Source organism: Eubacterium sp. AF34-35BH (genome assembly GCF_003477765.1).
Taxonomy (GTDB): Bacteria; Bacillota; Clostridia; order Lachnospirales; family Lachnospiraceae; genus Eubacterium_G.
The window spans coordinates 1-49160 of sequence record NZ_QUDZ01000011.1; the positions used below are offsets into that span (position 1 = coordinate 1).

Here is a 49160-nt window from a genome sequence, read left to right on the forward strand (position 1 = left end):
CTTTACAAGAAGACAGTTAAGAAGACAAAAGTTACTCTTTCAAGCAAGAAATTAAAGAACAAGAAGAAATTATATGTAAGAGTAAAAGCTGTAGGCGCTAAGAAATGGTCAAAGCCAGTAGCTATTAAGATTAAGAAATAATTAAAATTACATATTTTAATCTAACATAAGATCCTTATGAATTGTGATGGTTCGTAAGGGTCTTTTTGTGTGCCAAAAGGTTAATTTGTTATGTGTGTGTTTGGTAAATATAAAAAATAGTAACCCTTTGCAAAGTATATGAGTTCGTTAATTTCAGAACTAATAAAAATGATTTTTATATAAAAAGACACCTTAATAAAAAATAGGCTACTAATTTTGAAAAATGAATCTGCTAGAATGAAAGCAGAATGTGATGAAAGACGCATCGAATCTAATACAATTTTTTGAAAGGAGTAGGATATGAGAAAACAATTTAAGAAAGGTGTCGCTATTTTAAGTGCAGTTTCTATGGTGGCAGCAGGTATATCATATGTACCACAGAATGTAAAAGCTGACGCACCAGTGATAGCAGTTCAGGATAGCGAAGAAGGAGTGGATTATTCAAGCCTTACATATACACAAGTAGGTGAAAAGGACTATTATGTAGCAGCTAATAATGATGATTTTCCAATTCAGGAGGCTAGTGATTCTGTAACATCAATACATATAGTTCCTGGTGTGGCAGCAGGAACAAGACCAATTTGGCCTGCTTTTACAGATGCAACACTTAATGGTGAGAGTATTGAAAATACAGATAGCAAAATAGACGGTGCAGGAATTTTTGTTGCTTATTCAGATTTGAAGGATAATGCATATAATGTATTTGAAGCAACAAGTGCAGTAAAAAATTATAAGTTCCAGATTATTATAAAAGCTGGAAATCCAGATGGTTCAACTGGTGACAAGGAACCTGTATCATCTGATGAAGCAAGTCCTGACACAACAACAACTACAACAACAGAACCAACAACTACAGCAACAGAACCAACAACTACTACTACAGAAGCACCTGAAGTTACAACACCCGCAAAGGTACTTGGTTTAATGTATGCAGGAAATGAAACTTTACCATTTTATTTTGCATGGCAGAGTGTAGCAGGAGCTAATGGTTACAATGTATATTTAGATGGAAAACTTATCACTAAAGTAGACGGTGTAACATACGAATTTAGTAAAGACTTATTTGCAGAAGCTCGTGAATATATAATTGCAGTAGCTGCTGTAAATGAAGCGGGAGAAGGCACCAAAACTGAATATAAATATACTGTAGAATCTAAAGAACCTGATTCAACAAAGAATGAAGAGACTGATTCAACAAAGAACGAAGAGACAGATTCAACAAAAAATGAAGAGTCAAATTCATCATCATCATCAACAGAAGAAGATGTAAAAGTACCTGTTGCAGTTACAGGATTAGCATATACAGGAACAGAAGAAGCATCATTCAAGTTCTCATGGGAGGCATCAGAAGGTGCTGAATCATATAATGTATACTTAAATGATACATTTGTTGAATCAACTATAGCACCTGAATATAGCTTTAACAGTGCATTATTTGAAAAAGCAGGTACATACACAATTTCAGTTGAAGCTGTAAACAAAGCAGGTAAGAGTGATAAGACATCAATTGAATATGTTGTAAAAGAACCAGCTTCAAGTGAATCAACAGATGAATCAAAGGATCCACAGCCAAGCTCAACAGATGAATCAAAAGATCCACAACAGAGTTCAACAGATGAATCAAAAGACGATAATACAGAAGTTACAATGCCAAGTGATTATACAGCATTTGAGAATAACGCAGATTTCGGATATAAGTTTGTAAGTGCACCTGAAGCTGCAAAAGCAGAGGTTAAAACAGACCAGGGAGAAAACTTATTTATTGCCTTTAAGGCAGTAGAAGGATTTTACCCTGATTACACAGGATTAAAAGTTAATGGAACAGACGTGGATGTTGCGAAAGGTGCAGGAATTACACTTCCAAAATCTTTATTAACAAAGAAAGTAAATGAAGTAGTAATCTTAGACAAAGATGGAAAAGAAGTAGTTCTTAACGTATTTAACGTAAATGGAGAAGGAGAAATTCCAACGAGTCCAAGTGTAACTGAACCAGATGCATCAACACCAGATGTATCAACACCAGATGCATCAACACCAGATGTATCAACACCAGATGTATCAACACCAGATGCATCAACACCAGATGTATCAACACCAGATGCATCAACACCAGATGTATCAACACCAGATGCATCAACACCAGATGCATCAACACCAGATGTATCAACACCAGATGCATCAACACCAGATGTATCAACACCAGATGCATCAACACCAGATGCATCAACACCAGATGTATCAACACCAGATGCATCAACACCAGATGTATCAACACCAGATGCATCAACACCAGATGCATCAACACCAGATGTATCAACACCAGATGCATCAACACCAGATGTATCAACACCAGATGCATCAACACCAGATGCATCAACACCAGATGTATCAACACCAGATGCATCAACACCAGATGTATCAACACCAGATGCATCAACACCAGATGCATCAACACCAGATGTATCAACACCAGATGCATCAACACCAGATGTATCAACACCAGATGCATCAACACCAGATGCATCAACACCAGATGTATCAACACCAGATGCATCAACACCAGATGTATCAACACCAGATGCATCAACACCAGATGCATCAACACCAGATGTAACACAGCCAGATGTAACAACACCGGATGCAATTACAACATCAACAGAAAAGGTAACAGAAACATCAACTAAAGAAGATGTTGAAACAACACCAGATAGCGGAAAAGATGAATCAACAGCTAAGCCTACAACACCTAAGGTAACAACAGCTAAGCCAACAGTTAAACCAACAACAGCAAAGCCAACAACAAAGAAGGCTTCACTTAAGAAAACAAAGATTACTAAGAAAATAACAAAGAAACTTAGCTCAAAGAAAGTTAAATTAACATTCAAGAAAGTTAAGGGTGCTAAGAAGTACACAGTACAGGTATCAACAAGCAAGAAGTTTAAGAAAGTTCTTTACAAGAAGACAGTTAAGAAGACAAAAGTTACTCTTTCAAGCAAGAAATTTAAAGGCAAGAAGAAATTATACGTTAGAGTAAAAGCAGTTGGTGCTAAGAAGTGGTCAAAGGCTGTAAAAATTAAAGTTAAATAAATAAGTTTTTCAGATTATTAAAATAATAATGATAAGGGCTATGTACAGTATAATAATAAAGTATATAGTCCTTATTTTTGTGTAATAAGAAATTATTTTAGAATTTCTATCGCACATAAGATATTTCATTGTTGATGTATACTCACATAAAAACATTTTTTAAAAAAAACACACCTTCACTAAAAAATGATACCCTTAAACACAACAAAAAGTTTGATAAAATTTACATAGGTTTTGTAAAACTAAAATTAGGAAATTTTGAAAGGAGTTACAAATGAAGAAAGGATTCAAAAAAATTATGGCATATTTTTGTGCCATAGCATTAATTGTTACAAGTGTAACAGTGTACAATAACAAGTCAGTTTCAGCATATGAAGATTCTGAGTACACAGCTTTAACAAATGGTAAAGGCGCTGCAGTTGGCGACTGGTCAGAATTATTTGCGGGAACATATGATGGTCTTGCAGGTAACATGAGTTATGCAGGAAGCAAGTTAGATGACTTAAGCTTAAAGATTGATGAGTCATGCGGTAAGCCTGGTACTTGGCATTTACAGGCTAAGACAAAATTGACAGGACTTACAGCAGGAAAGACATATGATATTAAAACAAAATTAAATTCATCTATGGCAGGAATTTTATATGAAAAAACTGATGTTACAGGCGTAGTAAATTCAAACATTGAAATTAAAGTAGGTGAGAACGAAACTACACTTCAGTTTAAGGCAACAGGAGAAACAGAAACTTTAGTATTTGAACTTAGTGGTATGCCAACAGGTTGTGTAATTGACTTTAAGGGTATTACAACAACAGAAGCAACTGAGATTGTTACAACAACAGAACAGCAGCCGGAAGAAGATGGCTATTATGCTTCTATCAAAGGTCAGTGGACATTAACATCACCTTGGAGTGCTTTTTCAACAGGGAGCATTAAATATAAAGGAACAGCAGACAGCAATTCAGCAACAGTAGATATTAAATTCGCTGAATATGGTGGTGGAGATTGGCAGACACAGCTTCGTGTTCTTGGCTCAACAAATACAGTTGGTCCTTTAGAAGCAGGAAAAGATTACAAGGTAAAAGTAGATTACACAGCTTCAAAGGCTTTTGACGGTTTAGTAAAAGTTGGAGAAAAAGCAGAGAATGTAAAATTCGCGGAAGGTACAAATTCACTTGAAATATCATATAAGGCTGAAACAGAAAAACCTGATATTTATTTAAATTTAGGATATGCTCCAGCAGATGAAGAATTAAATATTAAGTTGACATTAGTGAAGGTTGAAGATATACAGACATCAGTTGATCCAACATCGAACAATGTGACATCAGCAGACGTAACATCACCGGATGCAACATCAGCAGACGTAACATCACCGGATGCAACATCAGCAGACGTAACACAGCCGGATGCAACATCAGCAGACGTAACATCACCGGATGCAACATCAGCAGACGTAACACAGCCGGATGCAACATCAGCAGATGTAACACAGCCGGATGCAACATCAGCAGATGTAACACAGCCAGATGCAACATCAGCAGATGTAACACAGCCGGATGCAACATCAGCAGATGCAACATCAGCAGATGAAACAACAACACCTAAGGTAACAACAGCTAAGCCAACAGTTAAACCAACAACAGCAAAGCCAACAACAAAGAAGGCTTCACTTAAGAAAACAAAGATTTCTAAGAAAATAACAAAGAAACTTAGCTCAAAGAAAATTAAATTAACATTCAAGAAAGTTAAGGGTGCTAAGAAGTACACAGTACAGGTATCAACAAGCAAGAAGTTTAAGAAAGTTCTTTACAAGAAGACAGTTAAGAAGACAAAAGTTACTCTTTCAAGCAAGAAATTTAAAGGCAAGAAGAAATTATACGTTAGAGTAAAAGCAGTTGGTGCTAAGAAGTGGTCAAAGGTTGTTAAAATTAAAGTAAAGAAATAATTCGATATTATAACTAAAAAAATAATATGAAAATTTAATAGAGGAGGGCAGTGGAATAAACTGCTCTCCTTTCCTTTTAGAGTCAATTGTGACTTGTGGTTTCTATTGTATAATGGTAGTATTGTAAATACATCAGATGCCCATGTAACAGAAACTAAGACAATGGTTACTGACGAGAGTGTTACAACAGAACCGTTACATACAATAATAACAGCAAGTACGACAGACAAAATCACAAAAATAACTAAAAAGGTAAGTGTAAAGTCTACCAAAGTAAAAAAAGCAACTAAGAAGAAAAACTCAAAAAAGGTTTATTTGAAGTTTAAGAAAGTTAGCAGTGCACAAAAGTACCAGATTCAGATTGCAGTAAACAAAAAGTTCAAAAAGAAAATAATTAACAAAAAAGTAAACAGTAAGAAAATAAGCAAAAAAATAAATGGCAAAGTAAATAGTAAAACAACAAATAGCAAAAAAATAATTAGTAAAATAGCAAATAGCAAAAACTCAAAAACAGTAAAATTTGTATTAAAAGATAAGAAGCTCAAGAACTGGAAAAAACTCTATGTTAGAATTAGAGCTATTAAGGTAGTAAAAAATAGAAAATATTATAGCAAGTGGAGCAAGCCTAAGAAAATAAAGATAGTGAGAAAGTAAAGGAGAGAACATGAAAGAATTTTCAAAGAAATTTTTTATATACATATTGACGCTTACATTGTTGGTAGGCACATTCACATGTGTTACTACAGGTAGTGTAAGAAAAGCAGACGATTTTGACGGTGACGTTATGGATAATCCATGGGGTGCATTGTTTAGTACAACAACGGCGAAAGAAAGTAAAACAACTAGAAAAGAAACAACAACAGAAACAGTAACAGAATCAGGAACAACAACTGAAGCAACAACATCAGATAATACATCGGATTCAGCAGGTATCACTACAGAAGAAAAAAATACAGGTGACAATGCCACGGGAAGTGATGACAACACAAGTCAGACTAATACGACAAATAATAACGCAACAGATGAAGGTATAACATCTTCAGGTCAGAATAATGGTGGCAGTACAAGCGAGAATATAACAAATGTAAATACATCAGATGCCCATGTAACAGAAACTAAGACAATGGTTACTGACGAGAGTGTTACAACAGAACCGTTACATACAATAATAACAGCAAGTACGACAGACAAAATCACAAAAATAACTAAAAAGGTAAGAGTGAAGTCTACCAAAGTAAAAAAAGCAACTAAGAAGAAAAACTCAAAAAAGGTTTATTTGAAGTTTAAGAAAGTTAGCAGTGCACAAAAGTACCAGATTCAGATTTCAGTAAGCAAAAAGTTCAAAAAGAAAATAATTAACAAAAAAGTAAACAGTAAGAAAATAAGCAAAAACTCAAAAACAGTAAAATTTGTATTAAAAAATAAGAAGCTCAAGAACTGGAAAAAACTCTATGTTAGAATTAGAGCTATCAAGGTAGTAAAAAATAGAAAATATTATAGCAAGTGGAGCAAGCCTAAGAAAATAAAGATAGTGAGAAAGTAAAGGAGAGAACATGAAAGAATTTTCAAAGAAATTTTTTATATACATATTGACGCTTACATTGTTGGTAGGCACATTCACATGTGTTACTACAGCTAGTGTAAGAAAAGCAGACGATTTTGACGGCGACGTTGTATATAATCCATGGGGACTGCCTGATGACAACAATAAACCAGGAGATATAACAATTGATGATCCGGGCGTTGTTGCAATAACAATAAAAAAGAAAGATTTAAAAATTTCCATTAAGTCTGCGACAAAGAAGAAAAAATCTAAGACAGCGAAGATTGTTCTTTCAAATAGCAAAGTAAAAAAGAGTATAAGAAAAAATGTTAAATATCAAATCAGATATTCAATAAAGAAATCTATGAAAAAATGTAAAACAAAAACTTACAAAACAACAAAGATAAAATTAAAAAAAATGAAAGCAGGGAAAAAATATTACATCAAGGCAAGAGCTTTTGTTAAAGGTATCAACGGAAAGAAGATTTATGGAGCTTGGACGAAAGCGAAGAGAATTAAATTGAAATAATTATTATGAGTCGTAGTAAAAAACATACTTTTTCTTATTAATTTAAGTGGGGAATGCGTTACGTGAAGATAAGTGTCACGTAGCGCATTTTCTGTTTTATTATGAAAAAAACAAAAAAACGAATAAAAATATTTTTATCGAAAAATCGTTGACTGTAAAAAATACATAAAGAAATTGTATGAAAATCTATTAAATAAAGGGTTTGTGGAATAGAAAAAGGTAAAAACAACTAAAAACTCAAAAAAACGTTTTTTCGCTTGTTTTAAGGGTAATTTAAAAGATATAATTTAAGGGTGCAAGATTATTTAAGGGAGGAATTAAGATGTCAAAAGTATTGAAAAAAATCACAGCTATAATGCTCACTTTAGCTATGGTTGTAACAATTTGTCCACAGGGCAAGTTAATCAGTATCAAGGCTGCAGACGCAGAAGATAATACACCATACAATCTTTCAAATGGTAGACCGGCTTATGCTAGTTCACAAACCGGAAGTGGTTCTGCGGCAGAACTTGCAGTCGACAACGATGAAAGCACACGTTGGCAGGCTAAGCAGGACGACACAAATGAATGGTTATATGTTGACCTTGGAAAAGAGGCAGATATAGACCACATTTATTTACGTTGGGAAGCAGCGTATGCAAAGTATTATCAGATCCAGATTTCAAATAATGAAGATGACTGGACAACAATTTATGAGAAAGGAAACAAGCCGGGAGCTTTTGTAAATATGGCTTTCTCATATGAAGTAAACAAGTTTAATACAGAAAAAAATCTATATGAAGTAAGTGCAAAATGGACACCTGTTGAAAATGCTGTATACAGTGTTTACGAAGGTGACAAGATAGTACAGGCACCTGACAATTTTAAATTTGATAAAATTGGTCAGGATGGCGGAAATCTTGGTTTGACAGAAGGCACACATGAACTTGAGGTTAGAGCTTACAATAAAGATAACCCAGAACAACTAGTAGGTAGTGCAAAATGTACAGTAGAAGTTAAGGCAGACGGCAAAGGTAATAATGGTGTAGAAATTGACGAAACTGCAAAACTTAAACAGACAATTTCAAAAGAAGAATTAAGTAGTACAAAGGCAAGATATGTAAGAGTTCTTGTAACAAAGAGAGCTACAGCTTATGGTAGTTCATTATACGAATTCCAGGTATGGGGTACAGGTGGTTCAGCAAAGAGACCTGTAAACTATGGCGAAAATCTTGCATTAAATAAAACAGTAACATGCTCAGGTACAAGAGATGAATGGTGGATGAAGGATGATCAGGGAAATATTAAGCCTGATGCTTACAATAATGTTAAGCCTGAAAACGCAGTTGACGGAAATACTTCAACTTCATTTACATCATATCAGGGAGATAACCAGTGGTTGACAGTTGACTTGGGACAGGCATATACAGTAGGAAGAATTGTTGTAGATTGGACTTCTGACGCCGGTAAGATTTATGATGTATTAGTTTCAAGTGATAACAAAACATGGACAACTGTTCATCGTGTACTTAAGGGATATGCTAACGCTACAGATAATTTCACTTTATATCAGACAGGTGTAAGATATGTAAAAGTATTAGGTTACACAAAAGTAGAAAGTGGTAGTGGTATTGGTATTAAAGAACTATCAGTATATCCATATAAGGAAGGGGATAGCAAGGCAAATGAAGAAATCCCAGATCTTCCAACAAGACAGATTTTAAGAGCAGGAAGCGGTTCATATGTTTCAGGAGAAATGTATAACGAAAAGAACAAACTTCCAACATTCATTAATGAAAAGAATATTAAAACACCTATTGACTCAAACAGTTGGTGGTCATCAGCAATGGTGCAGACATTTAGTAACTTACTTTGTGCTACACCACTTAAGGCTTCATTCTCAAAGAAAGGTCTTGGTGTTTTACTTGCAACAGCAGGATGGGTTCCAGAAAGAACTGAAACAACATTAGGTACTGACCAGAGTACAGAAACATCAAGAGATTTTTATTTAGTACCTGAAACACTTGAAACAACATCTGCATACGACAGAGTTGAAAATTATGGTGATTATTCTGTTGAATTAGGTCTTATGGATGAAGATGGTCTTAAGATGAAATCAACAGTTGTTAAAGGTTCACCATATATCTTCAATGAATTCAATAAGGATACTGTTGCATACTTAAGCGGTGAATCTATTACAGAATTCTTTAATGGAAAAGGCGAACAGATATTAGCTAAAAAAGGTGATACTGTTGTAACAGACCATATTGGATTCAAAACATTTGATGATGAAAACACAAAGGCAGTTAATGAGGGTACATACTACGAATTAAATGTTCCTGAAGGAACAGAATTCAAGGTTATGATTGCAGGTGGAAATTATAAGATTAAGATTACATTCCCATCAGTAGACCAGAATTATTTATCATTAGCAGGTATGAACAGTAAAGATGATATCGAAACTTACTATCAGCATGGATATGCTTTTGTAACAGATACATTAGTAACTTATTCATATAACAAAGATAATTCAAAGATTATTACAAATTACAAAGCAACTACAAAGTTAATGAGAGAAGGTTTCTCAAATGTAACGATGCATTGCTTATTCCCACATCAGTGGAAACATAGCGCAGATGTTGAGGGCGATAAGACTTTCACAACATATCCTTCAATCAGAGGTGATATGAAGTCAGTCTGGGCTAATGAATATTCAACAACACAGCAGTTCTCAGGTTTATTACCTACATTCGCAAAATCAAACAGCAAGATGTTTGATAGCAATGAAATGAAAGATTACTTAAATCAGGTAGTAGCATCAAAGATGGATACAGCTCCTGTATCAGATGCCTACTGGGAAGGTAAAAACGTTCACCCACTTGCAATCAGTGTTCTTATGGCTGATCAGTTAGGTGAAACAGAAATTAAAGAAAAATTATTATCAAAATTAAAGAGCATCATGGAAGACTGGTTCAACTATGATGGTGGGGATGATAGATGTTACTTTATCTACAATAAGGATTGGGGAACATTATATTATCCAGACAGTTCTTTCGGTGCTAACGCAGCTATCTGTGACCACCACTTTACATATGGGTATTTTATGTTTGGTGCAACAGTATTAGCAACATACGACAAAGAATTTTACAATGATTATAAAGATATGATTGAACTTATGGTTAGGGACTATGCAGATCCTGAAGAACCTGAAGATGATGGAAACATGTTCTGTAAGTTCAGATCATTTGACCAGTATTCAGGACATTCTTGGGCTGGTGGATACGCTGACAGCGATTCAGGTAATAACCAGGAATCAGCTTCAGAAGCATTATTCAGTTGGGTTGGTATGTACCTATGGGGTGAAGCAACTCAGCAGCAGAAGTGGATTGATGCAGGTGCATACGGATTCACAACAGAAATGGATGCGGTAGAACAGTATTGGTTCGATTATGATGAAACAAACTGGTTAGGGGATCATCCTGACAGAGATGCTGATAAAGTATATGATTACCCATTCCAGGGAACAGGACAGATTTACGGTGCATCAATGGGTTATGGTACATATTTTGGTGGAGAACCATTATATGTATACGGAATTCAGTGGTTGCCAATTTCTGAGTACCTTACAAACTATGGTATGAATCAGGAAAAATGTAAAAAAGTATACCAGGGATTATGGGATGATACAAATTATGCCATTGAAATCGAAAGAAAGTTGCATGAAAAATATGTAGCTGAAGGTAAGACAGAGGATGCTGCATGGCATAATCCAGATACATATGCAACACCTGATACAGGTTGGCAGCATATTACATGGCCATTCTTGTCACAGACAGATGCACAGAGCGCATATAACAAGTTCGAAGCTAATGTAAGCAAGGTTCAGGTAGAAGATAGAGCAAATACACTTTGGTTTGTTTCAGCAATGGACGAAATTGGTCATAGAACAAATGACTATATGGTAGTTGGTAATATTCAGGGTTCTGTTTATGTAAAAGATGGAAAATACACAGCAGAAGTTTGGAACCCAACATCAGGAAGAAAAGTAGTACAGATTAAGAAGGCAGATGGAACATTAGTTGGTAAAGCAAGAATTGAAGCAAACTCAACTGTAAGCTTTAAGATTGATACAGAAAATTACTTCGCATACAAACAGGTTAAGAAACCTACAATTACAGCAACAGCTCTTAAAGATGGTGTTGTAACAGATGATGTAAACGGAACAACAGAATTTTCTGATACACAGTTAGTAGAACTTTCAGCAGAAGATGGTGCAACAATTTATTACACAACCGATGGTTCAGCACCAACAAAGAAGTCAAAGAAATATACTGGAAAATTTTTAGTATCAAGTGATACAACAATTAAAGCTGTAGCAGTTGAAGATGGAAGTATTGATTCATCTTATGCAGCAGCAGTATTGAAGATTGATGGAGATACAGTTCAGGGTAGCGATAACTTGTCAATTGAAGCAACAGCAACAGCTTCTTCAGAAGATGGTGCAAATGTTGCCGCAAATGCAATTGATGGAAATGGTAGCACAAGATGGAAATCAAAAGATAATGATGATGAATATCTTCAGCTTGATTTAGGTCCTACAAAAGTTATTAACCAGGCTGTTATTACATGGGAAGCAGCATACGCTGAAAAATATGAAATTCAGGTTTCTCTTGATGGAAAAGAATGGACAACAGTTGCGACACAAAGCGGTAAAGTCGGCACGGTTACAACTAACTTCCCAGCAACAAAAGCTAAGTATGTAAGAATGAAGGGTCTTGCAAGAGGTACAGCTTACGGATATTCAATTTTTGAATTTGAAGTATACGGTGCCGTGAAAGCAACATCACCTGTAATTTCACCGGTTAGTGGTGTATATGATGGAAAACAGAAGGTAACATTATCAACTGTAGTTAAGGGTGCAGAAATCAAGTACACAACAGATGGTACTACACCTACAGAAGATTCTCCAACATACACAGCTCCATTTGAAGTTGATGGAACTATAATTGTTAAAGCTGTTACATATAGAAAAGGAATGATTTTATCAGATACAACAGAATCAGATATTATTATTAGTGGAACAGTTACAATTAATAGAAAAGAAGCAAGAATTGCAAGTGACAGATCAGTTCAGCTTTCAGCAGTTTCAAATGAAAAAGTAACATGGTCAAGTAGCAATACAAAAGTTGCAACAGTAGATCAGACAGGACTTGTATCAGGTAAAGGTGTTGGTGAAACTGCTATTTATGCAACATTACCTGGAGGAAGCAAGGCAGAATGTAAGGTAATTGTAACAAAACCTATACATGTTAAGTCTATTAGCATTCCTGAAACCTTTGAAATGAAGAACAAGTCTTCAGAAACATTGGAATTAGCAATTAATCCTGAAAATACAACTGATGAAATAACTCCTGAATGGAGCTCATCAAATGACAAGGTAGCCGTAGTTAATGAAAATGGTACAGTAACAGCCAAAGGTGAAGGTGAGGCAACTATTACTGTTAAGGTTGGAACATTTACAGCAGAATGTAAATTAACAGTAGGACCTGCAGCAAGTAATGCAGAAATGGCAGTTAATAAGAAGTACAACAAGGCATTAGGCAAAACAGTAAATGTTTACCCAAGCAGACAGAATGAAGGTGGTACTGAAAAAGATATAACAGACGGTTCATTTGAAGGAAATTATATTTCACCTAAATTTGAAACAGCTAATACATATTTTGAAATTGATTTAGGCGATACATATGATGCAGCTAAATTAGACAGAATAGTTATTAAGTATCATACAAATAATGATGGAACACTTCCTACTAAGGGATATAAGATTCAGTATTCAATTAACGGTGTTGACTTTAGAAATGTTAAGTCAGTTCCAGGTTCGGATTTAGCAAAGGCAAAGGAGAATAATCTTATTGATGAACAGAGCATGACTGGTGTTGAAGGCAATGTTAGATTTGTCAGAATATTCTACCCAGATGCAAATAATTGGGGATATCAGGTAAGAGAAATTGCTGTACTTAGTACAGAGCAGAATGCAGAGCCTATTGAGGTTGACAACTGCGATGAGACTGCTGATTTTACAGTAACATCAAACAAGTTCAGTGAAATTGAATACAATATTGTAGCAGGTGATAATCAGAAAGACTTTAAGTATAGAGTATTCCTTGATGGCAAGAGCGTTACTGGTCTAATTGATGCCGGCGAAGGCGTAATTAGTGAAGTTGAAAAAGGAACTCATACCGTTAAGGTCGTAGCTTACGGCAATGGTCTTATGTCTAAGGGTATTACTAAGACAATTGAAGTGGATGATGGTTCATTAGTTGATTATATTAGTACTGTTAGAAACTTAACTAAGGGCAATGCAACAGTAACAGTTGAGGATATTAATGATGGTACTGAAGGCAGCAAGGATACTAAGATATTAGTTGATGGTACTATTTCAACTGAAAACGATAAAACAGTACAGACAACATACGGAAAGAAAGAGGCAACAGTAACACTTGAACTTACAGCTCCTGTTGATAAGAGTTTAGTTGAGGAATTATTAATTGCATTTAAGGCTAACAATACAAATGCGACAGCATTTAAGATTTACTTATCAGATGATGGACAGAATTATCAGTTGATGGCTGACAAGTCAGGTGTAGCCTATAAGAGTGCAACAGAAGTTAAACTTGATATGGACAAGTATACAAAGGACACTGTTAAGTTTGTTAAGATTGAACTTACAGACGGCAATGTAACTTGGGGATATCAGATTTCTGAAATTGCATTAATGGGTACTAGCGTGTTTATGCCAACTGAAGCAGAAGGTCTTGTAGTAACATCAGATGAATTTAACAAGATTACTGTTTCGTTTACAGGTGATACAGAACAGCTATACAATGTAAAGGTAGATGGAAAGGCAAAACAGATTAATGTTAAACCTGGTACATATACAATTGAAAGAGTAAAAGGTGGTTCACACGAAGTTGTTGTTACAGCTATTAAGAATAGTATTGAATCAAAAGGTATCTCAGAGGCAATCGTTGTTAAGTCAGCACCAACTACAAAGAGTGTAAATGATGATGACGAAGACGATAATGACTTTACAAGACCTGGCGAGACAACAAAGCCAAGAGAAACAACGCCAAGTGGTACAACAAAACCAGGTGAAACAACAACATCAGGCACAACAACAAAGCCAGGAACTACAACAAAGCCTGGTACTACAACAAAATCTGGTACAAAGGTTACTCTTAAGAAGGTTAAGATTAAGAAAGCTACTAAGAGTAAGAAATCTAAGAAGGTTAAGATTAAACTTAACAAGGTAGCAGGCGCTACAGCTTACCAGGTTAAAGTTTCAATCAAGAAGAACTGCAAGGGCAAGAAGAAGGTAACTATTACTAAACTTGTTAAGAAGGCAAACTTCAGCATTAACATTAAGAAACTTAAGAAATCTAAGAAGTATTATGTTAAGGCAAGAGCAGTTAAGATTGCAAACGGCAAGAAAGTCTACGGCAAGTGGAGCAAGCCTAAAAAAGTTAAGTTTAAATAATTCTTAATAAAATAAATAATACCAAAATTCCAAAAAGAGGGCAGAAAATGTATAAAAATTGTTTTATGCATTTTTCGCCCTCTTTCTTAAAATAATAAAAAACAATAACAATATACTAAAAAAGTAATAAAAATGCAAACGTTATATAAGCATAATGCACAAAAAAAGCTTTGATGGTTATGCAGAATATAGAAAAAAAGTTTTTTCGTTGAAACAAAATATGCATAATGTTATACTTAAAAAATGATAAAACAATGATGGGTTAGTTTACCTTTTTTTAGAATTGACCTAATAATATAAAGAAAAAATAAGTAGTTTAGTGAAAAACGACGTTAATTAAGAGTAAATACTGTTTATAAAAAAGAAAGGGAGAAAAGGGAAATGAAGAGACAGATGAAAAAATTAATTTCAATGATACTTGCTATGGCTATGGTGGTTACAAGTATTAATTTTACTCCGAAAAATGTTAGTGCGGAGAATGATGGTAGTGGATGGACTACAATTTCAAATATGTCGTATCAATCCAGTAATACTCCTATGACTTTAAATTATAAGGTGGCAAAGGGCGCAGAAAGTAGTGCCATAGAAGCTTACGGTCACCATTATTTGCATGTGTATCCGGAAGGACTTACAGGTGCAGATAATGCAAAAATTTATTTAAACGAGGGGCAGACAACAACAGGAGAAACTGTGTTTCCAGGAATGAAAGACCATGATAATACAAGATATAACATAGGACTTGGTTTGACTGACGTAAATTTAAAGGCTAACACATATTATTCATTACGATTTGTGTATGGCACACATGATGTTGTGTATTATTTCTATACAGGAAACAAAGAAGATATTAAGGAAGAAACCACAACAGAAACAACCACAACAGAACCGGAACCTTCAATTACACTACAGGCTTTAACTAAAGCATATGTATACAACTATTCAGAAGTTGATGGAGGATATAAGGTAAGCTTTACAGATCCAAATGCTGTTACTGTTGAAGATGGGGCAACATATACATACACATTAACTATCAATGGACAGACAATAGAAAACATTGCATCATCGGGAAGCAGTGTTGACTTAAGTAGCCTTAATTTAACAGAAGGTACAGAGTATACTGTAACAATGAATGCTGTTTATAAGAAAGGTGATACTATTGTAACATCACCCGCTTCAAGTGAAACAACATTTACATATAGAGGAAAAACAACAGCATACGATAACGGAATCCCGCAGATTTTTATAAACTCATCAAGAGATACAAAAACAAAAGATATTAATTTATACACAGATACTACAAAGACAAAAGTGAATGCCTCTTTAATGATAAAAGGAGCAGACGGAAGTACAACAGAAGTTTCAAATTCAGGAACTGTAAATGTTAGAGGTAATTCAACATCTTTAGCTGACAAGAAAGCGTATAACTTAAAGTTTGACTCTTCAATTAATCCATTTGGTATGGGTACAGCAAAGAAATGGAGTCTGCTTGCAAATATTTTTGATAAAACCATGATAAGAAATTACATGGGACTTAATTTCCAGAGATATTTAGAGAGTACACAGACACCATTTGAAAACAATGTAAGTAAGGCATTCACAAGCAATTGTAAAAATGTTGATTTATACGTGGACGGAAAATACTTGGGAACATACCTTTTAACAGAGTCAGTGGAAGTAGGAGCAGACAGAGTTAATATTGATACAAGTTACTATGACAAAACTACTGATGATGTAAAGGCAGATAGTACACCAACAACAGTTACTATTAATGGAACAGAATATAAACTGTATGATGCTTTACTTGAATTAGCTAATGATAGCAGATTAGACACAGACGCATATTATTTTAAAACAAGTGTACTTGGACAGCAGTTTGGCTTAAATGATCCGGTATGTTCTACAGACATTGCGGGAAATAAATTAAATCCTAGTTTAACAGGTAATAGTGCAGATGCTGTTAAGCCACAATTTGTAAATGATATTAAATCATACTTAGAAGGATTTGAAACTGTAATTAACAGTACATCATACGAAACATCTGATGCACAGTTTGAAGATATGAAAAAATTTATTGATGTAGATTCTTTTGTGGATTTTTACATTACTTCAGAATATTTTATGACAAAGGATATAGGCTTTAGTTCTACACGTTTCTATATTAAAAATGGAAAATTATACGCAGGTCCATTGTGGGATCTTGACCTTTCAAGTGGTAATATTGATGATCATGAAAATGCACAGGATTTTAGAAGTCAGAATGCATTTAAGTGGTTCGAAGTATTAATGAAGAATAAAAATTTCTATAATAAGGTTGTGGCAAGATACAAAGAACTATTACCAAAGATTAAATCATTATATGCTGATAATGGAGAAGTTGACACAGTTGTAAATGAAATCTCTAAATCCGTTAAGACAAATTATGAAAATGCATATAACTATAAAAGAGCAACAACGGATGATGACAGAAATGTAGGATGGGGATATTCATGGTTATATGGAATTAATGGATCATTAGATGGAACAGGTGGAAAAACTTTTACAGGAGATGAACTTAAAAGTGTAGGCTCTTATGGTTCAGGTGTAATGCATGATACATATGAAGAGTATATTACAGAGTATAAAACATGGCTCAAAAATAGAAACACATGGATTATGAGTCAGTTTAATATAGGTGACGAAGATGCAGCTTATTATAGAATTAGTGGCGACGATGATTTAAACAGTAACGGTGTAGGAAAAGATTCTGTTGACGGTCTTAATAATTATGTAAGATATGCAGGAGCAAGAGCAATTGCTTACTCACCAATTGCAGGGGACATTCCATCAAATGCCATTGATACCCAGTCAGATACAAAATGGGAACCATTGGATAATACAAGTGATAACTTTAAACTTAAATTAGGAAATACATATAACGTAAAGGAACTTTTGATTAAGTGGCAGACAGCAAGTGCTGCAGATTATGAGATAGAAGTTTCAACAGATGGTAAAATCTATAATAAAGTTGCTGAGTTTTCCGGATTAACAGGAGCAAGAACAGATAAAATAATTTTAAGAGATTCAGTAGAAGCTAAATATATCAGAATAGTGCCAACAAAGAGAAGTACAGGCTATCCTGTGGCAATATTTGATTTTAGCGTTTATGGAAGTGATAGCGAAAAGACAGCCGAAGAGTTTGTTGATGAAGTTGAAGATGCAACCCAGGAAAAAATTAATCCGGATAGCATTGCTGATGATGATTGGGAAATTGTAAATGAAAATAAGTCAAGCAGTGGCGCAACAATTTATATGACAAAAGCTAAAAAAGTCATGATGGCAGAACGTGAAACCATGTGTGGTTATTATGGAGCAAATACAGTTCAGGCATGGGGAAAGATTTCTGATAATATGAAAGCACAAAGTATTTTCGGCTTTGTTGCTAAAGACGGTGGTACACCAACAGGAATTATTATTGATGGTGTTAGATATATGGATATTATAAATGCATCCGTTAATAAGTTAGTTTATGTAAAAAATGATTGTGTATTTATTAAGGACTCTTTGTTGGATTCGAAGAAAGGAGAAATCTCATACCATACCATTACCGTAGAAGGAAATAATTTAGGAACATTCCTAGTTAAGGTTGTAGGCTCGACATCAAAGCCTATTACCCCAATCGGCTTATTAGCAACAGCCGATGGTAGGGGCAATATTGCTGTAGAATGGGGACAAAATGGAGACATGATTAGTAATGGTCAGAAATATAACGTATATATAGATGACGTATTAGTATCAACAGGTGTAGCGGCAGGAAGATATACTTATGAAGTAACTAATGGAACTCATACGGTAAAATTAATAGCTACACTAAATGGTTATGAATCAGACGCAGTTACGGCTACAGTCGAATCCACGGGTGGTAAAGATCCGGTTGAAACAGATTCATCTACAGTAGCACCAACTGAAACAACAACAGCAGGTGAAATTGATGTGCCGGGTGATGCAAACTGGATTGATTTTGAAGGCTCAGATGGAGAGTACAAGTATTATATTCCATCAGAGTATAGCACAGCGTATGACAATAAAGCTAAAAAGGTACTCGATACAACACTTTATATTGCATACAATTTAGGTGCTAAATTTACTTCAGTAAAATTAGATAATAAGGATTATACTATTACAGAAGGAGCATTTGTTAGCGTCTTAAAAACAGATGTAGATGACTATAATGTTCATAAACTGGAAGTTGTAGCCGCTAATAAAACGGATAAGGCTATTATATATTTGAAAAGAGCAAAGGCATCTGCTATAAAAGTTACATTCACAGACAATCAATGGGAAAAATATCGTGATGAGAATATAACATGGGATAAGGTTGATGGTGCAATTAAATATGCTATATATGCTGATGGAAAATTATACATAACAACAGATGACGAGAATACAACATCAATATCAGTTCCTGCTTATGCTTTTGCAAAGGCAACAAATAACAACGGACAGGCAACTACAGTTGGAAAACATACAACAGCAGTTGTGGCAATCAAAAATGGAGACGAAATCAAAGAGACTCTATCAGATGTTGATTCAACAAGAGTAATGGGTTCAAATTCATTCACATTGTATGTAAATTACATTTTCGGAAGAGAGACAAATTTGTGGAATGATACGGGAGTTGACAGCAAGTGGAATTTCACTATATGCGAAGGTGTAAATTCAGACATATCAACAGGGGCAGATGTAAAAGTAGATTACACAAATGGTGGACAGGCTAATTTGACTTTTAACAATATGGGCAAACATACAGGAAGTGATCAGGCATGGACTATCAAAGCTGCAATTTATAATGAAGCAGCAACAAAGGGCGAGTTACAGAATTTATCTTTTAAGATATATGGACCAAAAGAGTTAATAGGCGAGACTATAAAGATAAAATGTTGTCCTGAAGAGTATGTAAATGGAGCATATTCAAATGATATTTATGAAGAAAAAGAATATACATTTGAAAGGGCAAAAGATGGAAGTGCAGTGCTTAATTATTCACTTTCATTTAACTCAACAAATGATTCATATGATTTATTGTTTGGCTTAGGTTTACTTGATTTTAAAAATGCAACTAATAAAACTCTTACATTCTCAGATGCTAACATTAATACTGTATATGGAATTACAGATTTAAAGGCAACAGGTACAAATGTTGCAAGTGATGATGCTAAGGGCGATTTATTTATATCATGGTCATCTAATGTACCTGACAAAATGGCAGGTTCCTATAAATATCAGGTAGAAATTGATGGGGTACTTTATAAATATTCAGGGACTGAGGACTTGTTCCCTGGAACTGTAAACAACATAACAGCATCAGGATATTCAGTTGGTGAACATAAGGTTGTTGTAAAGAGTATTTACGATGGCACAGTTACGAGCTCAAAAGAAACAACAGCCATCATTTCAAATACAAAAAAACCTGATTTAGTTGTAACAGGAATGAGCATTCCAAAAGTGACACATTATATTGGTGAAAACTTACAGCTTAGTGTAACAATAAAAAATATTGGTAATGCAGTTGCAAAACCTGTAGCAGGAAAGAATCTTATTGTAAGACTATATGAAGATAGCAATAACGGTAAAGATTTAGGTTATAAAATATGTTACGCTAATACAACTGAGGCAGAGCAGGGAACTAGTCCTGGATATTTGGAACCGGGCGAAGAGTATACAGTTGTTTTTGATGTTAAAATTGATGAAAATCAGGATGGCTCAAATATATATAAATACAGAGCATTTGTAGATGCAGACAGAATTATAGATGAGGGAGATGATGAGGATAATAACGAATATTCTAAGTCATACAAATTCTATGATTCATTAAAAGAAGTAACTTTCAATTTAGAAGATGGAAATTTATATGCAACATGGCCTGCATCTGATGATGTTAAGAAATACATCGTTGAGTATACTGTTGGTGATGAAACAAAAACAATGACAGTTACTGATAACAAGTGTAGTTTAGGTGATTTTGAACAGTTCACTGAAGGAACAACAGTAACAGTAACAACTGTAGGAAAAGATGATGATGAACATGTTCATGCTAAGGGAAGCCTAAAGCCAGATTTGATAATTTCATCAGTATCAACTCCAAGTAATGCCTATGGAGTAGGGGATGTTATTCCGATTACAGTAACTATGAAGAATGTTGGCTTAGGGGTTGCAAAACCTAACGGAAACAATAACATGACTGTAAAGCCAACTAAGGATGGAAAAATAATTGAGTCAAATATTGTTAATCCTACATATAGAACAATGGGGAACGACAACCTTGAACAAAAGTTAAATGTGGGAGCTGAGTTTACCCCAACAGTTACATTTAATTACACTGTTCAGGAAAGTGATTTAAAAGAAGGAACAATTCATATAGGTGGATACGCTGACGCAGATTATGTAGTTGATGAAAGTGATGAGAACAACAACTGCACAGAAGTCGCAATTAAGATAATTTCAAAAGGAGCAGTTACATTAGACAGTAATAATGGTGACGGACCAGTCAAGGCAACATGGAAACAGTCAACAGATGAAAATGTTGACTCATACCAGATTCAGTACGTTGTTGATGGAAACATAATTAAGAAAACTATTAGCAAAGATGAAGTAGACAGTGATGGTAATTATGTTTATACATTTGGAGATAATGAAGGCCTTGACAATCAGTCCCAAGTAAAAGTGTTAGTTAAATTTTCAGGAGATGAAAACTATTATAATTATGCAAGTACAACAGCTATGGTTGATTTGATAGTCAGCACTGTAAAGGGACCAAATGAAAACAACGAGAAAGTAAAAGTTGATGTAAACTTTGATTTAGTAGCAACAGTTAAAAATATCGGTACAGCAAAGGTATCAGCTACAACAGATACTCAGGAAAATTATGGCAAAAAAATTTATGTGACACTTTGTAGACAGGAAGGTGTAGAGCAGGTAGTGTCAGATGGTTATTATTTAGGCTTGAATGTTGGAAAAACAGCTAGTATCAGATTAAAAAATGTGTGTGCAAAAGAAACTGGAACAAAGAAGCTGATTATTAATGTAGATGATGCTGGATGGGATACAGAAGAAGGCAAAGATGTTGGATACATTCAGGAGTCTAATGAAAATAATAACAGTTACGAATATACTGTCAATGCAGTAATTGAACAAAATCCAATGGATTGGACAACTTTAAAAGAAACAGTGGGAAGCAATACACCATATCAATTTAAAGTGGCACAGGGATCAAAGGCTGCCAGAATAGAATACAAGGTAGTAGATACAAACAATAGAACATTGGATTACAAAAATATCATTACAAAAGATATTGGATATAATGCTAGCTATATGTCAATTGGTTTCAATCCAAACTACACTGTAATGACAGAAGTTAAGAATGATTCAACAGGACATATTATTAGTACAGTTCCATATTGGGCAGCAATAACAAAAAATCAGGTTGAGTCTAACATTAATGACCTGGATAACTGTACAATAATGGATGTTGAAGGTTGGGACATTGACGGTATTGGTGTAGATGGAAATGCTGTTCAAAAACCTAAAAAACCAGGAACACACTTTAACAGAGACGGAAACGGCTTCAACATGAACGTTGATGACTTTGATTTAAATGCATACTACTTATTGAAGTTATATAACAAAAATGGTGATTATGTAGTAGTTGCATTCAGAGTTACAGATGAAAATGGTGATATTGGAGACTGGACACAAATTCAGGGAAATAATATGGATAATTCAGCAATTCCTGTTTATTACCACACAGCTCATCGCGAAGTAAAGAGTTCAATTTATTACGATAAGCATGATATTAAATTAAGTAATATTGCAGCTTACAACGGAAATCATATTTCTGTAGATTTGGATACACAGAACAAGATTAATCCAAATGCTAACAGAGTTTTAATTACAAGAGGTTTGTTAGACAGTAGCGGTGATATGATTATTCCTTCAGTAGATGGAAAATATGTTGAGGAAGGAACAGAAACAGGTTCTTATTATGCATGTACAGGTGATTTGTTAAATACAAATTCAGTAGATTATTATAAGAGTGAGAGCAATTATGTTTCTTTAAGTGGATATGGAATTAATGGAAACAATAAGATTCAGATTATGCTACCTAATATGTTAGCGCAGATACCTGTTCATAGTGCTTTAGGTGGAAAAAAAGATAATGAATATTATTACATGAAAGTATATTGGGATGAGCAAAATTATCCGGGACAATATGTTTCTATTCCAATAAAGATTAAAGCAGATATACCTGAGATTGAAAAGGTTAATGGTTTAGTTGCTACAAACAGAGGTAGTTCGTTATCAATCTCCTGGGTTAATTCAACACAGCAGGAAGCTGATGGATATTTATATGATGTTTACATTGATGGTGAATTAAAGGCTCAAGATGTACGGGCAGGTTCATATAGCTTCTTAGGATATAATGAAATCGGTTCTACACATACCATTAAAGTAGTGGCAAAATGGTGTGAACAGACAACAGAAGATTCGGTAAAATACACTATTATTGAGCCGGAAAAAGAACCGGAGGAAATAGTACCGGGTGAAGTACCTACATATCCTGATGACAATGATAACAGATGGATATTAATTTCAGGCCAGCATATATTACCTGTTTCAGAAGAAGGTTCACTTGGAAAAACAAATGCAAAAATTTACTATTATACTGATGAAGACATTAATGGAATAACAGGTTACAATGACAGTTATATTTCATTAAACGGTAGTTCAAAATATTTTACAGGAACAACAACTAAGATTTTTGTACAAAGAGGTAATAGTACATCGTTAGTTTCGAAATCAGTATATGATAGTTACTATGAAGGACAGACATTAATGAATTCTTCAACAATGTTTGAATTACCGAAGGGATTTACAAAAGGCACAACTTACTACTATGTAGTTCGTGTTTGTGGAAATGATGGAAATACATATAAGGATTTCTACTTTAAGATAATTCCAACAGATGATTCAATTGATTCAGGTGTTAATCATACAGGAAAATGGAGAGAGATTAGTGGTGAATCACAATTGTCTGTAAAGATGGGCTCAGGCTTGAAACTTAAAGGTACAATCAGCTTTTTAGATTATCCTGCATTCAATGAAGGTTCTTCTATAACAGAAAAAGGAGGAACAACATCTATTGGAACAAATACATATAATGCAGTTGGTTACAATGGACACTACTTATCCATAATCGGTGATACAAATTATTATGTAGCAGGTAACACAAAAGTCTATGTTTCAGAAGGAAGCGATTCTGTTTTATATGCAGAAAATGCAAATGATTTGACTTTTACAGAGAAAAAAGTAAGTGACCAGTCTTATTCAGGTCAGATAATCTCTGAAACAGAAGAACTGTTTAGTGTTGTCTATGCAACAACATATTATTTGTTGAAAGTTCAAAGTGGAGACAAAGTCACATACATACCTTTTGAAGTAAAAGTCAACACAGGAAATGTAGAAGTTCTTGGCTTCCAGATGAACACAAATAAGAATGCCGGTGGAGTAGCTGAATACAATCCATCATTTAGAGTTGTTTCAAAAACAAGTAATGTAATGAAAATCAATAACAGACTGTATGAAGTTAAGAAAATGGGTACAGTTTATGCAATTGATGATGGAAATACAGACATAAAATCTAATATGAATTTGGATGCAGTTTCATCTAATGCAAATGTATCAAAATATGAAACAACAGATAGAGGCAAATTGGCAGGCTACACGACTTCTGCTAAGGACAATGATTACTATACATACTATGCGTTAACATTTAAGTATACTAATTACAAATATGCTTCATTGGAACAGAATTGGGCATTTAGAGCATATGCAGTATTAGATATGGGTGATGGTACAGAAAAAGTTGTATATGGTAAAAATATTTACACAACAAATATGTATGACATTGCACAGAATTTATATAAAAATCAGAAAATGGGAACAAAAGAATCTCATGATTACCTATATGATAATGTTCTAAATATTGTTGATATGTATAACAATATGGGACAAATTGCAAATGCAATGTTTAAGGCAATGGGAGTCACATCAACATCTGACAGCAGATATGAGACAGTGACAAAAATGACACAGGACTTACACAATTATTGCAAATGCTTATGGGGAATATCATATGATACAAGAGGTAAGTTTAGAAGCTCCCAGGTAGAAGATGAATTACTGAAATTACTTAACGGAGTGAAAAACAATGACAAGAACTATGATAGTGTTTATGATTGGATTTACAATGAAACATCCAAGTATGGAAAGAAAAATGGAACGAAATACAAAGGATGTTATAGGCTTGTAGATTATTCATGGGATAATAGCATTGATAAAGATTTTTATAAACAGTAATACTACATACAATTAATAGGAGGGTATTTAAGTGAGTCGCACAAAAAAATATGAAAAACCTATAATTGAAGTTACACGTTTTGACATAAATCAAAATATTATGGATGGCTGGGATGGTGACATTACCACAGTGGCTGATATTTCACAACCTGATGGTGGACCAACCACTCCCATAATAGATTTGGATTAGGAAAGGGGCAGATGTTATGAGAAAAGAATATAAAAAGATTATATCTACAGTGTGTGTTGTAACTTTAGTTGTAGGCTCCTTAACATTTACTAATAAACAAAATGTAGAAGCTGTGGGCAAAACCACAGCAGCTACATTTAATAAATCGTTGAATCAAGGGATAAGCCTTTTAGCAGACGATACAGAAAATGGAACTTACACAGTGAAAGTTACATCCACATTGAACGGTGTGGAGTCAGAAGGTTCAGTATCTGACGCGGTAGAAGTTGTTTCAGTTTTAACTACAGATAATTCAGCAGTTGAAGGTTTCCAAATTAAAACAAATGGGGCTGATTCAAATATTGCTTTTAGAACTGTTTGTAAGGGACTAAACGTAGGAAGCGCTATTACAGCAAGTGATGGTAACACATATACTGTTAAACAATTTGGAATAATATATGCCCTGGATCCGAACCAAAGTGGCTATAGAAAAAATGATGCTTTAAACACAGCATATACAATTTTAAATCCAGATGTAGTTACAGGACAACAGTATTCTTACGAAGGAAAAATGCAGTATGCCGGTAGTAATGTTACTTATGGCTTTTTAGCAAGTGATGGGGCAGTAATTAATAATTGGGATACTACTGATACAGAAAATACATATTATGTTGTAACAATGAATGGAATTAATCCACAGATTACAAATTCCATTTTTGTTAGGTCATTTATAATAGCAACAGACACCGCAGGAAATGATACAATCATTTACGGAAAGAAAACTGCTGTTATGTCGGTTGCAGAAGTAGCAGATTATTTATACCGCAACAGTAAAGCACAAAACTATTCAGGACATAAATATTTGTTTGAAAATATTTTAAGCAAGGTTGCTACAACTAATCCATATTTTAGAAACACAACACTTCCGTATGGCTGGGACAATAACTTGTTTACACCATCAAGCCCAACATATACTGTTACAGACGGAACGTTGGAAAATTAGAACAGGAGGTTAATATGTGTAAGGCAATAGATGCTGTTAATAAATATTATCAATAATTTAATTTCTTAAACTGTTAATATTTATAGAGAGCTCTTGAATTATTAATATTTATGTAGATTTCTTGAATTATTAGCATCTATAGTGGTTGACATTCTTAAATTAATTGACTAAAATAACAAATGTATAAAATTTAATGAACAAAGACTTTGATAGAGACAGTAGTTTATCAGTGAACGTTTTAGAGAGCTTGACGTTGGTGGGAGTCGGGTATTAGTAGCAGATATATGAAAATCACTCTGGAGTTGCAGCCCGAAATGTTTTTTGACTTTTGTAGTTTATATTAATGTAGGCGCTGACGGTTTCTCCCGTTACAGAGAACACATATAAAGGGAATTCCCGAGTATGCTGTTAAAGGTGGTATAACGAAAATTCAGGCTTTCGTCCTTAACAGGGCGGAAGCCTTTTTTACGTATGGGCATGAGCCTTGCTCAGACACATAAAAATATAAATTTGTGCTTGCACAAGAATTTATATTTTTATGTGTTTGAATAAGGCGAAGCCGGCGACGAAATAGACCAAAGGTCTATGAGTAGACAAGGCTCATGCCCATACGTAGTGAGCAAATGATTAAACACTTAAATAGATAGCAATACTATATAAAAATGAAAGGAGTACAGAATGTACAAGAAAGTTTCAACTAATCTCAATTTTGTTGAGAGAGAAAAGCAGACAGAAAAGTTTTGGAAAGACAATGACATTTTTAAGAAAAGTATGGACAGTCGTAAGGAAGGAGAAACATATACATTTTATGATGGACCTCCAACAGCCAACGGTAAGCCACATATTGGACACGTTTTAACTCGTGTTATAAAAGATATGATTCCACGTTACCAGACAATGAAGGGCCATATGGTTCCAAGAAAAGCAGGTTGGGATACTCATGGACTTCCTGTTGAATTAGAAGTAGAAAAGATGCTTGGTTTAGATGGAAAAGACCAGATTGAAGAATACGGTCTTGTGCCTTTTATTGACAAATGTAAGGAAAGTGTTTGGAAATACAAAGGTATGTGGGAAGATTTCTCAGGTACTGTAGGTTTCTGGGCTGACATGGATAATCCTTATGTAACATACGATAACAACTATATTGAGTCAGAATGGTGGGCTTTAAAAACTATTTGGGATAAAGGCTTATTATACAAAGGCTTCAAAATCGTTCCTTATTGCCCACGTTGTGGAACACCTCTTTCATCACAGGAAGTAGCTCAGGGTTACAAGGATGTAAAAGAACGTTCAGCAATCGTTAGATTCAAGGCGAAAGACGAGGATGCATATATTTTAGCATGGACAACAACACCTTGGACATTACCTTCAAACGTTGCTCTTTGTGTAAACCCGAATGAAGATTACGCAAAGGTAAAAGCAGCAGACGGCTATGTATATTACATGGCAGTTGCTTTATTAGATACAGTTTTAGGTAGCCTTGGAAATGAAGAAGAAGGTGTTAAACCATACGAAATTCTTGAAACATACAAAGGTAAAGAACTTGAAGGCAAAGAATACGAGCCATTATATGAATGTGCTCATGAAAAAGCTGAAAAGCAGCACAAGAAAGGTTTCTTCATTACATGTGATACTTATGTAACTCTTACAGATGGTACAGGTGTTGTTCATATCGCACCTGCATTCGGTGAAGACGATGCTAATGTTGGCCGTAACTATGACCTTCCATTTGTTCAGCTTGTTACTGAAAAAGGTGAAATGTCAGAAGAAACACCATTTGCCGGCTTATTTGTAAAGAAGGCAGATCCTGAAGTATTAAAAGATTTAGATGCAAGAGGTTTATTATTTGACGCACCTAAATTTGAACATAGTTATCCACATTGCTGGAGATGTGATACACCACTTATTTACTATGCACGTGAATCATGGTTTATTAAGATGACAGCAGTTAAGGATGATTTAATTAAAAATAACAACACAATTAACTGGATTCCTGAAAGTATCGGTAAGGGACGTTTCGGAAACTGGATTGAAAATGTTCAGGACTGGGGCGTAAGCCGTAACCGTTATTGGGGAACACCACTTAACATTTGGCAGTGTGATTGTGGTTGCATGCAGTCAATTGGCAGTCGTCAGGAACTTTTTGAAAAGTCAGGTGACGAAAAAGCTAAGACTGTTGAATTCCACAGACCTTACATTGATGAAATTACAATGCCATGTCCTGAATGTGGTGGCACAATGAAGAGAGTTCCGGAAGTTATTGACTGTTGGTTTGATAGTGGAGCAATGCCTTTTGCACAGCACCATTATCCATTTGAAAATAAAGATTTATTTGAACAGCAGTTCCCTGCAGACTTTATTTCAGAAGCTGTTGACCAGACTCGTGGCTGGTTCTACACATTACTTGCAGAATCAACATTGTTATTTAACAAGGCTCCATACAAGAACGTAATCGTTTTAGGTCACGTTCAGGATGAAAACGGACAGAAGATGAGTAAGTCAAAGGGTAATGCAGTTGATCCATTTGAAGCACTTGATAAATACGGTGCAGATGCAATCAGATGGTACTTCTACATTAACTCAGCTCCATGGCTTCCAAACAGATTCCATGGCAAGGCAGTAGAAGAAGGACAGCGTAAGTTCATGGGTACACTTTGGAACACTTATGCGTTCTATGTACTTTATGCAGAAATCGATCAGTTTGATCCAACTAAGTACACACTTGATTATGATAAATTATCAGTAATGGATAAGTGGTTATTATCAAAGATGAATTCTATGGTTAAGGCTGTAGATGACAACCTTGGAAACTACAGAATTCCTGAAGCTGCAAGAGCGTTAGATGAATTTGTTGATGAAATGTCAAACTGGTATGTAAGACGTTCAAGAGAAAGATTCTGGGCAAAAGACATGCCACAGGATAAGATTAATGCTTACATGACACTTTATACAGCACTTGTTACTGTATCAAAGGCAGCAGCACCTATGATTCCATTTATGACTGAAGACATTTACCAGAATTTAGTTAGAAGTGTGGATTCAAGTGCAAAAGAATCAATTCACCTTTGTGACTTCCCAGAAGTTAATGAAGCTCAGATTGATAAAGAATTAGAAGAAAATATGGAAAGAGTTCTTAAGGTAGTAGTTCTTGGTCGTGCTTGTAGAAATAAGTCAAACATCAAGAACAGACAGCCAATTGGCAAAATGTTTGTAAAGGCTGATTTTGATTTGCCTGAATTTTTCCAGGAAATTATTACAGAAGAATTGAATATAAAAGAAGTAGAGTTTACTGATGATGTTAGAGCATTCACATCATACTCATTTAAGCCACAGCTTAGAACTGTTGGACCAAAATATGGTAAGTTCTTAGGCAAGATTAAGGAAGCATTGGCAAGCCTTGACGGAAACAGTGCTATGGATAAGATTAATGCCGGCGAACCTCTTACATTTGACTTTGACGGTAATGAAGTTGTTCTTGAAAAAGAAGATTTACTTATCGACATGGCTCAGGTTGAAGGTTATGTTTCTGAAGCAGATGGCGACGTTACAGTAGTTCTTGACACTAACTTAAGTGATGAATTATTAGAAGAAGGTTTTGTTCGTGAAGTAATCAGCAAGATTCAGACAATGAGAAAAGAAGCTGGATTCGAAGTAATGGACAAAATCGTTGTGAATGTTGCTAATAATGACAAGGTTAAGGACGTTGTAGAACGTAATATTGATGAAATTAAGTCAGAAGTGTTGGCAGATAATGTCGAATTTGATACAATAAAAGGGTATGAGAAGGAATGGAACATTAATGGCGAAAAGGTTACATTAAGCGTTGAAAAAAACTCATAGTAGGCTAGTTATTTGAACAGAATATAAATTTATAAAGGAACGGTGTAAATCGTTCCTTTATGCGTGTTATACGAATATACGCAACAGCATATGTATAGAATTTATCGATATAAGTTGTGTTATATGTTGGTGTACATTTAATATTAGCATATAGGATATATATGTTGGTACACATTTAATATTAGCATATAAGTGAAGTGTAAGCTTGGTAATATGTGATTCTTTGGGGAAAATCGAAGGAGTGCTAAGCATGGAACAGTCATCATAATTAGGATTGTGGTGTTTGGATATCGAAATCATATTGGGAAAACAGCAGCACATATATTTTGCAAAAGATAGATGAATTTTATTGTATGTTACCAAACAATAAGGATAGGAGAGGGGTTTATGACTAAAACAATGGACAGAATTCAAAAAGAAGAATTCAAGGAAGAATTCAAAAAGCGTGTAAAAGATCAGGCAAAGATGCTTTACCGTAAGACTTTAGATGAAGTAAGTGACAGACACAAATTTGTATGTGTTGCTTATGCGGTAAAAGATATCGTTATTGACCAGTGGATTGCTACACAGAAGGCTTATGATGAAGCTGATGGCAGAACAGTTTATTATTTATCAATGGAGTTCTTAATGGGAAGAGCTTTAGGTAACATGATTATTAACTTATCTTCAAGAGATGAAATTAAGGAATCAATCGAGGAACTTGGACTTGATTTAAATGTAATTGAAGACCAGGAACCTGATGCAGCTTTAGGTAACGGTGGTTTAGGACGTCTTGCAGCTTGTTTCTTAGACAGTCTTGCAACTTTAAATTACCCTGCATATGGATGTGGAATCAGATACAAATACGGTATGTTCCAGCAGAAGATTGAAAATGGATATCAGAAAGAAATTCCTGAAGATTGGTTAAGACATATTAATCCATTAGAAATCAAGCGTGAAGAGTATGCTTGTGAAGTTAGATTTGGTGGTACTGTTAAGATTGATCACAGAGACGGACGTGATTATTATGGTCAGGAAGGTTATCAGGCAGTTATGGCTGTTCCTTATGATATGCCAATCGTAGGATATGGCAACAATGTTGTTAATACATTACGTATTTGGGATGCAGAACCAGTTGTTCATTTTAACCTTGAAGAATTTGACAAGGGTTCATATATGGCAGCAGTTGAACAGGAAAACCTTGCTAAGACAATTACAGAGGTTCTTTATCCAAATGATAACCATTATGCAGGTAAGGAACTTAGATTAAAACAGCAGTATTTCTTTGTTTCAGCTTCACTTCAGACAGCAATTAAGAAGTATTTAAAGAAGCATGATGACATTAAGAAATTACATGAAAAAGTAGTATTCCAGATGAATGATACTCATCCAACATTAACAGTTGCAGAATTAATGAGACTTTTAATGGACGTTTATTATTTAGAATGGGATGAAGCTTGGGAAGTTACTACAAAGTGTGTAGCTTATACAAACCATACAATTATGGCTGAAGCTCTTGAAAAATGGCCTATTGAATTATTCTCAAGATTACTTCCAAGATGTTATCAGATTGTTGAAGAAATCAACAGAAGATTCTGTCTTGAAATTGAAGAAAAATATCCTGGTAACTATGACAAGATTGCTAAGATGGCAATTATTTATGATGGTCAGGTTAAGATGGCAAACTTAGCAATTTGTGCCGGCTATTCAGTAAACGGTGTTGCTAAGCTTCATACAGAAATTCTTGAAAAGCAGGAATTAAAGGACTTCTATGAAATGATGCCACAGAAGTTTAATAACAAAACAAATGGTATTACACAAAGAAGATTCTTGCTTCATGGAAACCCTCTTCTTGCTGAATGGGTTACAAACAAGGTTGGCGATGATTGGATTACAGACCTTCCAAAAATCAAAGGCATTGAAGTATACGCAGATGATAAGAAGGCTCAGGCTGAGTTCATGAACATTAAGTATCAGAACAAAGTTCGTCTTGCAAAATATATCAAAAAACATAATGGAGTTGATGTAGATCCACGTTCAATCTTTGATGTTCAGGTTAAGAGACTTCATGAATACAAACGTCAGTTACTTAACATTTTACATGTTATGTATTTATACAATCAGGTTAAAGAACATCCTGATATGGAATTTACTCCAAGAACTTTTATTTTCGGAGCAAAGGCAGCAGCAGGATACAAGATTGCAAAACTTACAATTAAGTTAATCAACAGTGTTGCAGATGTAATCAACAATGATGAGTCAATCAACGGTAAGATTAAGGTTGTCTTCATTGAAAACTACAGAGTTTCAAATGCAGAAATCATTTTTGCAGCAGCAGATGTTTCAGAACAGATTTCTACAGCTTCAAAGGAAGCTTCTGGAACAGGTAACATGAAGTTCATGTTAAATGGTGCATTAACACTTGGAACAATGGACGGTGCAAATGTTGAAATCGTCGAAGAAGTTGGCAAGGAAAATGCATTTATCTTTGGTATGTCTTCAGACGAAGTTATTGGTTACGAAAATAATGGTGGATATGATCCAATGCAGATTTTCAATTCAGACATGGATATTAGAAAAGTTCTTATGCAGTTAATTAACGGATTTTACTCACCTGATAATCCTGAAAGATTCAGACCAATTTACAACTCACTTCTTACAAAGGAAGAAACAGGTTGTGCAGACAGATACTTCATCTTAAAGGACTTCCAGTCTTACGCAGAAGCTCAAAGACGTGTTGAAGCAGCTTACAAAGATGAAGCAGGTTGGGCAAAATCAGCGATGCTTAACGTAGCAAACGTAGGCAAGTTCACATCAGATAGAACAATTGAAGAATACGTAAGAGATATCTGGCACTTAGAGAAAGTAAAGGTAGAATTGTAGGAGATTTACCTAGGGGCAGCGTAGCTGCCCCTATTTTTTTGACTTGTTATGCAAACAAAACTAATATTATGGCGATAATACACCCTAAAGAAACCATAATAATTTTTAAGGGTGGAAAAAAGAGAAAGACAGTAGTGCGAAAAAGAGTGAGAAGTCCAGCTTTCCACCCCCTAGGAAAAATAACAAGCTGAAGGGGTGGAAAAATGAGAAATACTGAAGAGAGAAAAAGAGTGAGAAGTCCAGCTTTCCACCCCCTAGGAAAAATAACAAGCCATAAGGGGTGGAAAAATGAGAAATACTGAAGTGCGAAAAAGAGTGAGAAGTCCAGATTTCCACCCAAAAGGAAAAATAACAAGCTGAAGGGGTGGAAAAATGAGAAATACTGAAGAGAGAAAAAGAGTGAGAAGTCCAGCTTCCCCCCCCCAAGGAAAAATAACAAGCCATAAGGGGTGGAAAAATGAGAAATACTGAAGGGAGAAAAAGAGTGAGAAGTCCAGCTTTCCCCCCCCTAGGAAAAATAACAAGCCATAAGGGGTGGAAAAATGAGAAATACTGAAGGGAGAAAAAGAGTGAGAAGTCCAGCTTTCCACCCCCTAGGAAAAATAACAAGCCATAAGAGTGGAAAAAAGAGAAAGATTGTAATGTGAAAAAGTGTAGGGAGTCCAGCTTTCCACCCCCCCTAGGAAAAATAACAAGCTGAAGGGGTGGAAATTTCTAAAAACAATAAAATCAACATATCTAATTAATAATAACACTTGAAAAATAAATTAACTTAACATATAATAAACACAACATAATAAATGAATAAGGATAACGCATGGAAAATTTAAAACAAATCTTATATGAAAAACAATTAGAGTTAGAAGAAATAGAAAAGACTAATAAAAAAACATTAGAAAGACTTCCTGAGGGATACGTTAATATAAGTAAAAATAAAAATTCAATTCAGTATTATTGGCGAAAAGATGATGGTACGGAAACATACATAAATAAAAAGAATCGTAGTATTATTAAAAAACTTGCTCAAAAAGAATATGAGAAAAAAGTTCAAATTATAATCAAGAAAAATAAAAAGTGTCTTAGAAATATGTTGGATAAATATGAATTTGATGAAACATTAAAAGCTTACGACAAGATATCAGATAAAAAGAAAATATTTGTTGAACCATATACAATGCCAAACGAAATGTACGCAGAAAAGTGGCAGGCAGAACAAAACAAATTAAAAGAACAAAATATGAGTAAAGTAAGTGAAAAATTCATATTCACAGATAAAGATAATGAGATACTTACTGAACAGGGAGAGGCGGTTCGTTCGAAATCAGAAAAAATAATTGCGGACAAATTATATATGAAGGGGATACCGTACGTTTACGAGCAACCGTTATATTTGAAAGGCTATGGATATGTAGTACCTGATTTCAAAATCTTGAATGTTAGAACTAGAAAAGAATATTATTTGGAACATTTCGGAATGATGGACGACAGCGAGTATTCAAGGAAAGCATTAAGAAAAATCGAAACATTTCAGAAAAATAACATATTTCCTGGTGATAATTTGCTAATGACATTTGAAACAAGTGACGGTCCGCTTAATACAAGAATTTTGGAAGAACTGGTAAAAAAATATTTGGTATAAGATAAAAAAGATAAATGATTAACATTTGCATAAGGCGTGAAAATATAATCACCAATATTTGCATAAGGCGTGAAAATATAATCACCAATATTTGCATAAGGCGTGAAAATATAATCACCAATATTTGCTGTGATAGGGAATAGATTAAACTTAAAAATTAGATTAAATCACAAACTTAGAAACTAGATTAAAACAATAGGAAATAGATTAAACATAAGAATAGGATTGAGTGAGACATTACAATTCAATCCTATTCTTCATATAATCAAATGTTATAATGTAGACAAACTACACAAGATTCATCAAAAACTCAATCCTACTAATTCCATAAATAAGAAATATTAAGTAAACAAACCATATTCTACTCCACAATTGTATTCAGCCAAATGTCTTTTTTTACCATTACGAAACCAATAAATGACTTAATGCCTTCCAACATGTTTACAAGTAGGAACATGCTTACAATATTCATGGAGGTGAATTTCGCAAGGCACATTGAAACCGGAACATTTACAAGGCAAACAAAACAACTATCAAAAAGGAATGTAATGATAGTTTTGCCACCGCTTCGCAAAATAAAATATTCAGAGTTAGTGAATGATATAAAAGGTGTTGCCAGAGCTACCACCCAAATGAAACGTGTTGCCAGTTGGCGAATCTCCCCTGTTGTATTATAAAAATGTGGGAATATCGGTCCAAGTATAAATAAAATTACGGCAGTGCCTAATGAAATTAAAAACGAAAAAGTTGCCATACGTGTGGCTGTGACCTTTGCGTCTTTTAGTTTGCCAGCACCCAACAGTTGACCTACAACAATGGCGATGGTTGTACCAAGTGTTACAAAAATTGAATTTGAAATATTACCTAAAGTATTACAAATATTCAATCCACCGATTGTAGCAAGTCCCCTTGTAGAAAAAGCCTGTGTCTGCAAAGTAAGTCCGCCAGCCCACAAAAATTCGTTAAGCATAAGTGGCGTTCCGGTAATAAGAATTTTCTTCGCAAGTGACATAGGAAGTCTCAAAGTTCTGTAGCAATTTTTAATAAAAGGATATTCTTTTACATGTGTGTGGGTGTAAACAACCAAATAGCCACATTCCACAAAACGTGAAATAACAGTGGCGATAGCTGCACCGGTAACGCCCATGGCAGGCACACCGAATTTCCCAAAAATAAAAATATAATTCAGTACAATATCAAAAACTACAGCCAGAACTCCGGCTTTCATTGGCACAATAGTCTGCCCGGATTCTTTTAAAGTTGTGCTATAGCAGTTAGAAACTACAAAAGGTGCAATGCCGATAACCATCACGTATAGGTAGTTTCGCGCGTAATTGAAAGTATCAACAATGTTGCCCGAGTCGCTACCTTCGTGGAGAAACATGTTAATCAAAGGTTCGTGTAAAAATAGCATAACCCCAAGAGATGCAATGATAATTGTTATGCCAATAAGAATCTTCATTCTAAAAACATTTCTCACACCGTCATTGTTTTTCTGACCAAAATACTGTGCGGAAAAAAGACCGGCACCTGACATACCACCAAAAACCAGCAAATTAAAAACAAAAAATAGCTGATTTATAATGGCAACTCCGGACATTTGGTCAGTACCCAACTGCCCAACCATAATATTATCAGCCATACTAACAAGATTTGTCAGTAAATTTTGAATAATAATTGGAACGGCAATTGCAAGAATCATTTTGTAAAAAGCCTTGTCACCGAAAAATTTATTTTTTAAAGAAATTGTCCCTTCGTTCATAAAAACCTTCTTTCTTTTTGTAAATGTCTATTTAATAATTTAGTTTCCAAACCTATCTAACATACAAATCTGTTTAACGACTTAGTCTTAAAATATCTAACTAATATGCAAATCTGTTTAACAACTTAGTCTTAAAATATCTAACTAATATGCAAATCTGTTTAACAACTTAGTCTTAAAATATCTAACTAATATGCAAATCCGTTTAACCACTTAGTACTAAAAATATTTATATGTGTTGAAATACTATTATGCAATGAAAAAACTAATAGTTCAATATCTTTTATGCAGATTATGAAATTTTATAAAATATCATTTCCTTTAAACAAATTGCAAAATATGCATATAATAAAGCAAGAAGAGTGGAAGGAAGCCGGACTGATGTTGTATACAAAAAATAGTTGAAACTATTTTCTGAAAAAAGAAAAACTCAAAAAACTCTCCATAAAAGTCTTTGTAAGTGTTATAATTAATCCATAACAGGAACGGATTAGAAGTCTTATAATAAGACAAAACAAACTAACGAAAAATAAACTTACAAAGGGGGCGATTTTATGATTCTCACATTTTTAGGCGCAGATCATGAGGTAACAGGAAGTTGTCACTATTTACAGGTAGGTGACAAGAAAGCAGTTGTAGATTGTGGTATGGAGCAGGGCAAGGATATTTATGTAAACCAGGAATTGCCGGTTCCCGCAGGGGATATTGATTACATTTTCCTGACACATGCTCACATTGACCACTCAGGTTTAATTCCATTGATGGTTAAGAAAGGTTTTAAGGGGCAGATTTTTGCAACCAAAGCAACCTGTGAACTTTGCAACATTATGTTGCGAGACAGTGCGCATATTCAGGAGTTTGAAGCACAGTGGAAGAACAGGAAGGCAAAAAGAGCAGGACGTGAGGAGTATGTTCCTATTTATAATACGGAAGATGCAGCGGCCGCTTGCGAGCTGATGATACCTGTAGATTACAATCAGGTTGTAAAAGTATGTGATGAATTTCAAATAAAATTTGTAGATGCAGGTCATTTACTAGGTTCATCAAGTATAGAAATGAAAGTTACGGAGAATGGTGTAAGTAAAACAATTATTTTCTCTGGGGATATTGGAAACATTAACAAGCCTATAATCAAGGATCCTGAAACTTTAAAAGGTGCGGACTATGTTTTGATTGAGTCAACATACGGTGACAGATTACATGAAGAGCGACCAGACTACATTAAAACATTAACGAAAGTTTTAGAGGAAACTTTTGAAAAAGGTGGTAATGTTGTTATTCCGTCATTTGCAGTTGGACGAACTCAGGAAATGTTATATTTCTTAAGGATAATAAAAAAAGAAAATTTGATAAAAAAGTATCCTGATTTTGAGGTTTATGTTGATAGCCCGTTGGCTGTGCAGGCAACGAATATTTTTAATAACAATGTAGTTGACTGCTTTGATGAGGAAACGAAGAAACTGATTAATGATGGAATTAACCCTCTTCAGTTTGAGGGCTTGAAAGTTTCTGTAACAAGCAATGATTCCATTGCAATTAATGAGGATACCAAGCCAAAAGTTATTCTATCAGCATCGGGTATGTGCGAGGCAGGTAGAATCAGACATCATTTAAAACACAATCTGTGGAAAGAAAACTCAACAATTCTTTTCGTTGGTTATCAGGCGATTGGCACGTTAGGAAGAAATCTTCTTGAAGGTGCAACTTCAGTAAAACTTTTTGGTGAAGAAATTGCAGTAAAAGCAAGAATTGAAAGCCTTAAAGGAATTAGCGGTCATGGTGACCAAAAAGAATTAATAAGATGGCTTGAAGCAATGGAAATTAAGCCTGAAAAAGTTTTCGTGGTTCATGGGGAAGACAATGTGTGCGATTATTTTGCTAATCTTTTGGAAAAAGAACATGGTTTTAATACATATGCTCCTTATAGCGGTACGGAATTTGACCTTTTGACAGGTGAAATTATCAAAGAGGGAGTGCCTATTCCAATTAAGAAAAAATCAGCAAAGGAAAGAAGGGCATCTTCTGTTTACGAAAATTTACTTGCAGCAGGTCAGCGTTTGCTTGCAGTTATTAAGCGAAGCGAAGGAGGCACGAACAAAGATTTAGCTAAATTTACAAATCAGATTCAAAATTTATGTGATAAGTGGGACAGATAAAATAATCCGCAGGTAAAGTAATGGCAAAAATAATTTGCAAATGAATAATAACAATAATAACCAACGGAGATAAAAATGGGAATAAAAGTAGCAATATGCGATGATGACAAAGAAGTGTGTACTAGCGTAAATCATATTGTGGAAAAACTATTACACCAAACAGAAATAAAAGCAGAGATTTATACATTCTATTCAGGAAAAGAATTATGTGAAAAAATGTTAAATGTTAAATACGATTTGATATTTTTAGACATAGAAATACCGGAAATGAATGGAGTGGAAATAGGTAAGTATATTAGGAAAAAACTTGAAAATAATGTGGCTCAAATAGTGTATATATCTTCTAAAAAATCTTATGCAATGGAGCTTTTTGAAAACAGGCCTTTTGATTTTTTAATTAAACCATTGACAGAAGAAGCAATTAAGAAGGTTCTAAACAATTATTTAAATGTATATGGAGACAGAGGATTGTTTTTTACATATCAAAAAAGCAAGTCAACATATAATATTGAATTAAGTAAAATAATGTATTTTGAAAGAAATAAGCGAAAGATAACTGTAAAAACAACAGAAGAAGACGATGAGTTTTACGGTTCACTAGAGGATATATACACGGAACTTAAAGATAATAAATTTTTCTTTATACATAAATCATTTTTAGTAAACTATTCTTTTATTAAAATTTTTAATAATGACAAGGTGATTATGGCTGATGGAAGAGAATTGCCAATTAGTCAGGCAAGAAGAAAAAAAATAAGAGAGAAATACTTAAAGATGGAGGGATAAAATGGAAAACTTAATTTATACTATATCATATGTTTTGTCAACAATATTTCAGTTATATGTTATATCGAAATTTATGATAATGTTTTTGGACAGGGGAAAAACAAACAAGTGGATAACCTGCTGCACCTATATATTACAATTTGCAGTTGGGGCAATCCAATACAAAGTCGCACCTAATATTATTGTAAATATTGGGGTAGGCTTAATTACAATATTTATAATATCATTATGCTACGGAGGGACAATTTTAAATAAAGTCATTTCAGTAATGCTAATATACTTATGTCTTTTTGGCGCGGAACTAATAGGTACCGGAATGCTTGAAATTACAGGAACAAGAATATCCATGGATGGACAAAATGGTGATGCGTTATCTTGTATTGTTGTTGCAATAATGCTGTGGATAATTTATGAGATTATAAGAATGTTTAAGGTTTCTGATACACAATTCAAAATGCCTAAAATATTTAGTGGTATAATTATCCTGTTAAGTGTGGCAGCTATTACATTGGAAATGGTTATATTCTTATATGGAAACGTGCCGGAACTAGTGAAAATTGTTTCAGTTATGTGTATGCTTGTAATATTGTTTTTGATAATTTTTATGTATGATATTTTAAATGATTACTATAATGAAAAGATTCGTTTAGAGCTGCTTGAAAAAGAAAAAAACTACTATTTAAATCAGGCAGAATTAGCTACTGAACATGTAAATGAAATAAGAAAATTCAAACATGATATTAAAAATCATTTGCTGGCACTAGATGCCATAATGCAAAATGATAGAAAGGGAGCAAAAGAATATATTACAGAGTTAGAGGACAGAGTTTCCAGCGAAGAATTATATAGTGAAAGTGGTAATGTAGCAGTCGATAGTGTTATTAATTATAAATTGTCCCATGCAACAAACAAAAATATTAAAGTATCAAGTAAGATTGTAATTCCAGAGCAATTTAGCATAGACACAAAAGATATAATAACAATTATTGGAAATCTTTTAGACAATGCAATTGAGGCAGCAGATAAAACTGACGGTAGAAAATATGTAAATATACATATGGAATTAAAAATGGGAAATCTTTTTATTGAAGTTAGCAATAGCTATAACGGCAAGATAAAACAAGAAGATGGAAAGTTTATAACGGACAAGACCGACAAAAAAATCCACGGAATTGGAATTACAAATATTAAGGATACACTAAAAAAATACGAAAGTAATATAGACTTTTCTTATACCGAAAAAGATTTTTGTGTAAAAGTTATTATGTGCAAAAAGTAAAAAAACTCTTAAAATTCAGTTTTTTAAAATTGGATTTTAAGAGTTTTTTTATACAATAAGATATTTTTCCGTAATTTCTTATTATACAAAAACGTTCAACTAGGGATACCACACTGGGTGCTAATAATGTCACAAGCCACATTATTTTTTTGCTAAAACTGTAAATTTTTACAATTTGAGCTTGTTTTTTTACAATTTGGTTGAAAAAAAATTCTCAGGTGTTACTATATGGGCAGCTATCCGGATAATGAAAAATTAGTATAAGGAGAAGAAAAATATGAGAAAAAAATTAATTGCACTACTTATGTGTACATGCATAGTTTTTGGCGGAACAGTATCTACATATGCAAATACCATAACATATAATATTACTGTTACAAAAGACTCTAGTGCTGCAAAAAAAGATGATAACAAATCGTTAAAGGTAAAAAAAGATGGTGGTAATAAGTATGAATCATGCTTTTATGTGTCACCAAAATATTTTAGCAATTCTGTTGCAAAAATGCAGTTACATTCTTTTAAGGCTGAATACCCTGAAAGAGTAATATCAGACAGAATGCTTATTAGCAAAAAGAGTGTAGGAAAAACAAAAACTGCATTATATGATTACAGAGTGGCAGCAGGCGAATATTATTGTCTTATAGGTGGATATTATTCAGGTAAAGCTGGATCAGTGCATTCAGATGGAAAATATACACCATAAAAGGAGGAATTAGATGTACAAGTTACTAAAAAAAATCACATTGTTAGCAACAACGTGTTTTCTTGCAACTTCCTTTGTTGGATGTAACAATTCAGGAATTGCAAGAAATGAAACATCTAATAATTCTTCAAAACAGTATCATGTATCCGGAGATAATATATCTCTGGATACTACTGTTGAAAATGTTCCAAACAATGTGAAGCTAATTGAAGCAAAAAGAAAAAAAATAGATACAGATAAATTAAAAAAACTACTTTTTGGGAATAACAGTAATAATGTAAAGATGATAGAAAAAGGCTATTATAGAGATAATCTCAATAATTCCTTGTACATACGAAAATATGGAGGCTTTTTCTATACTTCACAAAATTATGATTATTATGAAAGTTCTATATATACCGACATCCGAGACGATAGTTATAATTTAGACAAGTTTTCACTAACTGAAAATTTAAAATTTATGACAAGAAAAAATGCTATAAAATGGGTAAAAAAACAGCTACAAGATATAAATATTAATTTAGGGGAAGTTGAATATAATTGTTATGCCATAAAATATGAGCAATTAAAAAAATATGAAAAACATTACGATGTAGATGGAACAATCAACTCAAAAATCCAAAAAAGAAATTGGTCGGAAAAAGATGATTGCTATTATATTAGTATTAGACAGAAAGTTAATGGAATAGTTGAATACCATGAATTTGAAGGTGAATTTCAAAATTACGAAGATTCAAAAGCATCTGTTGTTGCTATAGTTTCTAAAAGAGGATTTGAATATATTGAAATCACATCAGCCTTTGATTTTGGAAATGTCAATAAGACTGTATCAATAAAAAATCCTCAGGATATTCTGGATAATATTTCAACTCAGTATTCTAACATTGAAGGAGAAGAGAAGTATAGCATTATGAGTTTTAAGTTATGTTATTATACTAACATCAAGGAAAACGATAAAGTAACTCCAATTTATGAATGTTATATGCTTGAAAAAAATAAAAATGGAATAAGTAGATTGCAGTTGTTTTTTGATGCGTCTACCGGTGAGGCGTTGGAATTATGATAAGGTGTTTAAAAACAGATTTATACAGAGCATTATTTAATTTTAAATTTGTAATTATTGTTCTATGTATAGCTATAATTCCTTTTCTTGGAGCAAGTGGAACAGGTGGAATAGATCTTTCAATATTAGCAAAGGGTGATTCGATTTTTGATTGCTTGTATTATGCCTTGGTTATGAGTCATTTGGGAATAATGGTATTTATATTTACTGCATTGACATTTTCTGATTGTCTGTGTGATGATTTAAATTACAAAAATTATTTATACAGTGTCACCCGAAGTGGAAAAAATACATACATTCTTTCAAAAATTATTACTGTAGTAGTATCAGTAATTGTGTCATTTATGTTAGGAATGATATTGTATGCCTTTATGTCAAAAACGTTCTTCAGATTTAATTGGTACAAGACAGGTGCTGATAATTTTGTATTAAGTGATTTGATGGATTCTAATCTGTTTAAAGGTTTAGTGGAAGAAAAGAAATACGTGACCATATTTATGATTATGATATTGTTTCAGTCGCTTTTATATTGTATTACTTCATTATGCTCTATGTTGGCTTCGTTATACATTAAGAACAGGCTATTAGTTTTATGTGTTCCGTGCATATTAATAACAGTAGGAAACTATATTATGATAGAACTGATTCCCAATTTTCCAGGTTATATATATGTGTATATGATAAATAGTTTTCAACAGAAAACATGGGTGGAATTAATAGTGCAGATAATAGCACCGACGTTGGGAATAATAATAGTTTTGGGAATGCTAATAACAATAAAATTTAGGAGGAATATAGTTGATTAACAAAATTAATTATGCAAAACATATATTTTATTCGTTAGAGGATAAAATTTTCACATCCCGTGCATTATCAACATTAGTCTTACTTTTTATATATAATTTTGTCTTTGCAATACCATTACTTAATATGGCAAAAGATGTAGGATATGATATTAATGTTACAGTTTTACCAATGTACCTATATGATTTTGAGTATGACTGTGGATTTATAGCAATAATGTTATATTTCTTCTCTGGAGTACCTTTTTTAAAGTCTTCAGAAATGTATTGTATTATTAGGGAAGGAAAGTCATACTGGGCAATTAAACAAATTATACATATAGTTGCTATGTCATTTGTTTTTATTGTTATGGCAGCAGTTACAAGTATAATGCCATTCTTAATAAGAGGAGACATCAATAATCAATGGGGAAAAATAGCATATACATTGTCATTGACAGATAAGAATCTAGAGTACGATTGCGTAAAGTTTCCAAGCAGTATATTAAATAAATATACTCCATGGGAAAGCTTAATTGTATGTGCATTGTTTGTAATGGTGATAGTTATGTTTATGGGAATTTTAATGTTTACGTTTAGTCTGGTTTTTAATAGAGTAATAGGAATTTGTATGGGAGCATGTTTTGAAATACTAATGATAGTAGCATACAATCTAAGAATTGCTATAGGAGTACTTGTATATGTTTCTCCATGCTCATGGCTTGATATTACAGTATTAGGAAAACAAAAATCGGATTTTGACTATTCTCTGGGAACACCTACAATGTCACAATGTCTTATAGAATTAATAATAGCAATGGTATTTTTTAGCATAGTAAGCGTTATTAGAATAAATAGAATGAGTTTGAATTATACAAATGAGGATTAAAAGCTATGGGAATTTCGGAAATATGAATTATTTGTATAAATTCAAACAAAATATTTTAAGAAATAAGATGGAGGTAGAAATGTCACAAGTTACTATAAAGGTAGATAATGCTGTAAAGAAATTTGACAAATATACAGTTCTTGACCATGTGAACATCACATGTAACAAAGGTGAAATATGTGGAATTGTTGGTAGAAACGGCTCGGGAAAAACAGTTCTGTTTAAAAGTATTTGTGGGTTTGTCAAATTAAATGAAGGAACCATTACAGTAAATGGTAAGGTAATGGGAAAGGATATGAAAGTTCTGAAAAAGGCAGGTATTATAATAGAAGAACCGGGTTTTTTGCGAAATAAAAGTGGTATGAAGAATTTAGAATACTTATATATGATTAATAATAAAAGGGATAAGAAATACTTAAGAAGCGTTATGGAAAATGTGGGTTTAGATCCTTATAGCAGAAAAAAAGTAGGTAAGTATTCTTTAGGAATGCGACAGCGTTTAGCCATTGCACAGGCAACAATGGAGGATCAGGATATCATAATTCTTGATGAACCAATGAACGGACTTGATAACCATGGGGTTCAGGAAGTAAGAGAATATCTGTTACAGCTAAAGAAACAGGGGAAGACCATTTTAATTGCCAGTCATAATAGAGAAGACATAGATGTACTATGCGATAAGGTTTATGAAATGGATAATGGAAGAGTTATAAGTGAAAAATAAAAAACTATAGAAAATAAAAAATTCTAAAAGCAAAAGAAAAGTTCAGAAATGAAAGGAATAAAAATTCTAAAAGCAAATTGAAAGTTGAAAAAGTATGTTAAAAAATAAATAGGAAGAAGAATATATATAAAATCCTTTATAAGTACATAAAGGATTTTATATTTTTTTTTATTACCACAAATTATTATAATATATGCGAAAAAAATAAGAAAAAAGGAGAATATTGTGGTAAAACCACACCAGGAGGTTGTTATGGGTAAGGCTAAATTAAATAAGAAATTGACATCACTAATATTGATTTTAGCATTAGTTGCAACTATTATTCCAACTAGTGTCTATGGAAATCTATTGGTGAGCAAAAACACAAAGACATTAAAGACTGCCAAAGCTGTAAGAATGGCAGCAGTAGACAGCGCTGCAGGAGGAAGTGAGGCAGCAGATGAAGCTTATATTAGTAAGCTTGCAATTATTAGTAAGAATGGAACAGTTTGGGGTGAAGGAATTGAAACAGGAACTCCAAAATTCGACGAGAATGATGAAAGAGGAAATGATTCATCAAAAAGTAATGACAGAGTAAGATCTTACGATTCTATAACCTATAATGTGGCAACAGAAATTCAATCAAGAAACAACAAGACATTTGCGGAAGGCAGAGTAGGTTACAAGGTAACTGTTGATGACGATGATGAAATACAACTAGGAATTTCATCAATGGGTTGGGTCGAAGATTTAGAGACTAAAAAAGAAAATGGTAAAAAAATATATACTTTTTATAGAAACCTTCCAACTACTAATGGGGCTGCTATTCCGGGAGGATGTACAGTACCTATTGTATTAGAAGTAGGTGGAAAAGGCGAAGGAGATATTGTTCAGCCAACTATAGAGTCATGGGTTGAAGGATATAAGGAAACAGTACAGATTGTACCAGATGAAGTAAAGGTAACATCAGTGCCAAAGTATAATATCCAATTAGTAAAGGGAACATGTAGTCAGAGAGGAACATTTGATTTTTCAACAGCTACATATAACAAGGATAAAAATAAAGTAGAAGGATATGAAGCAGTATATGGTATTGTTTTACAGTTGAGAAATGATGATTATGATAAGGGAATTAAAGGAGTGGAACTTCCAAAGGGTGATATAACATTCGATGTGGATTTCAACTCTACATTTTTTCCAACAGGTGGAACATTACAAAATATAACAGAGACATATACACCATTATTATTTTCAACAGATGAAAACAAAAATGATGCTTTGTCTGTAAAGAACATACCGGCAAGTAATGATGCCGGAGACACAGGATGTTATAACAGTGGAATTTGGAGTGCAGTTCAAAATGGTAGTAAAATATCTTTTACAGTAAAAGACTATAAGATTGATATGTCACAATTTCCAAAACATGATTTGGCCAATTCAAATCAATATAATATGAGTGACGGTAAAGTTGCCATTGGATGTTTTGCATCATGCAGAATGAAGGTCATTCAGCCAACAACAACAGTTGATGGTTCGGTTAAAATTGAGGATGAATATAATAGTAAAACAGGTGAAGTTCAAATAAATGCTACAGTAGACAATATGAAAGCTGTTGGCGTAAGTGATACGGAAACTACTAAACAGACAGTTACAACAGATGATAATCAGTCATTTGAACGTTCCTTAGTAACAGATGGAAAAAGAAGCCAGATTATTTATTTTAGTTCTAATGTAGAAGGTCATATACATTATGGCACAGATGAAGAAAGAGACAAAAATATTAATGATGGTTCAGATGCGTTAACTGTTGGCAGTAAATTTGCGTATACAATTGCCTATGCTGAAAAGGAAGTTAGTCAGAGCAATATAAATGGACATTCAATCGCAGTTAATCAGTTAGTTAAATTTGATGACAGTGCTATTGAGTTTAATATGGATAGGCAGGCTAATGCAATGTCAGGAAGAAGTGGCTCATTTGTTTATAACGCTGTTTTTGCGGCGAAGCCTGACAAAACAGGTTGGAATCATAAAGGATTAAAACCGGATGAAGAAGGCTATGATGACGAAATGCTCGATACAAAAGAGGAAGATTTGGTTTATTTTACTTCTTTGGAGGAGCTGGAAAATCACGGATATACATGTGTGGGAATGCTATATGAATGGCGTGGATGTAATACCGGTACAAAAGATACATCTATTGAAACACAGGGATTTATCCAAATAAAGAAAAATTTTGACATAACAAAATATGCCTATGGAATTACAGCTACAACTAATGCTTGGCTTATAAGCGATTATGCAGATACTGTAAGTTTTGAAGAAGGAAAAGAAGAGGAAACTTTAAAAAAATGGTATCAGTATGCAGTTTCATCTACAAATCGTTATATGCAGGGAACAGGAGCACCAACACAAGAACATACAGTTGATCTTGATCCCGGAAGAGGATACGTTAAGGCAAAATATGATGAAACAGGATATATTGGTGGCGAAAAAAATAGTTGGCCACTTGGGGACAGTGTTTACGTTGTTCCATATTATGCTAAGATTTCAAAACAGGTTGAACAGACAAACAAAACAGAAAGAAAATCAATTTATACATTAGATAATGGCGAACGATATGTTGACTTTGTTTTGGCAAGTCAGTTAGAATTTGCACAGGATGTAACTGTACCTGATGATTTTACAACAAATGTTTACATTACTGACATATTGCCTAAAGGCTTAACGTATGTTGAAGGAAGCTCGAAATATGGAGGAACATATAAAGAAAATACACCTAGTGCAGGAACAGTGACAGGTGGAGATAATATTGAACCTGAATCAATTACTAAAAACATAGACGGTACAACTACATTAAAGTGGAAAATACCTAATCAGAAAGTGACAAATGGTGATCTTCCTTCACTTCACTATAGTTGTAAAATAGGTGATGAAGAAAATCCGGAAAATGATGTGACAAATAATGCAACATTAACAAATGTTGCTAAGATTTCTACAGATGAAGATAAGAGAAAACAGGCAGCAGAACTTGGCAATTTATCAACAGCCGGAATTTCAATTGTAAAATTATCATCATTTAATATTACAAAAACAGGCACAAAAAATCTTGAAAGATTTGGAACTGCAAATTACAAAATGGTCATTAATAATTCAGGAAATACTGCAACGGATAATGTTTATGCTGTAGACTCAATGCCTGTAGATGGTGTTAATGGAACCGTTATGAAGGGTAGTTACAAAATTCTTTCAATGAAGATTAATATAAACAAAATTAAAGATATAAATGATGTAAAAGTGTATTATACAAATGATAAGACATTTGCAGGAAAGTATGCAAGCCAGATTACATTAGAGCAGGTTAAGCAGTGGTCTGTAGCAACAATTGATAAGACAACAGGTGAAATAACAGGAGAAGGGTTAACAAATGGATGGCCTGCAGCGTGGGCATTTGTAGATGATTCTCTCAAAGCTATGAGCTCTTCTATAATTGATATGACTTATAGTTTGGATGATGCAGCGGCAAATGATGTTTTATTTAACAGTTATTCTCAGGAAACATTAGTCAGTACAGCTATGAGTAAGGTTTATGATCGTTCTTTAGAAGGTAAGGTATTTATTGATAAGAACAAAGATGGAATTTTCAACAATGATGACATCGAAGTAAAGAACACAAAGGTTATTCTTTATAAAAAAGATGGTACAAAGGTTGCAGAACAGTTAACCGATGAAAATGGAAATTACAAATTTGAAAAATTAGAAGCTGGAGAATATTATGTTGATTTCGAATCAACAGAGGATGTTGATTTGTCAAAGTATAAGGTAACAAATCAGTTTGCACAGGATGATGATAAGAAGGGACATGATGATTCTAAGGCAGAAGGTGAAAGTAATACTGAAACCGGCAAACTTAATAAAGCTAAAATAACAGAAATAACCTTACCAACAATTGATGAAATGGTTGAACAAAATATTACTCATGCAGAAGTTAAGTATCAGAATTTAGGTTTACTAGATACAAGCACTGAGACAACACCACAGGTGACAACGCCTAAGGATACAACACCGGCGTCAACAACAAAAGAAACAACACCACAGACAACAACGCCTAAAGACACAACACCGGCGTCAACAACAAAAGAAACAACACCACAGGCAACAACGCCTAAGGATACAACACCGGCGTCAACAACAAAAGAAACGACACCACAGGCAACAACGCCTAAGGACACAACACCGGTGTCAACAACAAAAGAAACAACGCCACAGACAACAACGCCTAAGGATACAACACCGGCGTCAACAACAAAAGAAACGACACCACAGGCAACAACGCCTAAGGATACAACACCAGTGACAACACCACAGGCAATA

The 49160-nt window shown here is 33.9% G+C and carries 22 protein-coding genes and 1 other annotated feature; of the genes, 21 read left to right on the forward strand and 1 reads right to left on the reverse strand.

Annotation, left to right across the window (positions count from 1 at the left end; translation table 11 throughout):
* Positions 1–441 precede the first annotated feature (441 nt).
* The 12 genes from DWZ69_RS12355 to DWZ69_RS10750 all read left to right on the forward strand — a co-directional run bounded on the left by DWZ69_RS12355 (position 442) and on the right by DWZ69_RS10750 (position 34666).
* Positions 442–3228, forward strand: coding sequence for a hypothetical protein (locus DWZ69_RS12355; RefSeq protein WP_158573387.1), 2787 nt, complete (start codon positions 442–444; stop codon positions 3226–3228).
* 274 nt (positions 3229–3502) lie between these two features.
* On the forward strand, positions 3503–5173 hold the full coding sequence (locus DWZ69_RS12120) for a hypothetical protein (RefSeq protein ID WP_158573388.1): 1671 nt from the start codon (positions 3503–3505) through the stop codon (positions 5171–5173).
* Between the two features lie 105 nt (positions 5174–5278).
* Positions 5279–5827, forward strand: a complete 549-nt coding sequence (locus DWZ69_RS10710; RefSeq protein WP_118437030.1) for a hypothetical protein — start codon at positions 5279–5281, stop codon at positions 5825–5827.
* A gap of 10 nt (positions 5828–5837) precedes the next feature.
* The gene (locus DWZ69_RS10715; RefSeq protein ID WP_118437032.1) at positions 5838–6716 is read left to right on the forward strand and encodes a hypothetical protein; all 879 of its coding nucleotides are present in this window, start codon (positions 5838–5840) and stop codon (positions 6714–6716) included.
* Positions 6717–6726: 10 nt separating this feature from the next.
* Entirely contained in the window at positions 6727–7245 is a 519-nt protein-coding gene (locus DWZ69_RS10720; RefSeq protein ID WP_118437034.1) for a hypothetical protein, read from the forward strand.
* Between the two features lie 322 nt (positions 7246–7567).
* The gene (locus DWZ69_RS10725; RefSeq protein ID WP_118437036.1) at positions 7568–14761 is read left to right on the forward strand and encodes a discoidin domain-containing protein; all 7194 of its coding nucleotides are present in this window, start codon (positions 7568–7570) and stop codon (positions 14759–14761) included.
* A gap of 381 nt (positions 14762–15142) precedes the next feature.
* Positions 15143–25153, forward strand: a complete 10011-nt coding sequence (locus DWZ69_RS10730; RefSeq protein ID WP_118437038.1) for a CotH kinase family protein — start codon at positions 15143–15145, stop codon at positions 25151–25153.
* 31 nt (positions 25154–25184) lie between these two features.
* Complete coding sequence (locus DWZ69_RS12125) at positions 25185–25343, forward strand: hypothetical protein (RefSeq protein ID WP_022165714.1); 159 nt, start codon at positions 25185–25187, stop codon at positions 25341–25343.
* Between the two features lie 16 nt (positions 25344–25359).
* Positions 25360–26325 (forward strand): hypothetical protein, encoded by a 966-nt coding sequence (locus DWZ69_RS10735; protein ID WP_118000497.1) that lies wholly within the window; start codon positions 25360–25362, stop codon positions 26323–26325.
* 197 nt (positions 26326–26522) lie between these two features.
* Positions 26523–26774: a binding site (T-box leader), on the forward strand.
* A gap of 229 nt (positions 26775–27003) precedes the next feature.
* The gene (gene ileS / locus DWZ69_RS10740) at positions 27004–30165 is read left to right on the forward strand and encodes an isoleucine--tRNA ligase (RefSeq protein WP_118000499.1); all 3162 of its coding nucleotides are present in this window, start codon (positions 27004–27006) and stop codon (positions 30163–30165) included.
* Between the two features lie 387 nt (positions 30166–30552).
* Entirely contained in the window at positions 30553–33027 is a 2475-nt protein-coding gene (locus DWZ69_RS10745) for a glycogen/starch/alpha-glucan phosphorylase (protein ID WP_279210267.1), read from the forward strand.
* Positions 33028–33844: 817 nt separating this feature from the next.
* Complete coding sequence (locus DWZ69_RS10750) at positions 33845–34666, forward strand: hypothetical protein (RefSeq protein ID WP_118000501.1); 822 nt, start codon at positions 33845–33847, stop codon at positions 34664–34666.
* A 361-nt stretch (positions 34667–35027) separates the two neighbouring features.
* Here the strand turns inward: DWZ69_RS10750 and DWZ69_RS10755 are convergent, their stop codons facing one another.
* Positions 35028–36428: an MATE family efflux transporter gene (locus tag DWZ69_RS10755; protein WP_118000503.1), complete on the reverse strand. Its 1401-nt coding sequence runs from the start codon at positions 36426–36428 to the stop codon at positions 35028–35030.
* 554 nt (positions 36429–36982) lie between these two features.
* On the opposite strand from DWZ69_RS10755, the gene DWZ69_RS10760 reads away from it, so the two are divergent.
* From DWZ69_RS10760 to DWZ69_RS10800, 9 genes are all read left to right on the forward strand, one after another.
* Positions 36983–38584, forward strand: a complete 1602-nt coding sequence (locus DWZ69_RS10760) for an MBL fold metallo-hydrolase (RefSeq protein WP_118437040.1) — start codon at positions 36983–36985, stop codon at positions 38582–38584.
* A gap of 75 nt (positions 38585–38659) precedes the next feature.
* Positions 38660–39370 carry a LytTR family DNA-binding domain-containing protein gene (locus DWZ69_RS10765; RefSeq protein ID WP_118000507.1) on the forward strand — a complete coding sequence of 237 codons (711 nt, stop codon included), beginning with the start codon at positions 38660–38662 and terminating at the stop codon, positions 39368–39370.
* 1 nt (position 39371) lies between these two features.
* A complete protein-coding gene (locus DWZ69_RS10770; protein ID WP_118000509.1) occupies positions 39372–40649 on the forward strand; it encodes a sensor histidine kinase in 1278 nt (425 codons plus the stop codon).
* 277 nt (positions 40650–40926) lie between these two features.
* Positions 40927–41352, forward strand: a complete 426-nt coding sequence (locus DWZ69_RS10775; RefSeq protein ID WP_118000511.1) for a hypothetical protein — start codon at positions 40927–40929, stop codon at positions 41350–41352.
* A 13-nt stretch (positions 41353–41365) separates the two neighbouring features.
* Positions 41366–42415, forward strand: coding sequence for a hypothetical protein (locus tag DWZ69_RS10780; protein WP_118437042.1), 1050 nt, complete (start codon positions 41366–41368; stop codon positions 42413–42415).
* On the forward strand, positions 42412–43221 hold the full coding sequence (locus tag DWZ69_RS10785; RefSeq protein WP_118437044.1) for a hypothetical protein: 810 nt from the start codon (positions 42412–42414) through the stop codon (positions 43219–43221). The genes DWZ69_RS10780 and DWZ69_RS10785 overlap by 4 nt, the downstream gene beginning before the upstream one ends.
* Positions 43214–44086, forward strand: coding sequence for a hypothetical protein (locus DWZ69_RS10790; protein WP_118000517.1), 873 nt, complete (start codon positions 43214–43216; stop codon positions 44084–44086). Before DWZ69_RS10785 ends, DWZ69_RS10790 begins: the two co-directional genes overlap by 8 nt.
* Positions 44087–44165: 79 nt before the next feature.
* On the forward strand, positions 44166–44810 hold the full coding sequence (locus DWZ69_RS10795; protein ID WP_199521909.1) for an ATP-binding cassette domain-containing protein: 645 nt from the start codon (positions 44166–44168) through the stop codon (positions 44808–44810).
* A gap of 252 nt (positions 44811–45062) precedes the next feature.
* Positions 45063–49160: SdrD B-like domain-containing protein (locus DWZ69_RS10800; protein WP_279210268.1), on the forward strand; the 4098-nt coding region annotated here is incomplete at its 3' end.

Coding starts and splice junctions, on each gene's coding strand:
- DWZ69_RS10780 (WP_118437042.1), top strand. CDS start 41,366: ATGTACAAGTTACTAAAAAAAATCACATTGTTAGCAACAACGTGTTTT.
- DWZ69_RS10755 (WP_118000503.1), bottom strand. CDS start 36,428: ATGAACGAAGGGACAATTTCTTTAAAAAATAAATTTTTCGGTGACAAG.
- DWZ69_RS10735 (WP_118000497.1), top strand. CDS start 25,360: ATGAGAAAAGAATATAAAAAGATTATATCTACAGTGTGTGTTGTAACT.
- DWZ69_RS10770 (WP_118000509.1), top strand. CDS start 39,372: ATGGAAAACTTAATTTATACTATATCATATGTTTTGTCAACAATATTT.
- DWZ69_RS10725 (WP_118437036.1), top strand. CDS start 7,568: ATGTCAAAAGTATTGAAAAAAATCACAGCTATAATGCTCACTTTAGCT.
- DWZ69_RS10785 (WP_118437044.1), top strand. CDS start 42,412: ATGATAAGGTGTTTAAAAACAGATTTATACAGAGCATTATTTAATTTT.
- DWZ69_RS12355 (WP_158573387.1), top strand. CDS start 442: ATGAGAAAACAATTTAAGAAAGGTGTCGCTATTTTAAGTGCAGTTTCT.
- DWZ69_RS10765 (WP_118000507.1), top strand. CDS start 38,660: ATGGGAATAAAAGTAGCAATATGCGATGATGACAAAGAAGTGTGTACT.
- DWZ69_RS10745 (WP_279210267.1), top strand. CDS start 30,553: ATGACTAAAACAATGGACAGAATTCAAAAAGAAGAATTCAAGGAAGAA.
- DWZ69_RS10760 (WP_118437040.1), top strand. CDS start 36,983: ATGATTCTCACATTTTTAGGCGCAGATCATGAGGTAACAGGAAGTTGT.
- ileS (WP_118000499.1), top strand. CDS start 27,004: ATGTACAAGAAAGTTTCAACTAATCTCAATTTTGTTGAGAGAGAAAAG.
- DWZ69_RS10795 (WP_199521909.1), top strand. CDS start 44,166: ATGTCACAAGTTACTATAAAGGTAGATAATGCTGTAAAGAAATTTGAC.
- DWZ69_RS10715 (WP_118437032.1), top strand. CDS start 5,838: ATGAAAGAATTTTCAAAGAAATTTTTTATATACATATTGACGCTTACA.
- DWZ69_RS10720 (WP_118437034.1), top strand. CDS start 6,727: ATGAAAGAATTTTCAAAGAAATTTTTTATATACATATTGACGCTTACA.
- DWZ69_RS10730 (WP_118437038.1), top strand. CDS start 15,143: ATGAAGAGACAGATGAAAAAATTAATTTCAATGATACTTGCTATGGCT.
- DWZ69_RS12120 (WP_158573388.1), top strand. CDS start 3,503: ATGAAGAAAGGATTCAAAAAAATTATGGCATATTTTTGTGCCATAGCA.
- DWZ69_RS10750 (WP_118000501.1), top strand. CDS start 33,845: ATGGAAAATTTAAAACAAATCTTATATGAAAAACAATTAGAGTTAGAA.
- DWZ69_RS10775 (WP_118000511.1), top strand. CDS start 40,927: ATGAGAAAAAAATTAATTGCACTACTTATGTGTACATGCATAGTTTTT.